Genomic DNA, 55652 nt, shown 5'->3' on the forward strand with positions numbered 1-55652 from the left:
GGGCGCCCGCCGTTATGCCGGGCGGAAGCTGTCGAAGACCAGTTGAAGATCGTCGCGGGCGCCCGACCAGGCGGCGTCGGTGGTCTGCCAGTAGAAACCGTAGGCCTGCTTCTTCGACGTCACCACGCCCCGATTGTTGACGTGCTGGCGGGTGCCGCCACGGTCGAAGGTGAACTCCCAGTCGGCCGCCTTGAGGAAGTACTTCACCTCTTTGATGTGGATCTCGTGGTAGTTCGGGAAGTCGCCGCGCGCCACCCGGTAATCGGCCTTGCCGCGCCAGTCACCGACCGGATCCCACTGCGGACTCTTGGTCTGGTCGACGCCGAAGACCCGCCCCGGCGCCCGGAAGTAGACCATGCTGCCCTCTTTGGACCGGGTCCAGCCGGTCGGAACGTAGACCTGGAAGCCTGTCGGGTCGCGGTAATCGGTCCAGCCCGCCGGAAGCGCCGGCCGGCCGGCCGCCTCGCCCGCGGGGGCCGGGGACGAGGCGGCGGGCGACGGGGCGCCGGAAGAGGGGGTGCCGGAGGAGGGGGCGGAGCTGACAGCGGAGGGTGACGGCGAGGCGGTGGCCGGGGCCGACGAGGCTTGCGTACGCGGTGCAGCCGGCGCCGCCGTGCCCGGCTCGTCCTTGTCGGACCGCATGGTCGTCCACGCGAACACACCGGCGACGAGAAGGAGCACCACCAGCCCGGCCGCGATCAGCGGGGCCGGTTTCCGCGACTTCGTCGACCGCTCGTCCCGCGGCCCCGCCGGTGGTGCTTCGCGCGGCACTTCCGGGAGCGAGGGGGCGCCCGGTAGTGACGGGGCATCCGGGAGTGACGGGGCATCCGGTAGTGACGGGGCATCCGGGAGCGCCGACGCCGGCGCCTCGGGCCGGGCCTGCGCCGAGGTGGCCGGCGGGGACGCCTTCAGTCGTGCGGTTCGGGCCGGCTTGCGCTGGCGTGGCACCGAGGTCAGGGCCACTTCGAGCAGCCGCTGGGCCTCCTCGGCCTGAAGGCGCGCACCGGGAGACTTGCGCAGCAGCCCCCCGATCACCGGCCCGAGCTCCCCGGCGTGCGGCGCCGACTGCGGCTCCTCGGAGACGATCGCGGTGATCGTCTCCATCACGTTGTGCCCGGTGTAGGGCGCGTGTCCCTCCACCGCCGAGTAGAGCGTCGCGCCCAGCGACCACAGGTCACCGGCCTCGCTGGTGTCGCCGTCGACCACTCGTTCCGGGGCCATGTACTGCGGTGAGCCCAGCACCAGGCCGGAACGGGTGGCGATGCTGTCGTCGTCGACCGCGGCCACCCCGAAGTCGGTCAGCACCACCCGCCCGTCATCGGCGAGCAGCACGTTCGCCGGCTTGACGTCGCGGTGCCGCACCCCCGCCGCGTGCGCCGACCGCAGCGCCGCGAGCACGGCGATCCCGATCTCGGCGACCCGTTTCGGCGGCAGCGGCCCATCGGTGTCGATGACCTCCTGCAGCGAGCGGGACGGGATGTACTCCATGACGATCCACGCCCGGCCCTCGGACTCGAACGTGTCGTAGACCCGGGCGACCGACGGGTGGGCGAGCCGGGCCGCGGCCCGGCCTTCCCGCAGCATGTGGTTCCGCAGGGCCTCCTGGTCGGCCTCGATCAGTTCCGGGGGAAGCAGAATCTCCTTGAGCGCCACGTCGCGCCCGAGGACCTCGTCCCGGGCCTGATAGACACGCCCCATGCCGCCCGCACCGAGAATCCGGCCCAGGCGGTAGCGATCGTGGACCGCCTCCGCAGTCATACGGGCCGATTTACCCGAGCGGGCGTCAGTTCACTCTCCCCCGCGCCGACGTCTTCGGCACCGATCCGCGCCGTACCCTGGTCGCCCAGGGTGACCGATGCCGCGGTGACGCCGGGACGGATCGAGAAGGCCGCGCCGCCGGCGGTGTAATCGCCGAAGAAGCCCCGCACGGTGACCACACCGTCGGCGGACGTCCGCATCTCGGTCGGCGGCAGCCACCACTCCCCCTTGATCAACCCGGCCAGGGCGTCGTAGGAGGGTTTGCGGCTGCCGTCGGCGCGCAGCAACCCGACCGGTGCGCCCAGCCAGGCCCCGTCGTCGGTGAGACCCCAGTAGTTGATCGACTGGACCGCCGGGTGCGCGACCAGCGAGCGGTAGTGCCGGACGATCTCCTCGGCCTGCCGCTGCTCGCCCTCGGGCGTGCTCGGCCAGGACGGGATCCGATAGTCGTTGAGGTCCTCGATCTCGGGCGGCATCAGGTGCCCGGAGACCAGTGTGGTCTCGGTCAGGTGCAGCGGCAGGCCGAAGCGGGCGAACCGGTCGAGCGTGTGCCGCATCCGCTCCTCGCCGTGGTAGCCCTGGTGCATGTGGGTCTGCAAACCGATCGCATCGATCCGGATGCCGGCCTCCAGCACACCCTCGATCAGGCACTCGTACGCCGAGGTCAGGTCGAAGTCGTTGAGCACCAGGGTGGCGCCCGGGTTGGCCGCCCGCGCCTGTTCGAACGCCATCCGCACCATCGCGATCCGGCCCCGGTCCCAGGCCAGCGGCGTGATCGCGTTGGGCCCGTTGGCGAACACCGGCATGATCACCGCCTCGTTCACCGCGTCCCACACGTCGATCAGACCGGCGAAGCCGCTGACCAGGTCCCGGATCCGGGCCTTGAGCAGGGTCGACACCTCGTCGAGCCCGAGCCCGAGCAGCCAGTCGGGTTGCACCGTGTGCCAGACGAGCGGATGCCCCTTGACCGTGACCCCCCGCTCGGCCAGCCAGCTCGCGGTCGCGGTCAGTCGCCGGGTGTCCGGTTCCCCGCGCCGAGGTTCGTAGCCGCCCCAGTAGAACGGCAGCGTCGCGGTGTTGAACAGACCCAGCCAGGCATCGCCGAGCACGTCGAGCCCGAGCCGCTCGCTGCCGCCGGACCGGGCCGGGCCGGCCGGACCGCCGACCAGCTCGACGAAATCGAACCCGATGTTGCCGAACGCGAAGTCGTGCCGCTGCTGCGCCACCGTGACCGCCCGGTCGGCGTGCGGGCGGCCGTCCGGTCCGAGCACGGTCAGTGCGGTCTCCCCGATGCGGTGCTTCATTCGACGCCCTCCTGAACGAGACTTCCAGCGACCGTTGTCGACGCTTCGAGAGGAACCTGTCCATGCTGCACACCGACTCCGCGCCGCTGAGCGTGCTCTACCTCGGCGGAACCGGCACGATCAGCACCTCCTGCGTACGCCTCTCGGTCGAGTCCGGCATGCGTGTGACCGTACTCAATCGAGGCCGCCGGGAACCGCCCGCCGGAACCGAGACCCTGATCGCCGACGTCGCGGACGAGGCCGCGCTGGCGGCCGCGCTCGGCGACCGCACGTTCGACGCCGTGGTCAACTTCCTCTCCTTCGACGCCGGCGACGCCCGCCGCAAGGCCGCCCTGTTCGCCCACCGCGCCCGGCAGTACGTGCACATCAGCTCCGCCTCGATCTACGCCAAGCCGGTCCGTCAGGTGCCGATCACCGAGTCGACCCCGACCGGCCCGAACCCACCGCTGCCCTACGCCACCGCGAAATGGGAGGCCGAGCAGGCGCTGCTGGGCCTGCCGGTGACGATCGTGCGGCCGTCGCACACCTACGACGACGCCAATCCCCCGCTGCCGGGCGGGTGGGCGACCGTCGACCGGATCGCCCGCGGCGAGACCATCCCGGTGCACGGCGACGGCACCTCGCTGTGGACGCTGACCCACGCCGAGGACTTCGCGCCGGGCCTGGTCGGGCTGCTCGGCAACCCGCGCGCGATCGGCGAGACCTTCAACATCACCGGCTCCGACGTCTACACCTGGGACCAGATCTACACGATCGTCGCCGAGGCGCTGGGGGTCGAGGCGAACCTGGTGCACGTCGCGTCGGAGATGTTCCCGCTGGTGGCACCCGAGTGGTTCTGGTCCGGCGAGATGGTCGGCGACCTGGGGCACAGCGCCGTCTTCGACACCACCAAGATCCGTACCTTCGTGCCCGGTTTCGCCCCGCGGCTGACCTTCCACCGCGCTGCCGCCCGGATGGCCGCATGGCGCCGGGACAATCCCGCCCGGCCGGCCGCGGACGACACCGACGCGGTGCTCGACCGGATCGTCGCGGCCTACCACGCCGCCCGGGAGGTGTTCGCCGCCGGCTCCGGCACCCACTAGTGTTCTCCCTGCTCATACCGTTCGTCGACGCACCCTGGTAGGACCCGCCATGATCACGAGAATCGGTCTTCTCGGCGGCGCCGGCATCGCCGGCGCCGCCATCCTGCGGCCGGTGCGCCGCCGCGACGACGTCGTGGTCACGGCGGTCGCCTCCAGATCCCATTCCGAGGTGTACGCGTCGGAGCACGGCATCGAGCGGGCCTACGCCGACTACGCGGCGTTGCTCGCCGACCCCGAGGTGGACCTGGTCTACAACGCGTTGCCGCCGTCGATGCACGCCGACTGGACCGTCGCGGCGCTGCGGGCCGGCAAGGACGTGCTCTGCGAGAAGCCGTTCACGATGAACGCCGCCCAGGCCCGCCGCGTCGTCGCCGCCGCCACCGAGACCGGCCGCCGCGTCATCGAGGCGTTCCACGACCACTACCACCCGCTGAGCGCCTGGGTCCGGCAGGCGGTCACCGAGGGCATCCTCGGCCGCGTCCACCACGCCGAAGCCGTGTTCACCGGCGCCAACCCCTACGCCCCCGGCACCCTGCGCCACGAGCCGGAGCTGGGCGGCGGCGCCCTGATGGACCTCGGCTGCTATCCGGTCCACTGGCTGCGTTCGATCTTTCCGGGTACGCCCACCGTCCGCACCGCCACCGCCACGAGGAACCCCGCCGGCGCCGACATGTCCATGCGAGCCGAACTGACCTTCCCCGGCGACGTGGCCGCCACCATGACGGCGAGCATGGCCGACGACGTGACCCTGAAGTCGGCCCTGACCCTCACCGGCGAACGCGGCACCCTCACCGTCGACAACGTCGTCTTCCCGTCCAACGGCCACAGCATCCGTCTCGAGGTCGACGGCGTCCCGCACGTGTCCACCGTCGCCGGCCGCACCACCTACGACCATCAGCTCGAGGCCGTCCTGGCGGCCCTGCGCACCGGCTCCCCGCTGCCCACCGAGGGCGACGACCCGGTCGCCAACATGGCGGCGATCGACGCGATCTACGCGGCGGCCGGCTTCGCCCGCACCTCCTGGACATAGCGGCCGGCCGGCTCTCGGGTGGTGGACACCCCGTGGCGGGTCGTCCACTATGGCTCGATGACCGAACCGTACGACGTCATCGTGGTGGGAGCCCGGTGCGCCGGGTCGCCGCTGGCCATGTTGCTCGCCCGCCAGGGCCATCGCACGCTGCTGGTGGACCGGGCGACGTTTCCCAGTGACACGGTGTCCACCCACGTGATCCACCCGCCGGGCGCCGACGCGCTGCGCCGCTGGGGGCTGCTCGACCGGGTGGCGGCTACCGGGTGCCCGCCGGTGGGGCGTTACTCGTTCGACTTCGGGCCGGTCACCCTGGCCGGGGCGCCGGGCACGGCCGAGTCGCCGTACGCGTACGCCCCCCGCCGTACGCTGCTCGACCAGATCCTGCTCGATGCCGCTGCGGCGGCGGGTGCCGAGGTGCGTGCCGGTTTCGTGGTCGAGGAGCTGATCTTCGACGACGACGGGCGGGTGACCGGCGTACGTGGTGGTGGCGGGGTGAGCGAGCGGGCGCGCGTGGTGGTCGGCGCGGACGGGCGCAACTCGGTGGTTGCCAGGGCGGTCGGGGCGAAGTCGTACGAGGATCATCCGCCGCTCACCGTCGGTTACTACTCGTACTGGAGCAACCTGCCGACGGACACCTTCGAGGCCTACAGCCGGCCCGGTCGTGGCTGGGCCGTGTGCCCGACCAACGACGGCTTGACCATGGTGGTCGGGGGCTGGCCGCACGCCGAGCTGGCCGCGCACCGCGACGACGTCGAGGCGACGCTCACCGAGACGTTCGCGCTGTCGCCGGAGTTCACCGAGCGCATCCGGGACGCCAAGCGGGAGGAGCGGATCGTCGGCGCCACGGTGCCCAACTACTTCCGGGTGCCGTTCGGGGACGGCTGGGCGCTGGTCGGCGACGCCGGCTACAGCCGCGACTTCATCACCGCGCAGGGCATCACCGACGCGTTCCTGGACGCCGGGGAACTGGCCCACGCTCTCGACCGCACCCTGCGGGGCGAGCCCGGCGCGCTGGCCGGCTACCAGGCCCGCCGGGACGCCCGCGCGATGCCGCACTACCAGATGACGCTCGGGATCGCCTCGCTCCAGCCGCCCGACGAGCAGATGATCCAGCTGGTCGGCGCGATCGCCGGCAACCAGCCGGCGATGGACGCGTTCGCCCGGCTCAACTCGGGGGTGACGTCACCGCCCGAGTTCTTCGCCCCCGACCACATCGGCCGGCTCCTCGGCGGTTCGTGACGCGCTCAGCGTGAACCAGATCGAGGAACCCTCGGCGACCTCGAGGTCGAGCCAGATGCGCCCGCCGTGGTACTCGACGATCTTCTTCACGATCGCCAGACCGATACCGGTGCCCTCGTACGCGTCCCGCGGATGCAGCCGCTGGAAGATGACGAACACCTTGTCGGCGAACTCGGCCTCGATGCCGATGCCGTTGTCCCGGACGTTCACCGCCCAGTCGTCGCCGTCGCGTTGCGCGGTGACCCGGACCACCGGCGGCACGTCCGGGCGGCGGAACTTCAGGGAGTTGCCGACCAGGTTGACGAAAAGCGTGGTGAGCAGCGGCTCCTCGCCTTCGACGGCGGGCAGGCCGGACCAGACGACCTGGGCGTCGTCGGTGCGGTGCTCGAGCTGCGAGACGGCGTCCTCGACCACCCGATCGAGCTCGACCCGTTTGAAGCCGGTCGTCATCCGGCCGATCCGGGAGAACGCCAGCAGGTCGTTGATCAGGCGCTGCATCCGGGACGCCCCGTCGACCGCGAACCCGATGTACTGGTCGGCCCGCTCGTCGAGCTGCCCCGCGTAACGCCGTTGCAGGAGCTGGCAGAAGCTGGCCACCTTGCGCAGCGGCTCCTGCAGGTCGTGCGACGCCACGTAGGCGAACTGTTCGAGGTCGCGGTTGGACCGGGTCAGCTCCTCCGCTTTGGCCTCGACCTCGGCGCGGGCGTCGCGGACCACGGTCAGCTCGGCCGCGATCCGCCGGCGCATCCCGTCGACGTCGGCGGCGAGGCTCACCATCTCCGGCGAACCGGAGCTGGTGATCCGCCGATCGAAGTCGCCGTCGGCCACCTCCCGCACGTGCGACGCCAGCTCGGTCACCGGCCGGGTGATCAGCCGGTCGAGCAGGAGCAGCAGCAGCGCCCCCACCAGGGCCACGATGACCGCCGCCGCGATCACCAGGGTGAGCAGCACCGACCCGGTCCGCCGGGCGGCGCCGGCGGCCTCGTTGCGCAACGCCAGGATGTCGGCCTGCAACCGGTCGACGGCCGCCCGTACCGCGTCGAACCGGGCGGTGGCGGCGGCCTCGTCGGGCTGCCGGGTGCCGGCCGGGTCGCCGATCACCGGTTCGGCGACCGTGCTGCGCCACTCCCGCGAGCGCAGTCGCACGTTCGCCAGGTCGGCCGCGATCGACGCGCGTCCGCCGGAGCCGTTCAGCCGTTCGATCTCGGCGACCAGCAGTGCCTCGGCCGCCACCCCGCGCTGGTACGGCTCGAGGTTCTTGTCCGAGCGGCTCAGCACGTACCCGCGGATGCCGGTTTCCTGATCGAGGTACGCCGAGTACAGCTCCTGCCCGGCGACCCGCATCGGGCCGGTCTTGTCGAGGATCGTGTCGAGGTGCCCGTTCACCGCCGAGGCCGTGACCACCGCGAACACCCCGATCCCGGCGAGCACGATCCCGGCCACGGTGAACAGCGCGGTCACCCGGCTGCGCAACGTCCACGAGCCCGCACGCAGACGACTCATCAGCACTTCCCTCGGTAAAGTTGCGAGGAGTATCACCTACGGTCATCAGTGCTCATCTGCCGGAGGGCAGCCACGGCACCGGTGTCATGATCGGCGGATGACGACAACCCTCGACGGTGTGGACGCCCTGCTGGAACGAGCGCGCGAGGGCGTGCGCCGGCTCGACCCGCACGAGACCCGCGCGGCGGTCGCGACCGGTGCCCTGCTGATCGACACCCGCACCGACCGGCAGCGGGCCCGGCAGGGTGACCTGCCCGGCGCCATCGTCATCGACCGCACCGTCCTCGAATGGCGGCTCGACCCCCGCTCCCCCCACCGCATCCCGGAAGCCACCGACCCCGACCGCCAGATCATCGTGGTCTGCCGCCAGGGCTACAGCTCCAGCCTCGCCGCCGCCAGCCTGCGCGCCATCGGCCTGCCCCGGGCCACCGACCTCACCGGCGGCGCCGAAGCCTGGCTGGCCGCCGGCCTGCCCACCACGCAGGACCCCGCCGACATCCGCGAATAGCCACCCGCCGGCACACCGCCCGGCCTGCGCGCCCCCACCCCACCCCGCCCCGCGCTCCGGCCTGCGGGCGCCGGCCTGCGGGCGCCCGGCGCGCGGGTGCCGGCGCGCGGGGCGCGACGCAGGACGGGGCGGGGCGCGGGTGCCGGTTGCGGCTCGGCGTCAGCCGGCGCCGAACCACCGTGCCCAGCGTCGGGCTCAGCCCGGATGCGGGTCGGCCGCTGCACGCCGAAGCGACCTTTTGCGGCTTTCGTCCCGCGCAGATTGCGGTCACGGTCTAGAGCCCCCGCGCAGGACCGTTGCCACAATGACCTGGTCGTTCACCCGAACCCGGGCCCCGCCCCGAACCCGGGCCCGATCGCGAGGGTCCGTTCGCCGCGTTCCGGATGACGATCAGCGACCTGAGCACCAACGTCGAGGAGGGCCCGTGCCATGTCGATGACAACAATTGAACAACCCGATCCGTGTCATGAAGCTGTTGTCCTGCCCCGGAAAGAAGCGTAGTAAGCGGTCGAGGACGCCATATTCAGCAGATCCCGCGAAGCCGGGTGTGCAACGTTTCGCGGCGAGGCCGCCGGAAAGAATGCAATGGTGCGCACAGGTGAAATGGATGCCGGTCCACCAGCGACTTCGGAAAAGGGGCAAACAGCGCCATCCGGTCCCGTGACAATCGCCACCAACCGCTTGCCATCCAACCGCATCTACCTCGAGACAGCATTGTGTGACCATCGTTCAGACAGCGGAAAGGGCCAGTTCAGCACGGTCCGGCCACGATTGGTGATCGGATGGTCGCGCTCCGGCGGAACGGGCAAAGGTTGATCTCCTCCGTTAACCTGGCCGCCGTGCGCTTCCCCCTCCGTCGACGTGACCGCCATCCGCTGACCAACATGAGTTCGCTCGTCCTGTGCGGGCTGCTCGCCGGGGTGGTGGTCGCGGCCGCCGCATTGCCGGGCGCGGCGCTCTCCGGGCTGGTGGCGAAGGCCAGCGCCCAGGAGTTCGCGCAGCTGCCCAGCGAGATCAAGCAGCAGACGTCGCCACAGATGAGCCGGATCTACGCGTCCGACGGCAAGACGCAGCTCGCCGTCATGTACGACGAGTACCGCAGCGACGTACCGCTGAAAGAGATCTCGCCCAACATGCAGCACGCCATCGTGGCGGCCGAGGACCACAAGTTCTACGAGCACCACGGGGTCGACTTCAAGGGCCTGGCGCGGGCGTTCGTCAACAACCAGAGCGGCGGCTCGCAGCAGGGCGCGTCGACGCTGACCATGCAGGTCGTGCGCATGTCGCTGTCCTACTCGGCGTCGAGCCCGGCCGAGGTGGTGGCCGCCACGGCGAAGACCAGCGAGCGCAAGGTCGCCGAGATGAAGTACGCGCTCGAACTCGAGAAGCAGCTCTCCAAGGAGCAGATCCTCGAGCGCTACCTCAACATCGCCCCGTTCGGCAACCGGGCCTACGGCATCTACGCCGCCAGCCAGGTCTACTTCGGCAAGAAGCCCAAGGACCTCGACGTCGCCGAGGCGGCGCTGCTGGCCGGGATGGTGCGCGGCACGACGTACTACGACCCGACCACCGCCGACGGCTATCCGCGCGCGACCGAGCGCCGCAACTACGTGGTCAACGACCTGCTGTCGCTCAAGTTCATCACCGCCGACCAGGCCGCCAAGGCCAAGGCCGAGAAGGTCCCGAACAAGACCCGGTCGATCGGCAACGGCTGCACCAGCGTGTCCCGCAACGACTGGGGCTTCTTCTGCGACTACTTCCAGCGGTGGTGGCTGTCGCAGCCGGCGTTCGGCGACAACGAGTACGACCGGGAGCGGCGTCTCAAGAGCGGCGGCTACAAGATCGTCACCACGCTCGACATCAACGCGCAGAAGTCGGCCCGCAAGCGCGTCCTGGAGCAGCGCAGCGACAACTCGGTGAACGCGGTGCTGCTCGCGGCCGTGCAGCCGGGCACCGGCAAGGTGCTGGCGCTGGCCGCCAACCGCAAGTTCAAGCTGCCCACCGCGGCCAGCCCCAACCCGCTGTCGTCCGACCCCAAGAAGAAGAAGGCGGGGGTACGGGCCACCTACCCGAACACCACCAACCCGATCATCACCGGTGGCGGGGACATCAAGGGCTATCAGGCGGGCTCGGTGTTCAAGATGTTCACCATGGTCGCGGCCCTGGAGAACGGTCTCGACCTGGACTTCACCATCAACACCACGGCCCGCTACATCTCGCCGCTCTACCGGGACTCGGCCGCCCCGGCCGCCTGCAACGGCCACTACTGCCCGAGCAACTCCAGTGCCAAGGAGCTCGGGCCGTACAACATGTGGACGGGCTTCGGGGCGTCGGTGAACACCTACTTCGTGCCGCTGCAGGAGCAGGTGGGCGCCGAGAAGGTGGTCGACGTGGCCCGGCGGTTCGGTGTGCAGTTCCGGGAGAAGACCGAGGACGACCTGGCCACCAAGTCGGCGCACGACTGGGGCTCGTTCACCCTCGGCGTCTCGGCGTCGACCCCGCTGGACATCGCCAACGCGTACGCCACGCTGGCCGCCGACGGCAAGTACTGCGTGCCCACCCCGGTCCAGGAGATCACCACGCACGAGGGCAAGAAGCTCACTGTCGGCAAGCCCAACTGCAAGCAGGTGACCAAGCCCGACGTGGCCCGCAAGACGATCGACGCGGCCCGCTGCCCGGTCGGCGACTCGGCCCAGCTCGGCAGCTGCGCCGGCACCGGCACGGCGAAGGGCGCCCGCGGCGCGGTCGGTCACCCGATCTTCGGCAAGACCGGCACCACCGACGCCGAGAAGACCGCCTCGCTCGTCGTCGGCACCACGTCGATCGTCGTCGCCGGTTACATGGTCAACCCCGACTGGCAGGCGCACTCCGACCAGATGAAGCACGACGTGATCAACCCGGCGGTCTGGAACACGGTCGGCGACTACATGGACGGCAAACCGAACGAGCAGTTCAAGAAGCCCGGGGAGTAGCTAGCCGCCCTACCGGGCCCGGCGGCGGAGCACCGCATAGGCGCTGCCCGCGCCGATCACCCAGGGGGCCGCGACGACGAGCGGTCGGCCCGGTGCCCGGCGGTACGCGACGAGATGCCGTGGTGGGACAGTTCGCTGCCCACCCCGGTCTCGGCGATCAGCCGGTCGGGGCGGGCCTCCCGCGGCGAGGAGAACCGGCTCTCCAGGCCGTCGACCCGGTCACCGGCCAGCAACAGAAGCCAGTGGGCGGCGCGGGGTCGTCCTCGTCGAGCCCGTCCGGGATCGGGCTGGGACCGACGTCGGCGAACGGCACCCGGACGTACTCGGCCTGGCCGCCGTCGCACCCGCCGGTGGTGTGCGAACAGCCGTGGATGCCGTCGACCGGTGGCGCCCGCACTAAGCTTCGGGATCATGAGCCTGATCGGCAGTCGCATCGCGGAGCTCGGCCTCGTCCTCCCCCCGCCGGTCACCCCGCCGGGCGGGGTGCGCCTGCCCTTCCGGGAGGTGCACGTGGTGGGCACGGTCGCCTACGTGGCCGGGCACGGGCCGCAGTCCGAGCAGGGCCCGCTGGCCGGTCCGTTCGGCCGGGTCGGCGCGGAGGTCACGCTCGACGAGGCGATCCGGGCGGCCCGGCTGACCGGCCTGTCGATCCTGGCCGGTCTCACCCGTACGCTCGGCGACCTGGACCGGATCGCCGCCTGGGGCCGGGTCTTCGGGATGGTCGCGGTCGCCCCCGGCTTCGACCGGATGCCCGAGGTGATCAACGGCTTCTCCGACCTGATCCTCGACGTGTTCGGTCCCGAGGTGGGCGCGCACGCCCGCAGCGCGGTCGGCCAGGCCGCACTGCCGTTCGGCACCCCGGTCGAAATCGAGGCCCAGGTCCACCTGCACACCTGAGGTCCGGCGGCGGCTAGGCTCGACGGACCATGCCAGAGTTGCCGGAAGTCGAGTCCGCCCGCTCGGTCATCGAACGCGCCGCGCTCGGCCGACCCATCACCGAGGTCGACGACACCGACACGTACGTCTGCCGCCCGCACCGCCCCGGCGACATCCGCGCCGCGCTCGTCGGCCGGGAGCTGACCGCGGTCCACCGGCGCGGCAAGAGCATGTGGTGCGACACGTCCGGCGAGGCCGGACCGGTGCTCGGCTTCCATCTGGGCATGTCGGGCAAGATCGTGGTCGCCTCGCCGGCCGGGGACGAGATCGACGGCGGCGACTACTGGGAGGGCCGGCGCGCCCCCGGCGACTACCGCTGGTCACGCTTCGCCCTGACGTTCGCCGACGGTGGCCGGCTGCTGCTCGTCGACCCCCGCCGGCTGGGCCGGGTGCGCCTCGACCCGCCGGTCGAGGCACTGGGCCCGGACGCCGCCGACATCGACGAGCCGACCTTCCTGCGGGCCGTCACCGGCGGAACCGCGCCGATCAAGGCCCACCTGATGGACCAGCACCTGATCGCCGGCATCGGCAACCTGCTGGCCGACGAGATCCTGTGGCAGGCCAAAATCAACCCCGGCCGCCGCGAACTGACCCGTCCCCTGGCGAAACGCCTCTACGCCGCCACCCAGCAGGCAGTCGCCGACGCCCTGCGCGACGGCGGCGTGCACACCCTGACCATCGTCGAACACCGCCGCCCCGGCGGCCGCTGCCCCCGCGACGGCGCCCCGATGACCCGCGGCACCGTCGGCGGCCGCACAACCTGGTGGTGCTCCACGGATCAGCGCCGATAACCAGGCATTCAACCGGATTGGGGCGTCGGCACCGGGTGCTGGGCTTCCGCCAGAGCAAGACGCTCGACGTCTAAAGCCGGGGAGCCGCCTCCCCAGGGCCGCTCCCCCGTTTCTGTTCTGCGGCTCAAGCCGATCACGGCAGGTTCGCGGGCTTGGCCTTCTGCGGGTAGAACGTCTCGTGGCGGGCCAGCATGGCGACGAACTCGACGATCTTGCGCGCGCGGGTCTCCGCGCGCTTGACGGAGTTGACGCGGTAGATGAGGGCGAACCGGTTGGTCTTGGTGAGGACGTCGTACATGGCCTGCGCGGCCGGGACGGCGGCGATGGCGGCGAGCAGGTCCGGCGGCGTCTGGGCTTCCGACGGCGGGGCGTACGCCGCGGCCCAGCGCCCGTCCGCTTTGGCGGCGTCCACCGCGGCGCGGCCCGAGGGCAGCATGCGTCCCGCTTCCTCCAGTCGGGCCACGTGGGCGACGTTGCGTTGCGACCAGGGGCTGGTGGGTCGGCGCGGGGTGAACCGGATCCACGAGCTCTCCTCGTCCCGTTTCCGGGCCTGCCCGTCGATCCAGCCGAAGCACAGTCCCTCGTCGACCGCCTGCTGCCAGGTCAGCGTGGTGACGGTGCCGCCCTTGCGGGTCAGAGCCAGCCAGACGCCGGGCGACGTGGCGCTGTTCGCCGTCAGCCACGTGCGCAGCGCCTCGGCGTCGACCACGATCAACTCGTCAAGCTCCGCGCTCGCCATGACGGCAGGCTAACCGATCCGCGCATCCGGCCGGCCCGCCGCCACCGGGGCGTCGTGACCGGGGCGTCGTGACCGGGGCGCGTGACCGCGCGCCGGTTCGGCTCAGCCGGCGGCGAGTTGGTCGCCGAGCCGGGTGCGCTGATAGAGCAGCCGCCGGTCGGCGCGTACCGCGGCGGCCAGTCCGGCATCGCGCAGTGTCGTCAAGTGGTACGACGCCGTGCCCGTGGCCAAGGCGAGCCGGGCCGCGACATCACCGGTGCTGTGCGGGGCGGCCAGCAGGGTCAGCACCGCCGCCCGCGTCGGCCCCAGCAGCGCGGCCAGCCGCTCCGTCGGGCCGGGCGGCGGAGCGGGCGACCAGAGGTTCCCGTGGCCGCGCGCCGCGTACCAGAGGGTGCGGCCGGTCGGTGACTTCGCCATCGCGTACACCTCGGTGCCGGCGAAGCCGGTGGGCAGCAGGGTCAGGTGGTGTCCGTCGAGGCTCCAGTGCCCATGTTTGTGCGGGTAGCGCAGCAGCAGCGCGGAACCGTTCCAACCCAGCTTGGGATGCAGCTCGTCGACGAGCATCCGGGCGCCGTGCTCGGCGGCCGCCCGGGCGCGGGTGGCGATCTCCGCATCGGCGGCCCCGCGCAGCCGCGACCAGAGCGGCCGGATCGCGGCAGCGTAATAGGCGCGGGTCTCCGCGAGGAGCGCGGTGAGGGCGGACCGGGGGTCGCGGGCGAACCGGTCGATCTCCGCGGGGGCGTCGTGCCCGGCCCAACCGGCGTGCACCTGCCCGGCGACCTGGTCGAGCGGTGTCGCGGCCACGTCGGCGAGTTCCTCGGCAAGAGTCGGCCGGCCGGTACGCGGTGGCGGGGTGAGGAAGTCCGGTGCAGCCCCGCGCGGGCCGCCCAGCACCGCGGCGAAGGTCGGCCAGCTCGGCAGCATCGGCGCCGTCCGGGCCCGCCACGACGCCTGCAGCCAGGCGTCGGATCCACCGCGCAGGGCGAAGGTGCTGGCCACGACCTCGGCCATCGGCGAGTGCGCGAACCGCAGCCCGGCCAGATCCGCGGTCCCGAACTCCCACTCGATCACCGGGCCATTCGAGCACAGTCGAACGGTTCACACCACGGCGCCGACGGCTCCTACCGTCGCGGCATGGAATACACCCGCCTGGGCCGGACCGGCCTGACCGTGAGCAGACTGTGCGTCGGCACCATGAACTTCGGCTGGCAGATCGACGAGCAGCAGAGCCATGCGATTCTCGACCGGGCCATGGAGGCCGGTCTCACCTTCGTGGACACCGCGAACATGTACGGCAGCGAGACCGGCGACGGGCTCAGCGAACGCTTCATCGGCAGCTGGTTCGACAAGTCCGGCCACCGCGACACCGTCGTCCTGGCCACCAAGGTGTACTCCCGGATGTCCGACCGGCCCAATGACCGCGGCCTGTCCGCCCGGCACATCATCGCGTCCTGCGAGGCGTCGCTGCGCCGCCTGCGGACCGACTGGATCGACCTGTTCCAGATGCACCACATCGAACGAGGTACCCCGTGGGAGGAGATCTGGCAGGCGATGGAGACCCTGGTGGCGCAGGGCAAGATCCGCTATGTCGGATCGTCGAACTTCGCCGGCTGGCACCTCAGCCGTGCCCAGGCCGCCGCCGACCGTCGCCACTTCCTCGGCGTCGTCTCCGAGCAGTGCAAGTACAACCTGCTCACCCGACACGTCGAACTGGAGGTCCTGCCCGCCGCGGCCGAACTGGGCATCGGCGTCCTGCCCTATTCGCCGCTGCACTTCGGCGCACTCTCCGGTGCACTGCGCAAACAACGCGACGGCGTGCCGGGACGCTCGGTTCTGCACGCACCGCAACGCGTGGAACCGCACCGGGCGGCCCTGGAACGCTACGAGCAGCTCTGCGCCGACCTCGGCCAGGAACCGACCACCGTGGCCATCGCCTGGCTGCTGGCCCGCCCCGAGGTGACCGCGCCGATCCTCGGACCGCGCACCCCGGCCCAGCTGGACCTGCCGATCGCCGCTCTGCACCATCCCCTCACCGAAGAGACCCGCGCGGCCCTCGAGACCATCTTCCCGCCGATCGGCAACGGGGGCCCCGGCCCGGAAGCCTGGGCCTGGTGAGGTCCCGGCAGGTGGACCGTTCCTACTCCGCTCGGAGCCGATGCGCGGGGGATATCGACTTCGACGAGGCGGCGCCCGGCTGCTCCTCGTGGCGCCGAGGTCGCCGGCCGGGACTGGCCATGGCAGGGCTTGACCCGAAAGGGCGAAACCCGTGTCGAACGGGCCTGGGTGGGAGAACGCGGCGGCTTGCCGGTCACTGTCGGAGACGTACGGTGGTCGGGTCGCGCTTTCGGCGGTGCGGTCCTGTCCGGTACGGGCCGGGGTGTCTTCGTCGTGGTTCAGTTGCCTCGGCCCGCCCTGCGCGCGGCTTTCCGGAACGGGGAGATCGCCCCTTGGACCACGTCGGGCGACCAGTTCTTCACCGTCGAGGAGCGGCCCGGTGTGTCGGCCTCGATCGCACCGACCCCGCTCTCGACATCGCCCTCGACAAGGCCCGGCCCTGGCGCGAGCGTGTCCGGGCGGCTCGGCTCCGGCCCGCCGAACCGGTCGACGGAGCGCGCTAGTCCTCGGCGGGGGCCGGGCCGACGCCGGCGGCCAGGGCCGCGTAGATCCCGGCGACGCAGGCCACGAAGAACAGCACACCGGCCGCGCCGAACGCCTGCCGGGCGATCCCGTACCCGCAGAGGGCGGCGGCGAGGGTGAGGACCAGGCCCGATGCCGCGTACGGCCAAGGGTGCTCCAGCCGCAGCCGCCGGGCCAGCAGCGCCCCGCCGATCAGACTGCCGACCACCGCGAGGGTCATCGTCACCGCGATCGACCTCTCGAGATGCTCGCCCTCGAACCCGGGTGGCGCCAGCACCGTCGCCACCACGTGGGCACCGCCCCACACCCCGATGATCCCCAACCCGACAAGGGCGCCGTTGCCCGCCGCCCCGAACCTGCTTCCGCTCACCCGTACAGTTTGACCTCGCGCCGCAACGGCCCCGGCCGGCTGGTACCGGTGCGACCGCCTGCGGGTGGAGCCTGCTGGGCGGCGGGCCGCGCCGTGACTGACAGAAGTCCCCCGGAACCGGCGCCGTCTGGTTGGGTGGGAGCATGACCAACCACGTGTACCGGCTCAGCGAGATCGTCGGCAGCAGCCCCACCAGCGTCGACGACGCCATCCGCACCGCCGTCCAGAAGGCCGCGCAGACCGTGCGCAACATCGAGTGGTTCGAGACCCAGGAGATCCGCGGCCAGGTCGTGGACGGCGAGGTGGCCCATTTCCAGGTCCGCCTGAAGATCGGATTCCGCGTCGAGGACTGAGCGCTAACCTCGGACGGTGCCGTTGTCCCAGGAGCCCGACCCGACGCAGGCCTCGACTCTCGACGACCTGGTCGAGAAGCTCCGGCTGCTGAAGGTCTGGGCCGGGGACCCGTCGTACGACGCGATCACCGAGCGGGTCAACGCGGCCTGGGCGGCGGCGGGCCGGCCGGCCGGCGGGCTCGCCCGGCGGTCCACGGTGGCGAACTGTTTCCGGACCGGACGGCGGCGCTTCAACACCGAGCTCCTGGTCGCGGTCGTCGAGGCGCTGCACCCGGACGCCGGCTACGTGGCCTCGTGGCGGCAGGCGTTGCGGGCCGTGGGCGGTGAGATCGAGGCCGTCTCGCAGGTGCGCGTGCAGGACACGTTGCCACCCGACCTGGCCGGGTTCACCGGGCGGGCGAGCGAGCTCGACCGGCTCCGCGACGCCATGCGCGACGGCGAGGCGGTGGTGCTGTCGGCGATCGAGGGCATGGGCGGGGTCGGCAAGACCCGGCTGGCCGTCCACGTCGGACACCAGCTGCTGCGCGAGAAGACTGTGCAGCGGGTCCTCTTCGTCAACCTGCGCGGTTTCCACCCGGATCCGGCGCAGCCACCGGCCGACCCCATCGCCGTACTCGACGGGTTTCTTCGCCTTCTGGGAATGCCCGGCCAGCAGATCCCGCATGAGCCGGCCGATCTCGCCGCCGCGTTCCGCGACCGGGTCGGCGCGGTGCCGACGCTGGTGCTGCTGGACAACGCCGCCACCGCGGAGCAGGTGCGGCCGCTGCTGGCCGGGGTGCCGGGCAGCCGCACACTGATCACGAGCCGGCGCCACCTGGCCGGGCTCCGGCCGGCGACCCGGCTCACCGTGGACGTCTTCACCCCGGCCGAGGCGGCGGCGTTCCTCACCGCGGCGGTCGGCGGCGAGCCGGACGTCGTCGCGCGCATCGCCCGCCGGGCCGGCTACCTTCCGCTGGCCCTCGACCTGATCGTGGCGCACATCCGCGGCACGCCCGGCTGGACCCTTTCCGATCATGCCGACCGGCTCGACGAGCGGCACCGGCAGCGCCGCCTCGACTCCGAGCTCGAGGTCGCGCTCAGCCTCTCCTACCGGCGCCTCTCCCCCGCTCATCAGCGTCTGCTGCGCCTTGCGGCGCTCCATCCGGGGCAGGACTTCGATGGGTACGCCGTGGCCGCGCTGGCCGATTCCGAGGTGGACTCCACGCTCGCCGACCTGGCCGCCGACCACCTGCTCCAGCCGGCCGGCCCCGGTCGTTACACGTTCCACGACCTGGTCCGCGCGTACGCCCTCGGCCGCGCCCACGACCAGGACCGGCCGGCCGAGCGCAAGGCCGCGCTGACCCGTCTTTTCGACTACTACGTGGCCACCGCCGCGGCTGCGATGGACGCGCTGCACCCGGCCGAGGCCAACCGCCGCCGGCCGTTCATCCCGCCCGCCGGCACCCCCGCGCCCGACCTGACCGATCCCGACCGGGCCCGTCTCTGGCTGGGACACCGAGCACCCGACCCTGGTCGCGGTGGCCGTGCACACCGCGATGCACGGCTGGCCCCGGCAGACCACCCGGCTGGCCCTGACCCTGACCCGGCACCTGAGCTCCGGCCACCACGCCGACGCCCTGGTCATCTACGGCCACGCCTACCGGGCCGCCCTGCTCAACCAGGAACCCGGCGAACAGTCCGAGGCGCTGCGCGCCCTGGGTGTCGCCCACCTGCTGCAGGGCCACCCGGCCACCGCCGTCGACCACTTCGAGCGGTCGCTGGTGCTCGCCCGGCAGATCGCCGACCCGGTCGCGCAGGGCCGCGCGCTGATCAACCTGAGCATGGCGGCCAAGCAGGTCGGCCGCTACCAGGCCTCGGTCGACTATCTGGAGCAGGCCCTGGTCACCTATCAGGAGGCCAGCGACAAACACGGGGTGGCCACCTCGCTGAACAGCCTGGGCGTGACCATGCAGCAGTCGGGCCGCTACCCGGAGGCCATCGACTACCTGGGGCGGGGCCTGGCCCTGGCCCGGGAGATCGACCACCAGACGGTCGTGGCGTACTCGCTGAACGGGCTGGGCGAGACCGAGGTGCGCTCGGGCCGTTACGAGCAGGCCGCCGTCCACTTCGCCGAGGCGCTGGAGCTGTACCGGCATTTCGGCAATCGGACCGGTGAGGCCAACGTGCTCGACGGGCTCGGCACGCTGCACACCCGGCGGGGCGAGTTCGACCGGGCCATCGAGTGCTACCAGCAGGCGCTGACCCTCTTCCGCGAGGTCGGCGACCGGCACGTGGAGACCTGGGTGCTCAACGGGCTCGGCGAGGCCACCCTGGCGGCCGGGCACCCCGCCCGCGCGCTCGAGCACCACACCACGGCCCTGACCGTCGCCACCGAGATCGGCGTGCGGAGTCAGCAGGCCAACGCGCACGCCGGTCTGGGACACACCCGGGCGGCCCTCGGCGACCGGGACGAGGCACGGTCGCACTACGAGCAGGCGCTGACCCTCTACACCGACCTGGGACTTCCCGAGGCCGACCAGATCCGCGTCCATCTGTCGGCCTGGTCCGGCGACTCGATCGCGACCGGCTGACCGGCCGCGGGCGCCGCGGCCCATCCGAATCCTGAAGTATGGTCACCGATGTAAGGCGATGACCGGGAGGTGGCGTGATGACCCAAGACATCCGAGATGACCTTGCTGATCCGGATTTCCACAACGACCCGCACCCGTCCTACGCACGGTGGCGGCAGACCGGCCCGGTGCGTCCGGTGGTTCTTCCCGGCGGCTACGGCGGCTGGCTCGTCACCCGCTACGAGGACGCCCGCCAGGCCCTGACCGATCCGCGCCTGTCCAAGGACTTCCACACGGTGCAGCGGAGCAACGATCCGCTGCCGCCCGACATCGGCGCCGCCATCGGGCACCACATGCTCGCCGCCGACCCGCCCGACCACACCCGGCTGCGCCGCCTGGTCACCGCCGCCTTCACGGCCCGGCGGATCGAAGGGCTGCGCCCGCGCATCGAGCAGATCACCGACGAACTGCTCGACGCCATGGCCGGCCGGGACGAGGTCGACCTGATCGACGCGCTCGCGTTCCCGCTGCCGATCCGGGTGATCTGCGAACTGCTCGGCATCCCGGCCGACGATCAGGACAGCTTCCGGGCCTGGTCCAACACGCTGGTCGGCGGCGAGGCGACGCGGGCTCAGCTGCCGGCCGCGATGACGGCGCTGGTGTCCTATGTGCGCGCGCTGATCGCCGACCGCCGCCGGCAGCCGGGCGCCGACCTGCTGTCGGGCCTGATCGCGGTGCGCGACGAGGCCGACCGGCTGTCCGAGGACGAGTTGTCGTCGATGGTGTTCCTGCTGCTCATCGCCGGTCACGAGACCACCGTCAACCTGATCGGCAACGGTTCCTACCTGCTCCTGTCGCAGCGCGAGCGATGGGAGCGGCTGCGCGCCGACCCGGCTCTGCTGCCGACCGCCATCGAGGAGTTCCTCCGCTACGAGAGCCCGGTCGAGACCGCCTCGTACCGGATCACCACCGAGGCCGTGCAGATCGGCGGCACCCTCGTGCCGGCCGGCGAGATCGTCGTCGTCGGCCTGCTCTCCGCCAACCGCGACGAGCAGCGCTTCCCGGACCCGGCCGAGTTGCGGCTCGACCGCCCGCAGAACCCGCACATGGCGTTCGGTCACGGCATCCACTACTGCCTCGGGGCGCCGCTGGCCCGGCTGGAGGCGAGCGTCGCGTTCGGCCGGTTGCTCGCCCGTTTCCCGGATCTGCGGCTGGCCTCCGACGAGGAGCCGGGCTGGCGGCCGGGCCTGCTGATGAGAGGCCTGCGGGGCCTGCCGGTCCTTACCGCCTGATCTTCACGGGGCAGCGCGAACGGGTCCCCCATGAAACGATGATCGTCATCGAAACAGCCACATGGGGGAATTGATGTATTCCAAATCTTCACTGCGCCGGGCCGGATCCGCGGCCACCGCCGTCGCCGCGGGCCTGGCCACGGTGGTGCCGATCGCCACGCCGGCGGCCGCCGCGCCGGCCTTTCGCACCGAGCGGGTCAGCGTCTCGAGCGCCGGCGTGCAGAGCGACGACTCGACCCTGACCGGTGACCTGAGCGCCGACGGCCGCTACGTGGTCTTCGAGTCGTACGCGTCCACTCTGGTGCCCGGCGACACCAACGGGACCGGCGACGTCTTCCTGCGCGACCGGCAGACGAACGTCACGACGCGGCTCAGCGTCTCCCCGACGGGCGCGCAGGCCGACGGGGCCAGCTCCGAGCCGCAGATCAGCGCGGACGGCCGCTACGTCACGTTCCTCTCGTTCGCGACGAACCTCGCATCCGATCCGCGACCGGAGATCGGCTACGACATCTACCTGCTCGACCGGCAGACCGGAGCGCTCGACCGGGTCAGCGAGACCGCCGACGGCCGGCCCGCCGATGGCGACAGCCTGGGGCCGTCGATCAGCGCCGACGGGCGTTACGTCGCCTTCCAGACCTACGCCGGCAACCTGATCCCCGGCGTACCCGGCGGCAACGTCCTGCTGTACGACCGGACCACCGGCCAGCTCAGCCCGGTCAGCGTCAACGCCGACGGCACGGTCGCCCCGTCCGGCGGCTTCGGCCCGTTCATCAGCGCCAACGGCCGGTACGTCGCCTTCGTGTCCTACTCCGCCGACCTGGCCCCCGGGGACACCAACGGGGTCGGCGACATCTACGTCCGTGACCTGGTGGCCGGCACCACCGTCCGGGCCAGCGTCGGCGACCACGACCAGCAGATCGACGACAGCCGCGGCGGTCAGGTGAGCAACGACGGCCGCTACGTCACCTTCTGGTCGTACGACGACAACGTGGTCGCCGGCGACGACAACGACGCTGCCGACGTCTTCGTGCGAGACCTGGTGGCCGGGACGACCCGGGTGGTCAGCGCGGCCGCCGACGGGACGCCGGCCAACGGCTACAGCACCGGGACCGAGCTCACCCCGGACGGTCGTCACGTCGTCTTCAGCAGCGTCGCGACCGACCTCGTCACGGGTGACACCAACGGCACCGACGACGTCTTCCGCAAGGACCTGCGGACCGGCGCGACCATCCTGGTCAGCCGCCGCACCGGCGGTGTGCAAGGCAACGAATCCAGCAGCAACCCCACCACGACCCCGAACGGCAAGATCATCGCGTACGGCTCATCGGCGACGAACCTGACCGCCGGCGACACCAACGAGCAGACCGACCTGTTCGTCACCAAGATCGGCTGACCACCGCCCAGCCACCCACCGCCCAGCCAACCACCGCCCAGCCACCCACCGCCCAGCCACCCACCCCAGGGACATGGCGACAGGCCAGCGGCGGGTGGCTACCGGAGGGCGCCCCGCGCGGCCGCCAGGACGACCTTCGCCGGCACCCCGGCCCGGTCGGCGAGTGCGGCCACGTCCTCGTACTCCGGTTCGGCGTTCACCACCACGCCGTCGAGGCGGGCCACCTTCACCCGGACCTCGCCCCACGGGACGGTCACGGTCTGCCACTCCCGGTCGAGGACGACCTTCTCGACCGGGACACGCCGCAGGCCGATGGTTGTCGTGTGGGTCAGGATCACCCGCTCCAGCGCCGCGCTCCGGCCCGGCTCGGCCAGCACACGCAGGGTGTGGGCGGGCCGCCCCTTCTTCATCAGGATCGGCACCAGCCAGGCGTCCGAAGCCCCCGAATTCAAGAGCTTGTCGAGTACGCCGGGCCACAGTCGCGGATCCATGTCGTCGATGTTGGCCTCCAGGACGACGGCCGCTTCCACCGGTGTGCCGGCTGTCGCCGCGCCGACGACGAGCCGGGTGACGTTCGCGTGGGTCGCCGGGTCCTTGCCGCCCGCGCCCGTCCCGATCGCCGCGGGACGCATCGGCGGCATCGGCCCGAACTCGTCGGCCAGCACGGTGAGCAGGGCGACCCCGGTGGGCGTGGCGAGCTCCATCATGGACGTACCCGAGAAGGCCGGGGCGTCTCGCTGCCGGAGCAGTTCGAGCACGGCGGGCCCGGGAACCGGGATCGGGCCGTGCGCGCTGCGGGCCTGGCCGTTGCCGAGCGCGATCGGCCCGCAGACCACCCGATCGAGCCCGAGGTGACCGAACGCGGCCAGGCCGCCGACCACGTCGGCGATCGCGTCGAGGGCGCCGACCTCGTGGAAGTGCACCTCCGCCGGCGCGATCCGGTGCACCCGGCCCTCGGCCTCGGCCAGCGCCCGGAACACCGCCGCGGCCCGCCCGCGAAGCGGCTCACCCAGCGGTTCGAGCAGGGCGAGCACGTCGCCGAGGGTGCGATGGACCGAACTGGCCGCCACCGACACGACCGCCCGGGTCGCGCCCAGCCCTCGCCGCCGGGCCGGCTCGGCGCTGATCCGCACCGGTTCCGGCAGGCCGAGCGCGTCCACCGCCCGCTGGGCGACCGCCGGGTCGACCCCGGCGTCGAAGCACGCCCCGAGCAGCATGTCCCCGCTGACCCCGCCGGACGCGTCGATCCAGCCGATCCTCGAGCCGGTCACCGCGCCTCGTCCGCCGAACCGGCCGGTCGCGGGCGGAGCGCCTCGTTCATCGAGCCGGACCGGAAGCCGCGCGGGTCGAGCGTGACCCGGTCGAAGCCGGTGACCGCCGCGAGCGGGCCGGGCCGCCGGGTGAGCTCGCCGACGAGTTCCTGGTCGACCTCCACGCGGGCGGTGTCGCCCAGATCGCGGACCCGCACGTTGCCGACCGGCAGGCCGGCCTCGGCCAGCGCGGCCCGCAGCGCCGTCTCGGCCCGGCCGACCCGGGTCAGGCGCTCCACCGAGATCGGGATGCCGTAGGCGACCCGGCTGGACAGGCAGGCAGCGGCCGGTTTGTCGGCGGTGACCAGTCCCCACGTCCGCGACACGGCCCGGATCTGCGATTTCGTCAGGCCGGCCGCGCTGAGCGGGGTGACCGCGCCGAGCCGGGCGGCGGCGCGGATGCCCGGCCGGAAGCGGTCGAGGACGTCGTCGGCGTTGGTGCCGGTCGCCACCGCGGCCAGGCCCAGCTCGCCGGCCAGCGGCAGCAGAACACTGAGCAGCTCGGTCTTGCAGTGCAAGCAACGGTCGGTCCCGTTGGCGACGTAGCCGGGGCGGCTCATCTCGTCGGTGCGCGGCGTGTGGTGGGCGACGCCGAGACCGGCGGCGAACTCGCCGGCGCGCGCCAACTCCTCGGGCGGCAGCGACGGGCTGACCGCGGTCGCCGCGGCCACCCGCTCGGGACCGAGCGCCCGGACCGCCGCGGCCAGCAGGAACGCCGAGTCGGCGCCGCCGGAGAAGGCGATCAGCACCGAGCCGAGGTCCCGCAGCCGCTCGTCGAGGTCGTGGAGCCGCCCGGGAAGGTCGAGCCCGGCCCCGGTCACGGCTTCGTCGCCGGTCATCGCGGGCCGCCGGTCAGCGGGCGCAGGGTGCGGACCGCGGCGCAGCCGGCGCCGAAGCCGTTGTCGATGCCCACGACGGTCACGCCGGGGCTGCACGACGCGGTCATGGCCAGCAGGGCGGTGACGCCCTCGAGGCCGGAACCGTAGCCGGTGCTGGTCGGCACCGCGATCACCGGGGCGCCGGTCAGGCCGGCGGCGACGCTCGCCAGGGCGCCCTCCATGCCGGCCACGACGATCACGACGTCGGCCTCGGCGAGCCGCCGGCGCTGGGCGAGGACGCGGTGCAACCCGGCCACCCCCACGTCGGCGACAAGTGTCGAGTCATGGCCGTACGCCGCGAGGACGGCCACCGCCTCGCGGGCCACCGGGAGATCGCCGGTGCCGGCGGTCAGCACCAGGACCGTTCCCGGGGCCGGCGGCAGCGCGTGCCAGACCAGACCCGCGGCCGTCTCGGTGGCGCCGGGGTTGCGCTCGCGCGCCGCCTCGACCTGCTCCGGGGCGGCGCGGGTCAGCAGCACCGGGCCGGCCGGGCCGCCGGCCAGCAGGCCGGCCACCGCCGCCGCGCACTGCTCCGGCGACTTGCCGGGGGCGTAGACCGCCTCGGCGATGCCTGTGCGGCGGAAACGCTCCGGGTCGAGCCGCAGCTCCGCCTGATCTGTCACCACCCGTCCATCCTTGCACCGGCCGGTCAGGCGTTAGGGTCTTGCCATGGCGTCGCTCGACGATCTTGTGACTCGCTACCTGTCACCCGCGGTGCCACCGCACGTCGACGACTCGACAGTCGAGTTCGTCGTCGACGGGCGGGCCTGGCTGGCGCGCATGCGGGAACTGTTCGGCTCGCTCGGGCCGGGCGATGCCGCGTACATCTGCGGTCTGCAACTCGATCCCGACATGGACCTCACCGGCAAGCGGCCGGGCGAAGCGGGTTTCCAGGCCCTGGGCGAGCTGCTGGCCCGGCTCGCCGGCGCCGGTGTCGACGTGCGGGTCATCCTCGCCGGAGCGGTGGTGAGCAGCAGCATCACCCGCCCCACGATCGGGCCGTTCCACCAGAACGTCAGCTCCGCCCACCGGCTCCGGCGCTGGCCCGTCCGGGGCGAGAAGCCGCTCGCCGGCCGGGTGCTGCTCGACTGGTCGGGCTCGGGGGTCGGCTCCAACCACCAGAAGGTCACGCTGATCCGCCGCGGCAACGAGCTGACCGCCTGCGTGGGCGGCATCGATTACGTCGCCAGCCGGGTCGACGAGCAACCGCATCGCCGGCTGGCCGTCCGGGGCGGGCGCTGGGGCTGGCACGACGCCGGGGCGATCATCCAGGGGCCGGCCACCACCGACGTGTGGCGGGTGATGCGGATGCGCTGGATCGGGGCGGTCAATCTGCCGCGCCGGCGGTACATCTGGCCGGCCGTGAAGGGCCTGCAGGTGCTCAACCCGGCCGGGGTGCCGCCGGAGATCGAGCCGGCGCCGGGGCAGCCCGCCCGGCCGGTGCCCGGCACCGCCGTGCAGGTGCTGCGGTCGGTCGGGCCGTGGTACATCGACTCGCTGCTGCCGTGGGAGCGGCGGCACTACAGCGACGTGGCGCCGGACGGCGTACACGAGATCTTCCTGACCCTGGTGCAGGCGATCGGTGCCGCCCGGCGCTACGTCTACATCGAGGACCAGTACTTCCGGGAGTACCCGGGCGGGGACCGGCGCTTCGAGATGTACCCCTACCTGCGGGCGGCGGCGGCCCGCGGGGTGAAGGTGATCCTGGTCGGCTCGGGCACCCGCGACCCCGCCGACGGAGCGCCGCTGATCAACGGGACGATCAACGCCGACCTGCAGCGCAAGGTGATCGACATGCTGCCGCAGCCGCTTCGCCGCAACATCGGGCTGTGGCGGGTGGAGCATCTGACCGTGCACGCCAAGATCGTCATCGTGGACGACCGCTTCGCGGCGGTCGGGTCGGCCAACCTGTTCAGCCGGTCGATGGTGGGCGTGGACACCGAGCTGACCACGGCCGTCGTGACCACCGGCGACACGGTGCGGGACCTGCGGGTGCGGCTGTGGGCGGAGCACCTGCGCACGCCTCTTTCCGATGAGCTCCGCCCGCACCTGGCCAACCTCGACCTGGCCCTGGGGATCTTCCGGGCGGAGTGGCTGCCGCCGAAGGAACCGGCCGGTTCCTGGCGCACTCCCGGTCTCCCGGCCGGCTTCGATCCGATGGAGACGGTGCTCACCCTGGTGGGTCCACCGTAGCCGGTCCGGTCACCCGCGCGCGGCCCTGTCCCTCGCGCGGGTGACCAGCGGCAAGCCCCGCGAGGCGGTCCCGCCGAACAGCTCCGGCATGCCCGAGACTCAGGCCGGGATTCGGGCCGGACGGCACGGTCAAGCCCGTTGTCACATGTAAATCCTTTGTGGATCATAGCGCCCGTGTCTATTGATATAGATCAAATAACGAGATAGTCACAAGTGGATCCGGCAGCCTAGGCAGTCATGCACGCTGTGCATTCAGATGTGCTCACACCGCAGTCCCGCTTCGGCGACCTTCTGATCGACGGCGCCCCGGCATGCCCGGAGGGAAATATGCTCATCCGTTCACGGCGAGCGGCCGGACTGGTCGCAATCGCGGCCGCTTCGATGCTCACCATCACCGCTTGCGGCGGCAGCGAGACCCCGCCCAAGGAGGAGCTTCTCGGCTTCGACTCCTGCGGCGACAAACCGCTCACCTGCAACACCGGCGAGACCAAGCCCGGCGGGACGCTTGTCTACTACGAAGAGCAGGACATCGCCACCTGGAACACGGTGAGCGCCGAGGGCGGCCACTACGCCACCTCGGTGATGCTGGGCGGACTCATCCCGGCCGTCTACCAGGGCGGGCCCGACACCAAACCGATGCTCGACACCAACCTGGTGGTCGAGGAGCCGAAGGTCACGAGCACCAGCCCGCAGACCGTGGTCTACAAGATCAAGCCCGAGGCGGTCTGGAGCGACGGCACCCCGATCAGCGCCGACGACTTCGCGTACGCGTTCCGCGCCCGCAACACCCGGGACTGCCCCGACTGCGGCACCTCGAGCAGTTCCGGCTACGACATCCTGCAGAGTGTCGTCGGCTCGGACGGCGGCAAGACCGTGACCGCGACGTTCCAGGCCGGCAAGGTCTTCCCCGACTGGAAATCGCTGTTCGGCGAGATCTACCCGGCTCACATCGCGAAGCAGGCCGGCGACGACAACACGCCGGCGGGCCTGAAGAAGTCGTGGGACGCGCTCGGCAAGACCCAGCCGAAGTGGTCCGGCGGCCCGTTCATGATCGAGAGCTACGCCCAGGGCCAGCAGCTGGTGCAGGTTCCCAACCCGAAGTGGTGGGGCGCGAAGCCGCCGCTGGAGAAGCTGATCTTCAAGATCGTGACCGACCAGTCGTCGTTCGTACCGGCGCTGCAGAACGGCGAGATCAACGCCGGTGACCCGCAGCCCAACCTCGACATGGTCACCCAGGTGCAGAACCAGCAGGGCGTCAACTACCGGGTCGCCGGCGGACTGTCCTGGGAGCACATCGACCTCAACCTGCAGAACAAGTTCCTCAAGGACAAGCCGCTGCGGGAGGCCGTCTTCAAGGCGATCGACGTGCCGGGCATCATCAACCGCACGGTCGGCACGTTCTGGAAAGACGCCAAGCCGCTGAAGAACCACAACTTCACCCCGGAGAGCCAGCACTACAAGGACGTCGTCAGCGACACCGGGGCGGGTTCGGCCGACATCGAGGGCGCCAAGAAGGTGCTCACCGCGGCCGGCTACACCGGCGTCGGCACCGCCCTCAAGACGCCCGCCGGCGAGCCGGTCACGCTGCGGTTCCGGCACACCGAGGGCAACGTCAACCGGGCCGCCACCGCGGAACTGGTGCAGGCGACGCTCAAGCAGCTCGGCATCAACATGACGATCCAGACCACCAACACGCTGAGCACCACGCTCGACTCCGGCGACTTCGACCTGATCGTCTACGCCTGGGTGAACACCCCGTTCTTCTTCCAGGGCGCGCAGCAGCTGTGGGGCTCCAAGAGCGACAGCAACTACGGCCACTGGGTCAACCCGGAGGCGGACGCGGTGCTCAACCAGGGCATCCAGGCCGGCCTCGACGAGGCCAAGGGCGCCGACCTGCTCAACCAGGCCGACGCGATGATGTCCAAGGACTACTACGTCCTGCCGCTGTTCCAGCGGCCCAACTTCATGGTGGCCAAGAGCGACTACGTGAACATCCGGCCGAACTCCACCTCGACCGGCCCGACCTTCAACACCGAGCAGTGGGGCCTCAAGGCAACCGCCAACTAGCCCGTGGGTCACCCGGCGCGGTCCGGCCGCGCCGGGTGACCGGCTCGATGGAGAAAAACCATGTTCGCGTACGTCGTGCGGCGCCTGCTCGCCGCGATACCTGTCCTGATCGTGGCGTCGTTCATCGCGTACGCCCTGGTGGCGCTCTCGGGTGACCCGCTCGAGCCGCTCAAGATCCGTAACCCGCCCGCACCGCAGCGCACGATCGACCTGGAGACCGCCCGCCTCGGCCTCGACGAGAACATCTTCGTCCGCTACTGGCACTGGCTGACCGGGGTGCTGCAAGGCAACTTCGGCGAGTCGGTGCAGAGCAACTACGACATCGGCGAGAATCTGGCCCGCTCCACGGTCGTCACGCTGCGCCTGGTCGTGGTCGCGATGCTGCTGGCGCTGATCCTCGCGGTGATCACCGGCGTGCTGAGCGCGGTCCGGCAGTACTCCAAGTTCGACTACGCCACGACGTTCCTCGGCTTCGTCTTCCTGGCCATGCCGTCGTTCTGGATCGCCATCGTGCTCAAGGATCTGGCGGTCCGCTACAACAAGGCCACCGGCACCACGGTCTTCTACACGATCGGCGAGAAGTCGCAGAACTACGACAGCCTCTCCCCGTTCGGTAAGTTCGGCGACCTGGCCGGGCACCTGATCCTGCCGACCATCGCGCTGGCCCTGATCTCGTACGCGGCCTGGAGCCGTTACCAGCGGGCGGCCATGCTCGAGGTGCTCAACTCCGACTACGTCCGCCTGGCCCGCGCCAAGGGCCTCGCCTGGCGCCAGGTGCTCACCCGCCATGTGCTGCGTACCGCGTTGATCCCGCTGGTCACCGTGACCGCGCTGGACATCGCGGCGATCCTCGGCGGCGCGGTGATCACCGAGACCGTCTTCAACTGGAACGGCCTGGGCCGGATGCTGCTGACCGGGGTCGGCCGCGCCGACACCAACGCGGTGGCCGGCTGGCTGCTGCTCGCCGGGCTCGTCGTGATCATCTTCAACGTCATCGCCGACGTGCTCTACGCCGTGCTCGACCCGAGGATCCGCCATGAGTGACACCGCCGCCCGGCCGGTGACCGAGACCTTCGCCGTCCGCGAGCGCAAACAGTCCGAGCTGGTGTTCCGCCGCTTCCTGCGACACCGGGCGGCGGTGACCAGCCTGCTGCTGTTCGTGCTGGTCGTGCTGTTCGCCTACGTCGGCCCGCTGCTCTGGAAGTACAGCTACACCGACATCACCGACGACCTGTCCCGGTCACCGTCGCTGACCCACCCGTTCGGCACCGACCTGATCGGTCACGACACGATGGCCCAGGTGATGCGCGGGACCCAGCAGTCCCTCAAGATCGCCCTCGCGATCGCGCTGATCGGCACGGTGCTCGGCGCGCTGTGGGGGGCGATCGCCGGTCTCTACCGCGGCCGGCTCGACTTCCTGATGATGCGCATCGTCGACATCGTGCTGACCCTGCCGACGATCGCGGTCGCCGCCGCGGTCGCCGCCCAGGGTGTCGGGGGCAGCCAGTGGTGGTCGATCGCCGTCATCCTCGGCGCGCTCACCTGGCCGTACGTCAGCCGGGTGGTCCGGGGTGTGGTCCTGTCCCTGCGGGAGCAGGAGTTCATCGAGGCGGCGCGGGCGCTCGGGGCCGGCAACCCGCGCATCATCCTGCGGCACCTGCTGCCCAACGCCCTCGGCGCGATCATCGTGGTCGCCACGCTCACCATCGCCACCGGCATCCTCGGCGAGGCGGCGCTGTCGTTCCTCGGCGTCGGCGTGCAGGCCCCCGACACGTCGCTCGGCCTGCTCGTCTCGATCAACCGCGACGCGGTGAACACCCGGCCCTGGCTCTTCTACTTCCCGGGCCTGTTCATCATCCTCATCGCCCTGACGATCAACTTCGTCGGCGACGGGTTGCGCGACGCTTTCGACCCCAAGCAGACGAGGGTACGCCAATGACAGTGCTCCTCGAGGTCGACGACCTCACCGTGGGCTTCCCCACCGAGGACGGCCTGGTGCAGGCCGTACGAGGGGTGTCCTATCAGGTCAGCCGGGGTGACTCGGTCGGCATCGTGGGCGAGTCCGGCTCCGGCAAATCGGTCACCTCGCTGGCCGTGATGGGACTGCTCCCCCGCAACGCCCGCGTCTCCGGATCGGTCCGCTTCCTGGGCGAGGAGTTGCTGGGCCGTTCCGACGAACAGATGTCGAAGGTCCGCGGCAGCAAGATCGCGATGATCTTCCAGGATCCGCTGACCTCGCTCAACCCCGTCTACACGGTGGGCAGCCAGATCGCCGAGGCGGTGCGCGCGCACAAGGACGTGACCCGGCAGCAGGCCATGAAACGCGCGGTGGACCTGCTCGACGTGGTCGGCATCCCCAACCCGTCGCTGCGGGTCAACAGCTATCCGCACGAGATGTCCGGCGGCATGCGGCAGCGGGTGGTGATCGCCATCGCGATGGCCAACGACCCGGAACTGATCATCGCCGACGAGCCGACCACCGCCCTCGACGTGACGGTGCAGGCGCAGGTGCTCGAAGCCCTGGAAGCGGCCCGCAAGGAGACCGGTGCCGCGCTGATGCTGATCACCCACGACCTCGGGGTCATCGCCGGGCACACCGACCGGGTCAACGTCATGTACGCCGGCAAGCTCGTCGAGACCGGCACCGTCGACGAGATCTTCTACGGCCCCCGCATGCCGTACACACTCGGCCTGCTCGGCAGCCTGCCGCGCATCGACGAGTCGGGCCGGCCACGGCTCACCCCGATCACCGGCTCCCCGCCGTCGCTGCTCAACCTGCCGGCCGGCTGCCCGTTCCGGCCGCGCTGCCCCAAGGCCCGGGACCTGTGCGCCGAGGTCGAACCAGAACTGACCCCGACGGCCGACCGGCGTCATCTCGCCGCCTGCCACTTCCACTCCGAGCTGGCCTCGGCCACCGCCGAAGAGGTGTTCTCGTGAATCCGATCATCTCGGTGCGCGGCCTGGTCAAGCACTTCCCGGTGCGGTCACGCGGCATCCTCCGACGGCAGATCGGCGACGTGCACGCCGTCTGCGACGTCGACTTCGACATCTACCCGCACGAGACGCTCGGCCTGGTCGGCGAATCCGGCTGCGGCAAGACCACCACCGGCCGGCTGCTGCTCAACCTGGTCCCGGCCACCGCCGGGACGATCAACTTCCAGGGACGCGACATCGTGCCGCTGTCCCGGGCCCAGATGCGGCCGCTGCGGCGCGAGATGCAGATCGTCTTCCAGGATCCGTACGCGTCCCTCGACCCGCGGATGACCGTGCACGAGGTGATCGCCGAACCCCTGCGGATCCACGGCCTGTACCGCCGGGAGACCGTACGCGACCTGCTGACGACGGTCGGGCTGGACGCCTCGCACGGCAACCGGTACGCCCATGAGTTCTCCGGCGGCCAGCGGCAGCGCATCGGGGTGGCCCGGGCGCTGGCGTTGCGGCCCAAGGTGTTGGTGCTCGACGAACCGGTGTCCGCCCTCGACGTCTCCATCCAGGCCGGCGTCGTCAACCTGCTCGAGGACCTGCAGGACGAGCTGGGCCTGTCCTACCTGTTCATCTCGCACGACCTGTCGGTGGTGCGGCACATCGCCGACCGGGTGGCGGTCATGTACCTGGGCCGGATCGTCGAGATCGCCCCGGTCGAGGAACTGTTCCAGCGGGCCGCCCACCCGTACACCCAGGCTCTGATCTCGGCGATCCCGGTGCCCGACCCCCGCAAGGAACGAAGCCGCCGCCGCATCATCCTGGCCGGTGACGTGCCCAGCCCGGTCGACCCGCCGAGCGGGTGCCGGTTCCGCACCCGGTGCCCCAAGTTCGCCGGGCAGCTGAGCGAGGACGAGCGCACGAAGTGCGCCGAGGAGGTGCCGGCCCTCACCGATCACGGCGAGGGCCACCAGACCGCCTGCCACTACGCGGAGGCACTGGCCCTGATCTGAGCGCGGATCAGACCGGACCGTTCAGGAGCAGGCCGAGGGCGATCAGGCCGATGCCGAGGGCCAGGTGCAGCCAGTCGTCGGCGTTGTCGAGCGGCACGAAGTCGGCCGCGCTGTCCTCGCCGACGACCAGGCCGTGGAGCCAGAGCACCAGGTAGACGGCGCCGCCGCTGACCAGGTGGGCACGCGCCCCCGACACGGTACGGGCCGGCGCTGGTCGGTGGTCACGCCGGGGACGAAGCCGAGCACGCCGACGAGCAGGAAAACGATCGCGACGGCGGTCGCGGCGGTGCGGACCGGGGACCGCACGGCTGCCGTACTACCGGCAGTCGAGGAAGTAGACATGGCGGCCGGATGCCCCCGGTTCGGGCGGCCCAACTGACCAGGGGCGGCCCGGCCGGGTCCGGCTGCAAGATCACAAGTTGACCGTCACGCACGTCGCGCAGTAGTTCGGCACGATCACCGGCGGGTGCGTCAGGAACAGAACCGGATCGGCCACCAGCGCGTCATCCGCCGGAATCGGGGTGCTGGTGGCGACCCCCTCGGCCGAGGTGTCCACTCGCACGCACGCGGTCCGGGTGTCGACGTCGCGCATCAGGCACAGCCCGAACACCGGCACCGGCGTCTTCGGCAGGACGTCGGCGAGCACGGCGGAAGTCGCGTACGAGACCAATTTGTCCCCCGTGACCAGCGGAACATAGCCGCCGGGCCGGAACAGCGCGATCCCGTAGTTGAACCTCGGCTGGTAGGGCTCGCAGAGCGTCATGTGCACCGGCAGCAGGTAATGGCCCCGCACGTCGACGGTGACCGGCCCGAACGAGCCGACCGCACAGCTCGCCGGGGTCCACACGACGGTCGCCTGTGCCAGCCCCGGCAGCCCCACCAGCAGGGCGGCGGTCACTGCGGCGATCCAGGCGACAGCTTTTCTGATCATCTCGGGTTGCTCTCCTCAGTGGACTGCCAGGTCTCCGGCCGCACGGAACCGGCCGCGCCGAGCGCCAACGCGAGCTGGAAACGGTTCTGCACGCCGACCCGGTCCATCAGGGCGCGCATCGTGTAGGCGACCGTGCGCGGGCTCAGCCCGAGCTCCTCGGCCGCCGTCTGATCGGTGTGGCCCAGGGCGAGAAGACCGACCAGCGCGCTCTCTCGAGGCGAAAGCTCGATCGGAATCACCTCTTGGCTGTGTGGATCGCGGCCCGATGCCCAGAGCCGCTCGAAAAGTGTGCACATGGCCGCGACGAACCCGTCGTCGGCGACCTCGACATAACCCCGCTCCAGGTCGAGGGGGTCGGCCGGGAACAGGGCGACCTTGCGGTCGAAGACGAGCAGCTTCATCGGCGGCGACTCGACGTGCCGGACCGGCACCAGCGGCGTGGCGCTGCCCCGGTCCCGGTCGACGATGCGCAGCCGGACCCCCCGGGCGGCCAGCCGCCGGTCGACCGGCTGGGCCGCCGACATCGACTCGGCGCTGATCACCGGCTCGTTGTTGACCGCCAGATGCTCGTGACGTTCCAGAGTGGCCAGCTGCGCCACCCGTTTACGGGCGGCCGCCCGGCTCGGCCACAGTCGGCCGGCAAGGTCGGGCCGGCAGCCCTCGATGGCGGCGAAGTGCTGCCGCCACCGTTCCGACGCCGGCGGTGGCGGAGCCGGGCGTCGCCGGAAGCGCCGCACGACCTCCGCCGGAGCTCGTGCCCCCCATCCGCTTCCGGCGGCCACCGTGGCACCGGCTGCCGCCAGCTCGTCCAGCGCGGACTTCGTCCTGGCCCGCGAGAGGCCGAGCTCACGCGACAACCGGCGCCCGTCGGCCGGGCCGAGCAGCGCCAGCGCCCGATAGACAAGATCGGCATCCGCCGACAGACCCCAGCGCGTGAGCGCCGGAATCGCCTCCGGATCCGCCGGCATATCTCTCCCCCACCCACCAGGCCGGTCGCCCCCGTGCTGACCGGCCCGACCAGAACACCACCCATCGACGGCCGGCGGAACCCTCCCGCCCCAGATTGCGCAATCCTGCAACCGCTCCCGGCGCCCCGCCGCTCACGCCCTTTCCTGACGCCACCCCGTCGGCCCCGCCCGCGGTCCACTTGACAGGAGGCGGGCCTCAAAAGCTCAGCCCTGGCCTACCAATTCCTGCCGGAAATTCGCCAGCCTCGGGTCGCCGAAGTGAGCGCGGCCACCGGCGCACCACGTCGGTCCCATGTGGGGCGGAGAGCGTGAGGTGCCCGGATGGGACCAGGTAGTGCGGATTGTGCTCAGCGCGGGCCGACCGACATCAACTCCCGCTCAGGCGCCGGGGCAGCGGCGGGGACGGCGGCCGGGGCGGCGGAGCGGGTGGGGCGGCGGCGGGACACGAGGGTGTGGACGGCACCCAGGAGCAGGCCCAGCCCGATGCCGAGGGCCGCACCCAGGAAGGGCGCGTGTTCGAAGGTGGCGCCGCCCAGTCGGCCGAGCCCGATGGCGTAGGCGGCCCAGGCGGCGCCGGCCAGGGCGGTGTGAAGGCGGAAGCTCCTGGCGGGGAACGCCACTGAGCCGGCGGTCAGGGCGGTGGCCAGCCGCCCGTACGGCAGGAAGCGGCCGAGAAGGATCGCCGCCCCGCCGTGTCGTGCGAGTGCTTGCTCGGCCCGGGTCTTGGCATGCGCCAGCTTGCCGCTCTTGATCCACCGGCCGGTCCGGCGGCCCAGTGCGTAGGAGATGCGGTCGCCCGCCATGCCGCCCGCGATGACTGCCGCGGCCAGGGCGATCACGTTGGGCCGGCCGGTCGCGGACATGGCGCCGAGCCCGATGACCAGGACCTCGGACGGCACTATCGGGATGAACCCGTCAACCGCCACCGCCGCGAGGACGATCAGGTAGACCCACGGCGAGTCGAGCAGCGGCATAAGGTGTTCGAACATGCTTTCGACTCTAGGAAGCACGGCCGTGCGGCGCGATGGTGCTGACCCACCGTTCGGGGGTGGTGCCAGCACTACCCCCCTTACCCGCTGACTTGGAGGAACAGTGAAGCTCCTGCTCACATCCGGTGGCGTGACGAACCCGAGCATCGACGCGGCGCTCGTGGAGATGCTCGGCAAGCCGATCGCCGAGAGTCACGCCCTGGTGGTCCCGACCGCGCAGTGGGGGCATCCGATGTGCGGGCCGGGCAACGTGCGCGGCCTGATCGCCGGCGAGCAGCGCTGGGCCGCCCTGTCCGGGCTGGGCTGGGCGTCGCTCGGTGTTCTGGAGCTGACCGCGCTGCCGACCATCGGCGCCGAGCGGTGGGTGCCGTGGGTTCGCGAGGCCGACGTGCTGTTGGTGGACGGCGGCGACGCGACCTATCTGCACCACTGGATGCGGGAGTCGGGCCTGGCCGAGCTGCTGCCGGCGCTGCCGGAGACGGTCTGGGTGGGGGTGAGCGCCGGCAGCATGGTGATGACGCCGCGGATCGGCGCGGACTTCGTCGAGTGGAAGTCCGCGCCGGACGACCGCACGCTGGGCGTCGTCGACTTCTCGATCTTCCCGCACCTGGACGCCTTCCCGTCGAACACCCTGGCCGAGGCCGAGCGGTGGGCCGGCGAGCTGGGCAACCCGGCCTACGCCATCGACGAGCAGACGGCCATCAAGGTCGTCGACGGCTCGGCCGAGGTGATCTCCGAGGGCAAGTGGAAGAGGTTCGGCTGAGTCCGAGCGGGTCGGGGAACCTCTCAGAGTTCTCCCAGAAGCTCTGCGAAAGCGGTAAGGGTGGTCGGGCAGCATCGCCGGCATGCCGATGATTGACATTCGCGGAGTGACCAAGCGGTACGGCTCGAGCGTGGTGGTCGACGACCTGTCGTTCACCGCCGAGGGCGGCCAGGTGACCGGTTTCCTCGGCCCCAACGGTGCCGGGAAGACGACCACCATGCGCATGATCGTCGGGCTGGCCGCGCCCGACCGGGGCTCGATAAGCGTGCACGGGCGCCGCTACGCCGATCTGCCGGTGCCGCTGACCGAGGTGGGCGCGCTGCTCGACGCGGGCGCGGTGCACGGCGGCCGAACCGCGTACCAGCATCTCTGGGCCCTCGCGGCGAGCAACGGCCTGCCCCGCCGGCGGGTCGACGCGGTGCTCGCCCGGACCGGGCTGGCGGCGGTGGCCGGCAAGCGGGCCGGCGGCTTCTCGCTCGGCATGCGGCAGCGGCTCGGCATCGCGGCGGCCCTGCTCGGCGAGCCGCGAATCCTGATCTTCGACGAACCGGTGAACGGGCTGGACCCCGAGGGCATCCGCTGGGCTCGGGAGCTCATGCGCTCGCTGGCCGCCGAGGGCCGCGCCGTGCTGGTCTCCAGCCACCTGATGAGCGAGATGGCGCAGACCGCCGATCACCTGGTCGTCGTCGGTCGCGGCCGGCTCGTCGCGGACACCTCGGTGAGCGAGCTCATGCGCGCCGCCGGCGGCGGCACGGTGCTGGTCCGGGCGAGCGATCCGGGCACGCTCACGCGGCGGCTTGCCGAGGCCGGCGCCACGGTACGCGAGGGGGTCGAGTCGTCCCTGCTCGTCTCCGGCCTGACGGCCGCGGACGTCGGGCAGCTCGCCGCCCGCCACGGGGTGGTGCTCAGCGAACTGACCCCGCAGCGGGCCTCGCTGGAGGACGCCTTCATGGAACTGACCCGGGACAGCGTCGAATACCAGGGGGTCGTCGCATGAGCCACGCCATCCGGTCCGAGTGGATCAAACTTCGTAGCCTGCGTTCCACCTGGTACACCCTCGGCTGTCTGTTCTTCGTCGGGCTCGGCATCACGGCGCTGTCGTCGAACCGTTCCTCGGACGCGTACGCGCAGGCGGGGGCCGACTGGGACCCGACGCGACACAGCCTCACCGCGTACATCGTCGCGCAGTTGATCCTGGGGGTGCTCGGGATCTTGATCGTGACCTCGGAGTTCGCCACCGGCCTGATGCGCACCACGCTGACCGCCACGCCCCGGCGGCATCGCGTGCTGGCCGCCAAGGTGCTTGTCGCCGCGGCGGTCGCGGTGGTGGCCGGGCAGGTGCTGATGTTCGCCGCGTTCCTCATCGGACAGCCGCTGCTCGGCCGGCAGGGCGTGCCCAACGCGGCGCTCGGCGACCCCGGGGTGCTGCGGGCGGTCTGCGCCGGCGGTCTCTACCTGGCGTTGATCGCGCTGCTGGCGGTCGGGCTCGGGGTGCTCGTGCGGGCCACCGCGGGGGCGCTCGCCACCCTGGTCGGGATCGTCTTCCTGATGCCCGCGCTGGCCGGCCTCTTCCCGTCCTGGATGCGCGGGCTGTTCGATTTCTGGCCGACCCTCGGCGGGTCGGCCGCGCTGGCGACCGTGCCCGACCCCGATTTCCCGCACCCGTGGTGGAATTTAGCCGGCCTGTGTGCCGGGGTGCTCGGGGTGCTGGCCGCCGCTTTCGCGGTCCTGCGGCAGCGTGACGTGTGACGGGAGGCGGACGACCATGGATGCGGGCGAGGACGCGCAGCGGCTGCTGGTGGTGGACGACGAGGCGACGGTGCGGGAACTGCTGGCCGCGACGCTGCGGTTCGCCGGTTTCCGGGTGACCTCGGCGGCCACCGCCGGCGAGGCCATCGCCTCGGCCACCGAGGACCCGCCCGACCTGGTGCTGCTCGACGTGATGCTGCCCGACACGGACGGCTTCGAGGTGGTCCGGCAGCTGCGCGAGCAGCGCATGCCGGTGCTGTTCCTGACCGCCCGGGACCGGCCGGCCGACAAGATCACCGGGTTGTCGCTGGGCGCCGACGACTACGTGACCAAGCCGTTCGACCTGGCCGAGCTGATCGCCCGGATCCGGGCGATCCTGCGCCGCACCGCCGGGCAGCACACCGGGGTGCTCACCGTCGGCACCCTCGCCCTCGACGTGGACGGGCACCAGGTCACCCGGCACGGCCGGCCGGTACGCGTCTCGGCCACCGAGTTCCGGCTGTTGCGCCACCTCATGGAGAACGCCGGCCGGGTGGTGACCAAGGCGCAGATCCTCGAGAAGGTGTGGCGCTACGACTTCGGCGGCGACGCCAGCATCGTCGACACGTACATCTCCTATCTGCGGCGCAAGGTCGACGTGGCGGAGCCGAAGCTGATCCACACCGTGCACGGCGTGGGTTACGTGCTGCGGGAGCCACGGACATGAGCCTTCGCGTACGCCTGTTGCTGATCACCGCGGCGCTGCTGCTGACCGGGCTCGCGCTGGTCGGCGCGGTGGTCTCCGATCGTCTGGAGCACTACCAGCTCGACCGGACGGACAGCCGGCTCAGCTCCCTCACCGAGCTGATCTCCCGCGCGCCGGGCGGCCGGCGCACCACCGGCCTCGGGTCGGTCCGGCCGGACCTACTCTTCCCCGCCCTCGACGTGATCGGCGCCCCCTACCTGGTCTATCTGGACGCGAACGGCACGGTCGCGGTGAGTGTGCTCTCCGCCGGCCACGACACCGCGAGCTCACCGTCCCCGGCCGAGCTGCGGACGGTGCCGACCGACGGGTCGGCGGTCTTCCTGCGCGCGGCGGACGGCTCGGGACGGTGGCGGGCGGCCGGTCGGCGCACGACCGACGGGGACCACACGGTGATCGCCGCGGCACCGATGGGCGCGGCCGACGCCACCGTCGCCCGGATGCGCCTGACCATCCTGGTCAGCGGGCTGGTGCTGCTGGTCGCGCTGACCGGGGCGGGGTGGTTCGCGCTCGGCCGGGGCCTGCGCCCGCTGCGCCGCATCGAGCACACCGCGGCCGCGATCGCGGCCGGCGACCTGACCAGCCGGGTGCCCGGCCTGGCCGCGCCGACCACCGAGATCGGGCACCTCGCCACGTCGCTCAACACGATGCTCGGCCAGCTCGAACGGGCCTTCGCCGACCGGGCCGCGGCGGAGGCCCGGATGCGTACGTTCGTCTCCGACGTCAGCCACGAGTTGCGTACCCCGCTCTTCGTCATCAAGGGCTCGACCGACCTGCACCGGATGGGCGCGCTGACCGGCACGGCCGACCTCGACCAGGCGATGCGCCGGATCGAGACCGAGGCGACCCGGCTCACCGCCCTCACCGAGGACCTGCTGCTGCTCGCCGAGTTGGACGACGCACCGGCGGGCCGGCTCGAGCGCACCCCGATGGACCTGCGCACCCTGGCCACCGACGCCCGGCACGACCTGCACGCCCTCGACCCGGCCCGGCCGGTCGAACTGACCGGGCCCGGTGGCGCCGGCCCGCCCGGCCCGGCCCCGGTCGACGCCGACGAGGCCCGCCTGCGGCAAGTTGTCACCAACCTGGTCGGCAACGCGGTCGCGCACACCCCGCCGGGCACCGCCGTACGCATCGGGGTCGGCACCGCCGACGGCCGCGCCGTGCTGGAGGTGGCCGACCGGGGGCCGGGGATGACGGCCGAGCAGGCGGCCCGGGTCTTCGACCGCTTCTACCGCGCCGACCGATCCCGCAGCCGCGCCGACGGCGCCAATTCCGGACTGGGCCTGTCGATCGTCCGCTCACTCGCCCGGGCCCACGGCGGCGACGTCGAACTGGCGACCACCCCCGGCGACGGCGCCTGCTTCCGGCTCGCGCTGCCGCTCGACCCGGCCGGAAGCCCGGCGTCCGCTTCGGAGGTCTGACGTCTACTTTGGAGGAATGACTCTCCTGCGAGTGGCCCGGATCTTCGACGGGGAACGGCTGCACCCCGAGGGCGGCGTGGTCCGTACCGAGGGTGGCAAGATCATCGAGATCCGCCCGCCCGACGGCGGCGAGGCGGTCGACGGCACCCTCCTGCCCGGCCTGATCGACTGCCATGTGCACCTGAGCAACCTCCAGCCGGCCACCGAGACCGCCGCCGACGACGACTCGCCGCGCCGGTCGAGCGAAGCGGTGATCGAGGACTCGCTGCGCCGGCACCGGGAGGCCGGCGTGACGACCGTGCGTGACCTGGGTGGTGCGCCCGCGCCCTACGGCTCCGGCCCGCCGCTCACCTCCCCCGGTGGCCACTGCTGGTTCCTGGGCGGCGAGGTCCGCGGCGTCGAGGAGATCCGCCGCGCGGTGCGCCGGCGGGTCACCGACGGCGCCCGGGTCATCAAGATCATGGCCGGCGGCGGCTTCTTCACCCCCGGCACCGACGTGTCCGCCACCCAGTTCACCGACGAGGAGATGCGGGCGGCCGCCGACGAGGCCCACACCCACGGCCTCCCGATCACCGCTCACGCCCACGCCCCCGCGGCCATCCGGCAGGCGATCACGGCCGGCCTGGACGGCGTCGAGCACGCCACCTTCGTCGACGACGAACTGGCCGACGCACTCGCCGCCGCCGGCCTGACCGTCTGCCCGACGCTGGGCACGGACCCGGCCATCCCGGTACCGCCCGAGATCGTCGCCCGCATCGCCCGCGCCGGCCTCACCCAGGCCACCCTTCAGGCCGGCGTCGCCCGCCTGCGGCGAGCCGGCGTCAAAATCATCGCCGGCTCGGACGCCGGTCTCGGCCCGGCGAAGCACCACGGCATCCTGCCGAGAACCTTGGCGGAGTACGTCCTGAGCGGCCTCCCGCCCACCGAAGCCCTGACCGCCGCCACCGCCCGAGCCGCCGAGGCACTGGGCCTGGCCCACCGCAAGGGCCGCATCCGCCCCGGCCACGACGCCGACCTGCTGCTGGTCGAAGGCGACCCCACCACCGACATCACCGCCCTGCGCCGCATCGTCCCGCTCGGTTCGGCCGACACCGGGCGATCGGAGACCTGAGGGCGGCACCCCGCCGTTCGGCCGAGGGTCAGCGGGCCAGGCAGACGACGGCGAGAACGGCGGCCAGAACCCCGTACAGATGCACGGTGTGTAGTTTTTCGCGCAGGACCGAGCGGTTCAGCAGAAGCGTCACCGCCGGGTAGAGGGACGCCACCACGGCGGCGGGGGTCAGGGCGGCGGCCGCGGATGCCAGGAAAGCGGCGTCGGCGGTCACGTCGGCCACGCCGACCAGGATCACCGGGGCGGAGAAGGCGAAGCGGAAGTCCAGGCGGCGGCGGAAGGCCACGGCCAGGACCAGGGCGATCACGCCTCCGGTGACCCGGGCCGAGGTCAGCGCCCAGAACTGGTCGGCCTCGCCGGACTCGTGCAGGAGCACGAAGAAGGCGCCGAAGCCCAGGGCCGCACCCAGCGCGCAGAGGTGGGCCGAGCGACTCAGGCGGGGGCGTTCGCGGTCCGGGACGGGCCAGCTCGCCATGGTGGCGCCGAGCAGCCCGGCGGCCACGCCCAGGGCGGTGAACAGGCTGAGGCTCTCGCCGTTGAGCAGGCCCCAGGCGACCGGCACCAGGGCGGCGACGGCGGCCACCGGGGCGACCACGGCCGGCGAGCCGTCCCGCATGGCGCGGTAGAGCAGGCCCATCGCGGGCAGGCCGACGACACCGGCGGCGACGCTCAGCCACAGCCGCTCGTCCCACACCGGTGGGGTGCCTCGGGCGGCGACCACCAGCAGGGCCAGGACCATGGCCGCGACCTCGGAGCCGAGCAGGATCGTCAGCACCGGCAGGCGGCGGCCGAGCACACCGGCCAGGAAGTCGGAGAAGCCCCAGGCGGCCGCCGCACCCAACGCGGCGAGCAGCACCCAGGCCATCCCGGTCAAGGGGCGCCACCACTGTGCAAACGCATGCGGGTGATCATGCCGACCGGGAAGGCCCAGGTCAGTCGCCCGTAGGCGGCCGTCCGACCGGGCTAATCCGTTTGCCGCGCGGCGTGTTCCAGGGAGTCGATCAGGCGATCGAGGACGCCCGGGAAGGCCGGCTCGGACATCGCCGGCAGGTCGGCGCGGACGGCGGCCAGGTGCGGGTACTCGTCGGCGGGCAAGGTCGCGTACGCCAGGGCCAGGGCTTGTTCTTCGGCACTTTCCTGTTCGGGGGTCATCTCGCTGGAGTCGATCGCGGCCAGAGCCCACACCGTCTCGATCAGGTCGCGGTAGTGACGGACCGCGGCCGGGCCGGCGAAACCGGCGCTCATCAGCAGGCCGATGCCGAGGTCGGCGGCGCGCAGCTCGTACGGTCCGGCGGTGAACCGGACCGCGGACAGCAGCGACAGCCGGGGGTGGCGCAGCGCCGAGCGGTAGATGCCCTCGGCGAGCTCGCGTAGTGAGTCCGACCACTTCGGGGCGGCCACGAAACTGTCCAGGGTCTCGGCCAGCAGGCGGTCCGAGACGGCGATCAGCAACGCGTCGACGTTGCGGAAGTAGCGGTAGATCGCGGACGGGTCGGCGCCCAGCTCGACACCGAGTCTTCGCACCGTGAGGGCGTTGCCGCCGGGTGCCTCGATCAGTCGCAGGGCGGCGTCGATGATCATGCTCGGCTCGAGGACCACGCCGGTCCGGGTGGGCTTACGGCGTACCCGGGTAGTCGTCGCTCTTGATCTTGGCATGTGCCTCGATTCTTATGTCAACGCATTGACTTAACGATACCAACGGGATCGACTAGGGGCCTGACCAGGGAGGATCAGCATGCGGGCGGACACCCCGGCCTACGACCTTGACATCCGGACCGACGAGAAGCGGATCCGCGCGGCCCTCGCCGACGCGGCCGGCACCCCGTTCTGGCTCGAGGATCCCGGTCGCCCCGCGCCGCAGCCCTGGTTCACCGGCAGCACCGAGACCGACCTGCTGGTGATCGGCGGCGGCTACTGCGGGCTCTGGACCGCGCTGCAGGCCAAGGAAACCCACCCGGAACGCGACGTCGTGCTGGTGGAGAGCGCCGAGATCGGCTGGGCGGCGAGCGGGCGCAACGGCGGTTTCGTCGAGGCGAGCCTCACCCACGGCCGGGAGAACGGGCGCCGCCACTTCGCCGGCGAACTCGGGGTGCTCGACACGCTCGCCGAGGAGAATTTCCGCGACTTCCACGACACCCTCGTGCGGCACGGCATCGACGCCGAATATCAGCCCGGCGGCGGCCTGTCGGTGGCCACCGAGCCGCACCAGGTCGAGGCGCTGCGCGAGGCCGACGGCGTCTTCTACGATCGCGCCGAGCTGCGCGAACTCGTCCGTTCCCCGCTCTACCGGGCCGGCGTGCTCAAGAAGGACGGCATCGCGCTGGTGCACCCGGCCAAGCTGGCGTGGGGCTTGCGCGCGGCGTGCCTCGAACTCGGCGTACGGATTTTCGAGCACACGCCGGTCAACGCGATCACGGACAGCGGCTCACACGTCCGGGCCCGCACCGACAACGGCATCATCCGGGCCCGCCGGGTCGCGCTCGCCACCAACGGCTTCCCCTCGCTGCTCAAGCGGAACCGACATTTCACCCTACCGGTGTACGACTACGTGCTGATGACCGAGCCGCTGACCCGTGCCCAGCGGGACGAGATCGGCTGGGACCGCCCGTTCGGCATCTCGGACACGTCGCGACAGTTCCACTACTACCGCATGACGGCGGACCACCGGATCCTGTGGGGCGGCTACGACGCCGTCTATCACCGGGGCCGCGACATCCGCCCCGACTACGACCAGCGGCCGGAGACGTTCGCCCGGCTCGCCGACCACTTCCTGCGCACCTTCCCCCAACTGGGCGACATCCGGTTCACCCACAAGTGGGGCGGCATGATCGACATGTCGACGCAGCTGGCCGCCTTCCAGGGGATGGCGATGGGCGGCAAGGTCGCGTACGCCAGTGGTTTCACCGGCCTGGGCGTCGCCGCGACCCGGTTCGCCGGCTCGGTGATGCTCGACCTGCTGGCCGGCGCCGCCACGCCCCGCGCCCGGCTGCGGATGGCCACCCGGCGCCCGCTGCCGATCCCGCCGGAGCCGATCCTCTACCCGGCGGTGCAGGTGATCCGGCGCGCGATCGCCCGCTCCGACCGCAAGGGCGGCCGCGCCGGCCTGCTCCTGCGCACCGCCGACAAGCTCGGCTTCTCCTTCGACTCCTAGCGCCGCCTTCCACCCAGCCGCTTTTGCCGCCTCGCCGACCTTGTCGCCCCAGCCGCTTTTGCCGCCCGCCGCCGACCGGCCGCCGGGTCAGCGCCGGAACCGGCCGGCGAATCGGGCGGTGAACAGGTCAGCGCCCTTGCGCTCGTGCACCACCTCGGGCGCGAGCGGGGCGCCACCGAGCTGGCCGACCCCACCGCGCGTGCCGAGCGGCAGCAGAATCCGCCGCTCGGGCGCCGCGGTGTGCACGGCCTGCGGCCGGTCGCCGGCGAGCTGCGCCCGCACATTGGCCACCACCACCTCGGCCTGCGCCATCGCGTAGGACGCCATCCGCGGATCGGGGAAGTCGATGATGTCGCCGATCGCGTAGACGTGGTCGTAGCCCCGGACGTTGAGGCGCTCGGTGACCGGGACCAGGGCCGAGCCGGTGAGCGGGGTCAGCCGCCCGTCGGCCAGGTAATCGGTGTTGACCCGGACCCCGAAGGCGCGGAACCAGAGGTCGGCGGTGATCTCGTCGTCCCGGTCGGTGGTGACGGTGAACGGGCCGGGCCCGGTCGGAGGCAACGTGCCCAGACCGCGTCCCAGCAGCAGGTCGACGCCGAGCTCGGTCAACCGGCGGCGCAGTTCGTCGCCCACCTCCGGCAGGAAGCCGGGCAGCAGCCGATCGGACCGGTCGACGATGACCACGCGCTTGTCCGGCCAGACGTCCTTGATCTCCCCCGCGAGCTCCAGCCCGACCGGGCCGGCCCCGAGGATCAGCACCCGGTCGCTGCCGGCCAGTTCCCGGTGGCTGGTGCGGAGATCGTCGAGTTGCTGGGCCACGCTCGTCGACGCGTCCAGCGGCTTGGCCGGAAAGGGATAGCCGGAACCGGTGGCCAGCACCAGGTAGTCGGCCTCGATCCGGCCGCCCGAGGCGAGCGTCACGCCTGCCGGATCGACCGAGACGGCCCGATCGCGAAGCACCCGCCCCCGGTGGAGCAGCGACGCGAACGGGAAGAACGCGTGGTGCGCCCACTCCGGCCGGGTGAGCGCCCGCAGCGAGGCGGCCGCGTTGACGAACGCTTCCCGGGGGTCGACGAGCACGACGTCCGTCTCGGCGTCCAACGCCTCGGCCACGAGCGTCCCGCCGTAGCCGCCGCCCACGATCACCACCGTCATGGCTTTTCCTGTCCCTTGGAGTTGACGCGTCAACTCTAGGAGCGGAAGAGTTGACGCGTCAACTCCTATAGGATGCCGCCATGTCCGAGCCGCGCACCCTCCAAGCCGAGCAGTGGGAGCTCTGGAACGACTGGATGCAGGCGCACCGCCTGCTCGTCCGGGAACTCGACCGGGACCTGCAGCGCGCCCACGGCATCTCGAAAGCGGAGTTCAGCGTGCTGGTGACGCTGCACCGGACGCCCGGCGGCCGGCTGCGGGTCGGGGAACTCGCCGAATCCCTCGACTGGGAGAAGAGCCGGGTCGCGCACCTGCTCACCCGCATGGAGAGCCGCGAGCTGGTGGCACGGACCGACAGCGGATCCAGCGGCCGCCGGATCGGGATCGAACTGACCGCCAAGGGCCGCGCCACCGTGGCGAGCGCCCTCCTCGACCACGCCGACAACATCCGCCGGCACTTCTTCGACCAGCTCACCCCCGAACAGACCGAGGCCGTCGCGGCGTGGAGCCGGCAGACGGTGCGCACCTTGGCCCGGTAGCCGCGCCGGGGCGCGGGTGCCGGGCTCGGCAGCCGGCTCTAAAGTAGTCCGGGTGAAGGTCGTCGCCTGGATCACCGAAGGCACCTGGCACTCCGTGGTGGACGCGGCCCGCGCCCTGCCCGACGCCGAGATCACCCTGCTGCACGTGATCGACGGCAACGCCGTCAACGCCGTCGCCGGATCACACGCCGGCCTGCTCGGCCGCGGCCGGCAGAAGACCAACGCCGCCGAACAGGCCCTCACCGACGGCCAGACCGACCTGCTCGACGCGGCCCAGCAACGACTCGGGCGCGCCTCCCAGCGCGTCGCCCGCCAGGGCCGCATCGAACGGGAGGTCATCGCCGCCTGCGAGGACGCCGGCATGCTGATCCTCGCCCGCGACGGCGACCACACCCGGCTCGGCCCGCACAGCCTCGGCCACCACGCCCGCTTCGTCATCGACCACGCGCCCTGCCGGGTGCTGCTGATCTGGCCGGACGAGCCACCGGACCTGTCGACGGTTCCCCCGCCACCCCTATGATCCCTAGCGATGCTGCAGAAGTACGACGAACGAAACGCCACCCTCCGCTACTGGGTCAACGGCGAGCTGCTCCACCGTGACCAGCCCGGCCTCTCCCCGTTCGACTCCGTCGTGCAGGGCGGCGACGCCGTCTGGGAGGGGCTGCGGCTCTACCGGGGCGCCGTCTTCGGCCTGCACGAACATCTGGCCCGGCTACGCCGGTCGGCGACGGCACTCAACTTCGCCCACATCCCCGCCGACGACGAGATCATCGAGGCGGTCACGGCCACCCTGCGGGCCAATCGGATGTACGACGGTGTGCACGTACGCCTGACCCTGACCCGAGGCGTGAAACTGACCAGTGGCATGGACCCGCGCCTGAACACCGCCGGATCCACCCTGATCGTCCTGGCCGAACACAAGCCCCCGGTCTACGACACCACGGGCCTGCGCCTCGCCACCGCCGGCATCCGCCGCCCCGCCCCGGACGTGCTCGACCCCAAGATCCACCATGCCAACCTGCTCAACTCCATCCTCGCCAAGATCGAGGCGAACGCCGCCGGCGCCGACGACGCCCTCATGCTCGACCAGCGCGGTTTCGTCGCCGAGACCAACGCCACCCACCTGTTCGCCGTACTCCACGGCACGCTGGCCACCCCGACAACGGCCGCCTGCCCCGAAGGCATCACCCGCGAGACAGTCCTCTCCCTGGCCGCCACCGCCGACATCCCCGCCGTGGTCCGCGACATCTCCTTGACCGAGATGTACAACGCCGACGAGGTCTTCTGCACCGGCACCATGGGCGAACTGGCCGCCGTCACGACCATCGACGGCCGCACGATCGGCGGCGGCTCCGTGGGCCCGTTGACAGCCCGCCTGGCCAAGCTCTATCAGAGCCACGCCGCAGCCAACGGCGTCCCCCTCAACCTGGACCGCCCCACCCCTTGACCCCTTCCACCGCCACTCCCGCTCCCGCCGCCGCTCCGCTTCCGCTTGCCAAGATCCGCGCATCTTCCCTGGAAAAGGGGGGTCAGGGTGTGGTGGGGCGCAGGCGGTGGGCGGCCAGTTCGTCGTAGTAGGGCTGGGCGGCCTCGACCAACGGGCGCAACCGCTCGGGCACGAGCGCGGGTGCGGGGTGGTACGGGGCGAAGCCGGTGGAGGCCTCGACGGCGGAGTACCAGTGTGGCGCCCACACGCCGTCGGTGTCGCGGCGGCCCGGGGCCCAGGTCAGCATCGCGGGGGTGAAGGCGATGCCGAGGGCGTCGCAGAGGAGGGTCAAGGTGGTCCGGGGGGCGCGGAGCACGTCGGCGGCGTCGATGACCGGGCCGCCGTGGGTGCGGAAGATCTCGGACTGCTGGGGGTAGCCGAGGTCTTCGAGGGTGGGTTCGCCGCGCACCCGGGCGTACGAGGCGACCACGTGGGCCGGGTCGCGGATCAGGAACGCGTGGGTCAGCCGGCTCAGCCAGTCGCGGCCGATCGTCGGCAGCAGGTGGTGGGTCATGTGTTTCTGGTAGTGGACTGCCGGGTGGCCGGGCAGCGGGCCGGTGAGCGCGGCGGCCACGTCCGGCCACCGCTGGGGCTGGCTCGCCAGGATCTGCGCCCGGCCGGGATGGTCGATGCCGGTGGTGGCCAGGTAGTGCGCGTAGAGCGGCTCGTCGACCACCAGTGTGTCGGGGCGGGCACCGAAGCTGCGCATCATCGCGGTGGAGATGTTGCGCGGGCCCGACCACATCGCGATCCGTGTCGTCATTCCACCATGATCCGGCAGGGTGGAACGCCCGCGGCCGGACGGGGGCCGCGGGCGTTCGGTCGCGGGGCAGGTCAGACCTGGAAGCCGCGGTGGCGGCGGAACATCTTGCGCATCATGAAGACGGTCTGGGCGATCGTGGCGATGTAGAGAATGGGCCAGCCGAGGGACAGGATGGCCGACTGCACCCCGATGCTCTGCTGGGTCCAGGCGAAGATGCCGGCCCCGATGATCGCGACGAGCACGACCAGCGGCATGACGTAGGCCGAGCCCTTGCCCTTCTCCGCGTTGGCCTGGGCGGCCCAGTTGTCCTTGTCGGACTGGGCGAGGAACTGGGTCCAGGCGGAGACGAAGTGCCCCATCCGGATCCACATGTACAGCTCCGCCGGGAGGGCCAGGGCCGCGTACAGGAGGTCGGACGCGCTCTTGTCTTTCATCGCCAGAGCCAGGCGCAGGTTGAGCAGCATCGCGATGACCGGCGGGATCAGCCAGATCGGGTTGAAGATGAACGCGTGGATCGACAGCGCCGCGACCAGCAGCAGGATGAAGCCGAGGCGCGAGGCGATGTTGAAGCACATCGCGATGTTCTCGTACCACCGCAGCCGCAGGTTGGGGTGCATCGGCTGGCCCTTGTTGTCGCCGCGCTGGCCGGGCCAGAACAGGTCGATCGCGCCGAAGTTCCATTTGACCTGCTGGCCGTGCAGGGCGCGCAGGTTGGTCATCGGGCCGACGTAGGCGCGGGCGCTGGCGCTGATCTTGGTGCTGTAGCCGGCGTCCTTGATCTGCAGGGACAGCTTGCTGTCCTCGACCTCGCTGTCGCGCACCCACGGGGCCTGCTGGTGGTGCCGGATCATGACGGACTCGAGGGCGCGCATGTTGAACAAACTGCACTGCCCGCCGAGTACGGCCATGTTGCGCCCGCGCAGCAGGTTGTCCATGTTGAACGCGGCGAACTGGGCCCGCTGGCCGGCGATCAGGAAGCGCGCCATGGCGCCCTTGAAGCGGTTCTTGTCGATGCTGTAGATGGCGCTGAGTCCGCCGATGCGCGGGTCGTCGGTCATCTCGAGTTCGAGGCGTTCGACCGTGTCGCGGGCGAGCGTGGTGTCACCGTCGACGCCGAGGACGTAGTCGTAACCGCGGGACAGGAAGTAGCCGTAGTTGAGGGCGCCGACCTTCTTGTCGGGGTTCACTCCCATGTCATGCACATGGACGACGGTGTGAAAGTCTTCGCCCTTGACGGTACGGGTGTGCCGGCCCTCGAAGGAACGCGCGATCTCGGGGGTGTCGTCGTCGGTGTTGTTGATGATGACGTGGATGACGTCGGGCAGTCGCGTCTGGGCGAGCAGGCTCTTGATGACGTCGGCGATCGTGTCCTGCTCGTTGTAGCAGGGGATGATGCAGCTGATCGTGGCGTGCCGGGGGGTGTGGCTCGCGATCGCGAGCTCACCGGCCACCGCCTCGATGGATTCCAGCGGGGCCAGTTGCGGGGTGGCCGGCGGCAGGGCCAGCGGCCCGGCCTTGGAGCTGCGCGGCAGCAGGATCTGCCGGTCGGTCGCGCGGCGGAGACCCGGGCTGAGGTCGGTCATCACTTGGCACCATTCGTGAGCAACGGCAGGGTCAGGGAGTCGAGAGCCGTGGAGCGGTAGTAGCTGTTCGAATTCGGCGCGGTCTCCACCAGGAGGTCGAACCGGATCGTGAGGGCCAGCTGCGTTGCTCCCGCCGTCGCTGCCGGGAGGGTCACCACCGTGTTGTACGGGTAGGGCGGGGTGACGTCGAACTTGCCGCTGTCGGTGCTGACCACTGACCGTTTCGCACCGTCGTCCTGGATCACCTGGAAGGTGGTCACGGTGACCCGGTGGGTGCTGTCGGCGTCCTCGATGTGGGCGGCGACGTTTATGGTCTTCACCGTTTCGGCGGTGTACAGCTTCGCGTTGTCGCCGGTCCAGTAGGTGACCTGGACCGTGAAGTTGCCTTGCTTGAGCCGGTGGACGACCGTGCCGGTGTCCAGCGGGCCGCTGGCGCGGGCCGGCAGCTTGGCCACGACCGAGTCGCCGGTCGCGTCGCGTGATGCGGTTGCAGAGGCTGAGGGCGAGGGGCTGCTACCGATCAACGGTTTGCTGCTGCTCGTGAGCTCTTTGAGGCTGCCGCAGCCGGAGAGGGTGCCGCACAGCATGGCGGCTGCCATGCCTACTGCCACAGTTCTGCGCATTGACGTCCCAGTTTCTCGGAGGGATTTAAGAGCCTAGCCACGCAAAGTTGCTGGCTTTCCCGACAAGAAACGATATTTCGTATTTGGGTAGTAAAAGGGGATGTCAAACCCTGAACCCGGCGAACTGGCATCACCGGGCAGGAAGCGAGTCGACGGCAGCCTCCATGGTCACGGCCGCCCCGGCGCATCCCCCGGCCGGGCGGAGCACAGCGGCACCTCGGCCCACCAACTCCGGCCTTTCGCCACCCAACCGTCAAACAATTGATACGTGCGCAATCGACTATGTCGTTCTTCGGAATTGTCACCCTCGGCGGCCGCCCGCCGAGTTCGCCGTCCTCGCCTCCGGGCACGCCGCGGCGGCCCGGACGGCCGGCTTCGCGGAGGCCGCCTCGTCCGGCGGTGCGGGCGCTACGCGGCGGTCGCGGCCGTCGACTCATCGTCATCTCGCCATTAGACGATACGAAATGAAAACCATTACCGTTTTCTCATCCCGAGAAACGGAGTGGTTCTGTGAAGCAATATCTGGTCGCCGCGGCGGCCCTCGCTCTGCTGGCCGGGTGCGGTTCCGGCGGCACCGACGCGGCCGCCGGCTCGCCGGGCGGCACCTCGATCTCGGTCGTCGCGACCACCCCCGAGGTGGCCGACTTCGTCCGGCACATCGCCGGCGGCGACGTGCGCGTCACCCAGGTCATCAAGCCCAATGTGGACCCGCACGAGTACGAGCCCACCCCGGCCGACATCCAGGCCATCGGCCAGGCCCAGCTGGTCGTCAAGAACGGTGTCGGTCTGGAGGCGTGGCTCGACCAGACGATCCGGTCGGCCGGTTTCAAGGGCTCCGTCGTGGACTCCAGCCAGGGCGTCGAACTGCGCAAGGGCGACCCGGGCGACGAGGAGATGAAGGACGGCGACCCGCACATCTGGCACAACCCGCTGAACGCCAAGATCATGGTCACGAACATCGAGAAAGGGCTCGCCGCCGCCGACCCGGCGCACGCGTCGGCCTACGCGGCCAACCTCACGAGCTATTCGGCGAAGCTCGACCAGCTCGACGCCGACAACGAGGCCGCCTACGCGAAGATCCCGGCCGAGCAGCGCAAGCTCGTCACCAACCACGACGCGTTCGGCTACTACGTCGACCGCTACAAGCTCACCTTCGTCGGCTCGGTCATCCCGAGCATGGACACCTCCGCCGAGCTCTCCGGGCAGCAGCTCACCGAACTGGTCGCGAAGATCAAGGCGACCGGCACGAAGGCGATCTTCACCGAGAGCTCGCTGCCGCCGAAGACCGCCGAGGCGATCGCCAAGCAGGCCGGCGTCAAGGTGATCGGCGGCGAGGACGCGCTCTTCGGCGACAGCCTCGGCCCGGACGGGTCCTACCTCGAGGCGGAGCAGCACAACACGCAGGTGATCACCTCGGCGCTGGCCGGCTGAGATGAGCGCGGCCCTCAGCTACTCCGCGGTCAGCGCCGGCTATCACGGCACGCCCGTGCTCACCCACGTCGACCTCACCCTGGCCGGTGGGCAGCGCCTCGCCCTGGTCGGCCCGAACGGGGCCGGCAAGTCCACGCTGATCAAGTCGATCCTCGGCCTGATCCCGGTCCTCGGCGGGGCGGCGACCGTCCTCGGGCGACCGCCCGCCCAGGCCCGCCCGCTGATCGGCTACGTGCCGCAGACCGACTCGCTCGACGCCGACTTCCCGGTCACCGCCGCGCAGGTGGTGATGATGGGCCGCTACCGGCGGATCGGCTGGTGGCGGCCCACCCGCGCGGCCGACCGGCGCGCCGTCCGGGCGGCACTGGAGCAGGTCGGACTGGCCGACCGGGCGGGCAAGCACTTCGGCACGCTCTCCGGCGGGCAGCGCCAGCGGGTGCTGCTCGCCCGCGCCCTCGCCGCCGAACCACGCCTGCTCCTGCTGGACGAACCCTTCAACGGCGTCGACGCGGTCAGCCAGGAAGCCATCCTCGGCGTCCTGCGGACGCTGTCGGCCGACGGCACCGCGGTCGTGCTCAGCACCCACGACCTGGCCGTCGCCGCCGAGCTCGCCGACATCGTCTGCCTGCTCAACGGGCGGCAATGGGCGGCCGGGTCACCCGAGGCGGTGCTCACCGCGGAAAACCTGCGTGCGGCGTACGGCGGACACGCGATCGAGGTCGGCCACGACCGTACGGTTCTGGTGGAGCCGTGATCGAACCGTTCGCCGTACCGTTCATGGCCCGGGCCCTCGCCGAGCTGGCCCTGCTCGCCCTGATCTGCGGCCCGGTGAGCGTGTTCGTCTTCGCCCGCCGCCTGTCGTTCGTCTCCGACGCCCTGACCCACACGGTCTTCCCCGGCGTGGTGATCGGCTTCCTGGCCGGCGGCGTCGAGGGCATCTTCGCCGGCGCGCTGGTCGCCGCGGTCGTGACGGCTGTCGCGCTCACCCTGCTGACCCGGGCCGGCGCCCTCTCCGACGACGCGTCCACGGCCGTCGTGCTGACCGCGATGTTCTCGATCGGTGTCGCGCTGGTGTCCCGGCGGTCCTCGTACACCTCGGATCTGACGACCTTCCTCTTCGGCCGCATCCTGACCGTGACCCCGAGCCAGCTGGCCGAGACGGCGGCCCTGGCCGCCGTGATCCTCACGCTGCTGCTGATCGGCGCGCGCGCCATCATCTTCCGGACCTTCGACCCGACCGGCGCGGCCGCCGCCGGTTATCGCGTCTTCTGGCTCGACCTGTGGCTCAACCTGATCGTCGCGCTCGTCGTCGTCGCCGCGGTCCGCGCGGTCGGCACCATCCTGGTGGTGGCGCTGCTCATCGTCCCGGCCGCGGCCGCCCGCATGATCACGTCCCGGCTGGTCGCGATGGCAGCGATCGGCACCGGCCTGATCCTGCTCGCCTCCTACGCCGGCCTGCTGGCGAGCTGGACCGCCTCGGTCACCTACGGTTTCGCGCTGACCTCGGCCTCCGCCGTGGTCCTGGCACTGGTCCTGATCTACCTGCTGCTCCTGCCGCTGGGCGCGCTGCGCTCGGCGCCCTCCCCCACCGGCGGGAGGTCACCTCATGAACTGGTGGGATGACGCGCTGCACCGGGCCACCGTCGAGGTTCTGCTCGCGGGTGCGCTGGCCGGGCTCGTCGGCGTACAGGTGGTACTGCGCCGGCTGTCGTTCTTCACGATGGCGCTCACCCACGCGACCTTTCCCGGCGTGGTCGCCGCCTCGATCATCGGGGTGAACATCATGATCGGTGGCATCGCGGCGGGCGGGATCATCGCGCTCGGCGTGGCCGCGCTGAGCCGCCGCCGGGGTCAGAACGCCGCCGCCGCGACCGGGGTGCTGCTGTCGGCCGGTTTCGCGCTCGGCACCGGCCTGGTCGCGACGCAGAGCGGGTTCAGCCGGGACCTGTCGTCGTTCCTGGTCGGCTCGATCCTCACGGTCGGCCCGGCCGACCTGGTCGGCACCCTCGCGGTGCTGATCGTGGTGGCGACCGTGCTGCTCGTCTGCCGCCGGCCGCTGACGTTCACCGGCTTCGACCGGACGGGCGCCCGGTCGGCGGGTTTCGCCACCGGCGTGTGGGACGTGGTCCTGCTGCTGACCATCGAGATCGTGGTGGTCACGATCGTCCCCGCGGTCGGCACGATCCTGGCCCTGGCCCTGATCGTGGCCCCCGCCGCCGCGGCCCGCGCCTGGTCGACCCGCCTCGGCGTGCTCACCGCCCTGGCCGTGGTGTTCGGCGCGGCGAGCGGCCTCGGCGGCCTCTACCTCTCGCTGCGCTGGAACATCGCGGCCGGCGCCAGCATCACCCTGACCGCGACGGCCCTGCTGGCCGCCTCCCTGATCCTGTCCCGGCTGATCGGCGGCATCCGGCGCCCCCCGGCGTTCTACGCCCTGACCGGTGAGGCGACCAAGGACCTCGGCCCGGAGGTGCTGCGCTACACCCGGAGCGGCTGATCAGCGGCCGGCGAGCCGGCGGCGGGACCCGAGCCTGACGCCGACCGGTCGGCGTCAGGCTCGGGCTCGGTTAGCATCGGGCCCGGCGACCGGGCGGTGCTAGGAGACGAGGGCGACATGATCAGCGGACGGCAGCTGGTGAGCCTCGGGGTCGCGCTGGTGGCCGCCGCGGCGATGGTGGGCGGCCAGCCGGGCGGCAAGCAGAAGCCGGCGCCGCCGGTCAACGCCCGGGTCGCCTGGCCGCAGGCGCAACGGGCCAACCTGCCGGCCACGCTCGCGGACGGGGCCGCCTACGAACCGGCCGTCTTCCTCGACGCCGACCGGTCGGTCGGGACGGCGCCGACGCCCGACCGCCGTGCGCTGCGGTTGGTGCTGCGGGACGGCAACGGCTCCGTGCGTACCCTCCGGACCTTGCCGTTGAATGTCAATCCGTCGATCGAGAGCCCGACGCTGTCCGGGACGGACCTGGTGTGGGCGGAGAGCTCGCGGAACCGGGAACAGCTCTGGACGATCGACCTCGCCTCGAACCGGCCGGCGCGGCTGCTGACCGCCGACGTGGGGGACGCGCGGTTCTACGAGTCGCAGTACGACCTGGTGTTCGCGCAGGGCCGGGTGCATTGGGTGGCGGCGGGCGCGGACGACACCACCGAGATCCGGTCGGTCGCGCTGGGCGGCGGGGCGGTGAGCGTACGGTCGGAGTCCGGCGCCTGGTCGTTGTCCGCCTGGCCCTGGCTGATCAACGGCGTGACCGCGGCCGGCGGAACGACCGTGCTGCGTGACATGACGACCGGCCAGGACCGCCGAGTGGTGTCGCCCGGCCGTGGCGTGACCGCGTGCGGCCCGCTGTGGTGCCGGGTGGTCGCGTTCGACAAGAAGGGCTATCCGCAGATCGACGTGATGCGCCCGGACGGCTC

The 55652-nt window shown here is 71.5% G+C and carries 55 protein-coding genes and 1 pseudogene (1 of these 56 running past the window's edge); 33 read left to right on the plus strand and 23 right to left on the minus strand.

The window, feature by feature from the left end; translation table 11 throughout:
• Positions 1 to 12 precede the first annotated feature (12 nt).
• Both Afe05nite_RS10765 and Afe05nite_RS10770 read right to left on the minus strand, forming a co-directional pair.
• Entirely contained in the window at positions 13 to 1758 is a 1746-nt protein-coding gene (locus tag Afe05nite_RS10765; RefSeq protein ID WP_203816874.1) for a serine/threonine-protein kinase, read from the minus strand.
• Positions 1755 to 3062 (minus strand): endo-1,4-beta-xylanase, encoded by a 1308-nt coding sequence (locus Afe05nite_RS10770; RefSeq protein WP_203816875.1) that lies wholly within the window; start codon positions 3060 to 3062, stop codon positions 1755 to 1757. Before Afe05nite_RS10770 ends, Afe05nite_RS10765 begins: the two co-directional genes overlap by 4 nt.
• A 62-nt stretch (positions 3063 to 3124) precedes the next feature.
• Between Afe05nite_RS10770 and Afe05nite_RS10775 the strand changes: the two genes are divergently transcribed.
• Genes Afe05nite_RS10775 through Afe05nite_RS10785 form a run of 3 tightly spaced genes read left to right on the plus strand, consistent with a single transcriptional unit; the run spans position 3125 to position 6413 of the window.
• Positions 3125 to 4144 (plus strand): NAD-dependent epimerase/dehydratase family protein, encoded by a 1020-nt coding sequence (locus Afe05nite_RS10775; protein ID WP_203816876.1) that lies wholly within the window; start codon positions 3125 to 3127, stop codon positions 4142 to 4144.
• 49 nt (positions 4145 to 4193) lie between these two features.
• Positions 4194 to 5174, plus strand: a complete 981-nt coding sequence (locus Afe05nite_RS10780) for a Gfo/Idh/MocA family protein (protein WP_203816877.1) — start codon at positions 4194 to 4196, stop codon at positions 5172 to 5174.
• Between the two features lie 57 nt (positions 5175 to 5231).
• Complete coding sequence (locus Afe05nite_RS10785; RefSeq protein WP_239117718.1) at positions 5232 to 6413, plus strand: FAD-dependent oxidoreductase; 1182 nt, start codon at positions 5232 to 5234, stop codon at positions 6411 to 6413.
• Here Afe05nite_RS10785 and Afe05nite_RS10790 read toward each other — a convergent pair.
• Positions 6357 to 7916, minus strand: coding sequence for a sensor histidine kinase (locus Afe05nite_RS10790; RefSeq protein WP_203816878.1), 1560 nt, complete (start codon positions 7914 to 7916; stop codon positions 6357 to 6359). The genes Afe05nite_RS10785 and Afe05nite_RS10790 overlap by 57 nt on opposite strands.
• Positions 7917 to 8013: 97 nt before the next feature.
• Here Afe05nite_RS10790 and Afe05nite_RS10795 point away from each other — a divergent pair, with 97 nt between their 5' ends.
• On the plus strand, positions 8014 to 8424 hold the full coding sequence (locus Afe05nite_RS10795; RefSeq protein ID WP_203816879.1) for a rhodanese-like domain-containing protein: 411 nt from the start codon (positions 8014 to 8016) through the stop codon (positions 8422 to 8424).
• Positions 8425 to 9308: 884 nt separating this feature from the next.
• Positions 9309 to 11396: a transglycosylase domain-containing protein gene (locus tag Afe05nite_RS10800; protein WP_239117719.1), complete on the plus strand. Its 2088-nt coding sequence runs from the start codon at positions 9309 to 9311 to the stop codon at positions 11394 to 11396.
• Positions 11397 to 11452: 56 nt separating this feature from the next.
• On the opposite strand, the gene Afe05nite_RS10805 is transcribed toward Afe05nite_RS10800, so the two are convergent.
• Positions 11453 to 11629 (minus strand): hypothetical protein, encoded by a 177-nt coding sequence (locus tag Afe05nite_RS10805; protein ID WP_203816881.1) that lies wholly within the window; start codon positions 11627 to 11629, stop codon positions 11453 to 11455.
• Between the two features lie 178 nt (positions 11630 to 11807).
• Here Afe05nite_RS10805 and Afe05nite_RS10810 point away from each other — a divergent pair, with 178 nt between their 5' ends.
• Together Afe05nite_RS10810 and Afe05nite_RS10815 are read left to right on the plus strand one after the other, a co-directional pair.
• Entirely contained in the window at positions 11808 to 12293 is a 486-nt protein-coding gene (locus Afe05nite_RS10810) for a RidA family protein (RefSeq protein WP_203816882.1), read from the plus strand.
• A gap of 38 nt (positions 12294 to 12331) precedes the next feature.
• Positions 12332 to 13123 (plus strand): Fpg/Nei family DNA glycosylase, encoded by a 792-nt coding sequence (locus Afe05nite_RS10815; RefSeq protein ID WP_203816883.1) that lies wholly within the window; start codon positions 12332 to 12334, stop codon positions 13121 to 13123.
• 133 nt (positions 13124 to 13256) lie between these two features.
• On the opposite strand, the gene Afe05nite_RS10820 is transcribed toward Afe05nite_RS10815, so the two are convergent.
• Together Afe05nite_RS10820 and Afe05nite_RS10825 are read right to left on the minus strand one after the other, a co-directional pair.
• Complete coding sequence (locus Afe05nite_RS10820; RefSeq protein ID WP_203816884.1) at positions 13257 to 13862, minus strand: YdeI/OmpD-associated family protein; 606 nt, start codon at positions 13860 to 13862, stop codon at positions 13257 to 13259.
• A 102-nt stretch (positions 13863 to 13964) separates the two neighbouring features.
• A complete protein-coding gene (locus Afe05nite_RS10825; protein WP_203816885.1) occupies positions 13965 to 14933 on the minus strand; it encodes an ArsR/SmtB family transcription factor in 969 nt (322 codons plus the stop codon).
• Positions 14934 to 14996: 63 nt separating this feature from the next.
• Between Afe05nite_RS10825 and Afe05nite_RS10830 the strand changes: the two genes are divergently transcribed.
• Positions 14997 to 15977, plus strand: a complete 981-nt coding sequence (locus Afe05nite_RS10830; protein ID WP_203816886.1) for an aldo/keto reductase — start codon at positions 14997 to 14999, stop codon at positions 15975 to 15977.
• A gap of 499 nt (positions 15978 to 16476) precedes the next feature.
• On the opposite strand, the gene Afe05nite_RS10835 is transcribed toward Afe05nite_RS10830, so the two are convergent.
• Positions 16477 to 16869, minus strand: a complete 393-nt coding sequence (locus tag Afe05nite_RS10835) for a hypothetical protein (RefSeq protein WP_203816887.1) — start codon at positions 16867 to 16869, stop codon at positions 16477 to 16479.
• Positions 16870 to 17012: 143 nt separating this feature from the next.
• Here Afe05nite_RS10835 and Afe05nite_RS10840 point away from each other — a divergent pair, with 143 nt between their 5' ends.
• Positions 17013 to 17222, plus strand: a complete 210-nt coding sequence (locus Afe05nite_RS10840) for a dodecin (RefSeq protein WP_203816888.1) — start codon at positions 17013 to 17015, stop codon at positions 17220 to 17222.
• Between the two features lie 3 nt (positions 17223 to 17225).
• On the opposite strand, the gene Afe05nite_RS43685 is transcribed toward Afe05nite_RS10840, so the two are convergent.
• Positions 17226 to 17459, minus strand: a complete 234-nt coding sequence (locus Afe05nite_RS43685; protein ID WP_239117720.1) for a hypothetical protein — start codon at positions 17457 to 17459, stop codon at positions 17226 to 17228.
• A gap of 45 nt (positions 17460 to 17504) precedes the next feature.
• Positions 17505 to 17693 carry a hypothetical protein gene (locus Afe05nite_RS43690; protein WP_239117721.1) on the minus strand — a complete coding sequence of 63 codons (189 nt, stop codon included), beginning with the start codon at positions 17691 to 17693 and terminating at the stop codon, positions 17505 to 17507.
• Between the two features lie 1046 nt (positions 17694 to 18739).
• Between Afe05nite_RS43690 and Afe05nite_RS43695 the strand changes: the two genes are divergently transcribed.
• The 3 genes from Afe05nite_RS43695 (at position 18740) to Afe05nite_RS10855 (ending at position 22456) form a co-directional block, all read left to right on the plus strand.
• Positions 18740 to 19792: a tetratricopeptide repeat protein gene (locus Afe05nite_RS43695; protein ID WP_239117722.1), complete on the plus strand. Its 1053-nt coding sequence runs from the start codon at positions 18740 to 18742 to the stop codon at positions 19790 to 19792.
• Positions 19793 to 19869: 77 nt separating this feature from the next.
• Positions 19870 to 21063 carry a cytochrome P450 family protein gene (locus Afe05nite_RS10850; protein WP_203816889.1) on the plus strand — a complete coding sequence of 398 codons (1194 nt, stop codon included), beginning with the start codon at positions 19870 to 19872 and terminating at the stop codon, positions 21061 to 21063.
• 73 nt (positions 21064 to 21136) lie between these two features.
• Positions 21137 to 22456 (plus strand): TolB family protein, encoded by a 1320-nt coding sequence (locus Afe05nite_RS10855; RefSeq protein WP_203816890.1) that lies wholly within the window; start codon positions 21137 to 21139, stop codon positions 22454 to 22456.
• Between the two features lie 98 nt (positions 22457 to 22554).
• Here Afe05nite_RS10855 and larC read toward each other — a convergent pair whose 3' ends face one another.
• From larC to larB, 3 genes are read right to left on the minus strand one after another with little or no spacing between them, the layout of a single operon-like run.
• Positions 22555 to 23727: a nickel pincer cofactor biosynthesis protein LarC gene (gene larC / locus Afe05nite_RS10860; RefSeq protein WP_203816891.1), complete on the minus strand. Its 1173-nt coding sequence runs from the start codon at positions 23725 to 23727 to the stop codon at positions 22555 to 22557.
• On the minus strand, positions 23724 to 24605 hold the full coding sequence (larE, locus tag Afe05nite_RS10865) for an ATP-dependent sacrificial sulfur transferase LarE (protein WP_203816892.1): 882 nt from the start codon (positions 24603 to 24605) through the stop codon (positions 23724 to 23726). The genes larC and larE overlap by 4 nt, the downstream gene beginning before the upstream one ends.
• Entirely contained in the window at positions 24602 to 25270 is a 669-nt protein-coding gene (gene larB, locus Afe05nite_RS10870) for a nickel pincer cofactor biosynthesis protein LarB (protein ID WP_239117723.1), read from the minus strand. Before larB ends, larE begins: the two co-directional genes overlap by 4 nt.
• 43 nt (positions 25271 to 25313) lie before the next feature.
• Between larB and Afe05nite_RS10875 the strand changes: the two genes are divergently transcribed.
• The 6 genes from Afe05nite_RS10875 (at position 25314) to Afe05nite_RS10900 (ending at position 32839) form a co-directional block, all read left to right on the plus strand.
• Positions 25314 to 26837, plus strand: a complete 1524-nt coding sequence (locus Afe05nite_RS10875; protein WP_203816893.1) for a phospholipase D-like domain-containing protein — start codon at positions 25314 to 25316, stop codon at positions 26835 to 26837.
• 327 nt (positions 26838 to 27164) lie between these two features.
• Positions 27165 to 28904, plus strand: a complete 1740-nt coding sequence (locus tag Afe05nite_RS10880; protein ID WP_203816894.1) for an ABC transporter family substrate-binding protein — start codon at positions 27165 to 27167, stop codon at positions 28902 to 28904.
• Between the two features lie 60 nt (positions 28905 to 28964).
• Positions 28965 to 29948 carry an ABC transporter permease gene (locus Afe05nite_RS10885; RefSeq protein WP_203816895.1) on the plus strand — a complete coding sequence of 328 codons (984 nt, stop codon included), beginning with the start codon at positions 28965 to 28967 and terminating at the stop codon, positions 29946 to 29948.
• A complete protein-coding gene (locus Afe05nite_RS10890; RefSeq protein ID WP_203816896.1) occupies positions 29941 to 30843 on the plus strand; it encodes an ABC transporter permease in 903 nt (300 codons plus the stop codon). Before Afe05nite_RS10885 ends, Afe05nite_RS10890 begins: the two co-directional genes overlap by 8 nt.
• Positions 30840 to 31841, plus strand: coding sequence for an ABC transporter ATP-binding protein (locus Afe05nite_RS10895; RefSeq protein ID WP_203816897.1), 1002 nt, complete (start codon positions 30840 to 30842; stop codon positions 31839 to 31841). Before Afe05nite_RS10890 ends, Afe05nite_RS10895 begins: the two co-directional genes overlap by 4 nt.
• Positions 31838 to 32839 (plus strand): ABC transporter ATP-binding protein, encoded by a 1002-nt coding sequence (locus tag Afe05nite_RS10900; RefSeq protein ID WP_203816898.1) that lies wholly within the window; start codon positions 31838 to 31840, stop codon positions 32837 to 32839. The genes Afe05nite_RS10895 and Afe05nite_RS10900 overlap by 4 nt, the downstream gene beginning before the upstream one ends.
• 7 nt (positions 32840 to 32846) lie before the next feature.
• Here the strand turns inward: Afe05nite_RS10900 and Afe05nite_RS45070 are convergent, their stop codons facing one another.
• The 5 genes and pseudogenes from Afe05nite_RS45070 to Afe05nite_RS10920 form a co-directional block, all read right to left on the minus strand.
• Complete coding sequence (locus tag Afe05nite_RS45070; RefSeq protein ID WP_438867938.1) at positions 32847 to 33035, minus strand: DUF4383 domain-containing protein; 189 nt, start codon at positions 33033 to 33035, stop codon at positions 32847 to 32849.
• Positions 33036 to 33085: 50 nt separating this feature from the next.
• A pseudogene (locus Afe05nite_RS45075) lies at positions 33086 to 33181 on the minus strand (hypothetical protein); the annotation flags it as partial.
• Positions 33182 to 33251: 70 nt separating this feature from the next.
• Complete coding sequence (locus Afe05nite_RS10910) at positions 33252 to 33770, minus strand: hypothetical protein (protein WP_203816899.1); 519 nt, start codon at positions 33768 to 33770, stop codon at positions 33252 to 33254.
• Entirely contained in the window at positions 33767 to 34738 is a 972-nt protein-coding gene (locus tag Afe05nite_RS10915) for a helix-turn-helix transcriptional regulator (RefSeq protein ID WP_203816900.1), read from the minus strand. Before Afe05nite_RS10915 ends, Afe05nite_RS10910 begins: the two co-directional genes overlap by 4 nt.
• Before the next feature lie 347 nt (positions 34739 to 35085).
• Positions 35086 to 35727 carry a DedA family protein gene (locus tag Afe05nite_RS10920; RefSeq protein ID WP_203816901.1) on the minus strand — a complete coding sequence of 214 codons (642 nt, stop codon included), beginning with the start codon at positions 35725 to 35727 and terminating at the stop codon, positions 35086 to 35088.
• Positions 35728 to 35830: 103 nt separating this feature from the next.
• Between Afe05nite_RS10920 and Afe05nite_RS10925 the strand changes: the two genes are divergently transcribed.
• The 6 genes from Afe05nite_RS10925 (at position 35831) to Afe05nite_RS10950 (ending at position 41516) form a co-directional block, all read left to right on the plus strand.
• The gene (locus Afe05nite_RS10925; RefSeq protein ID WP_203816902.1) at positions 35831 to 36490 is read left to right on the plus strand and encodes a Type 1 glutamine amidotransferase-like domain-containing protein; all 660 of its coding nucleotides are present in this window, start codon (positions 35831 to 35833) and stop codon (positions 36488 to 36490) included.
• 88 nt (positions 36491 to 36578) lie between these two features.
• Positions 36579 to 37487 carry an ABC transporter ATP-binding protein gene (locus Afe05nite_RS10930; protein WP_203817217.1) on the plus strand — a complete coding sequence of 303 codons (909 nt, stop codon included), beginning with the start codon at positions 36579 to 36581 and terminating at the stop codon, positions 37485 to 37487.
• Positions 37484 to 38239 carry an ABC transporter permease gene (locus Afe05nite_RS10935; protein ID WP_203816903.1) on the plus strand — a complete coding sequence of 252 codons (756 nt, stop codon included), beginning with the start codon at positions 37484 to 37486 and terminating at the stop codon, positions 38237 to 38239. Before Afe05nite_RS10930 ends, Afe05nite_RS10935 begins: the two co-directional genes overlap by 4 nt.
• A 16-nt stretch (positions 38240 to 38255) precedes the next feature.
• Complete coding sequence (locus Afe05nite_RS10940) at positions 38256 to 38945, plus strand: response regulator transcription factor (protein ID WP_203816904.1); 690 nt, start codon at positions 38256 to 38258, stop codon at positions 38943 to 38945.
• Positions 38942 to 40405, plus strand: a complete 1464-nt coding sequence (locus Afe05nite_RS10945) for a HAMP domain-containing sensor histidine kinase (RefSeq protein WP_203816905.1) — start codon at positions 38942 to 38944, stop codon at positions 40403 to 40405. Before Afe05nite_RS10940 ends, Afe05nite_RS10945 begins: the two co-directional genes overlap by 4 nt.
• 16 nt (positions 40406 to 40421) lie before the next feature.
• Positions 40422 to 41516, plus strand: a complete 1095-nt coding sequence (locus Afe05nite_RS10950; RefSeq protein WP_203816906.1) for an amidohydrolase family protein — start codon at positions 40422 to 40424, stop codon at positions 41514 to 41516.
• Positions 41517 to 41544: 28 nt separating this feature from the next.
• On the opposite strand, the gene Afe05nite_RS10955 is transcribed toward Afe05nite_RS10950, so the two are convergent.
• Both Afe05nite_RS10955 and Afe05nite_RS10960 read right to left on the minus strand, forming a co-directional pair.
• Positions 41545 to 42381 carry an EamA family transporter gene (locus Afe05nite_RS10955; RefSeq protein ID WP_203817218.1) on the minus strand — a complete coding sequence of 279 codons (837 nt, stop codon included), beginning with the start codon at positions 42379 to 42381 and terminating at the stop codon, positions 41545 to 41547.
• Between the two features lie 98 nt (positions 42382 to 42479).
• On the minus strand, positions 42480 to 43172 hold the full coding sequence (locus tag Afe05nite_RS10960) for a TetR family transcriptional regulator (RefSeq protein WP_203816907.1): 693 nt from the start codon (positions 43170 to 43172) through the stop codon (positions 42480 to 42482).
• 79 nt (positions 43173 to 43251) lie between these two features.
• Between Afe05nite_RS10960 and Afe05nite_RS10965 the strand changes: the two genes are divergently transcribed.
• The gene (locus Afe05nite_RS10965) at positions 43252 to 44667 is read left to right on the plus strand and encodes an NAD(P)/FAD-dependent oxidoreductase (protein ID WP_203816908.1); all 1416 of its coding nucleotides are present in this window, start codon (positions 43252 to 43254) and stop codon (positions 44665 to 44667) included.
• A gap of 87 nt (positions 44668 to 44754) precedes the next feature.
• Here the strand turns inward: Afe05nite_RS10965 and Afe05nite_RS10970 are convergent, their stop codons facing one another.
• Positions 44755 to 45822, minus strand: a complete 1068-nt coding sequence (locus tag Afe05nite_RS10970; protein WP_203816909.1) for an FAD-dependent oxidoreductase — start codon at positions 45820 to 45822, stop codon at positions 44755 to 44757.
• An 80-nt stretch (positions 45823 to 45902) separates the two neighbouring features.
• Between Afe05nite_RS10970 and Afe05nite_RS10975 the strand changes: the two genes are divergently transcribed.
• The 3 genes from Afe05nite_RS10975 to Afe05nite_RS10985 are packed head-to-tail and all read left to right on the plus strand — an operon-like array spanning position 45903 to position 47805.
• Positions 45903 to 46358, plus strand: coding sequence for a MarR family winged helix-turn-helix transcriptional regulator (locus Afe05nite_RS10975; protein WP_203816910.1), 456 nt, complete (start codon positions 45903 to 45905; stop codon positions 46356 to 46358).
• A gap of 52 nt (positions 46359 to 46410) precedes the next feature.
• Entirely contained in the window at positions 46411 to 46878 is a 468-nt protein-coding gene (locus Afe05nite_RS10980) for a universal stress protein (protein ID WP_203816911.1), read from the plus strand.
• Positions 46879 to 46887: 9 nt separating this feature from the next.
• Positions 46888 to 47805, plus strand: a complete 918-nt coding sequence (locus Afe05nite_RS10985) for an aminotransferase class IV (protein ID WP_203816912.1) — start codon at positions 46888 to 46890, stop codon at positions 47803 to 47805.
• 82 nt (positions 47806 to 47887) lie between these two features.
• On the opposite strand, the gene Afe05nite_RS10990 is transcribed toward Afe05nite_RS10985, so the two are convergent.
• The 3 genes from Afe05nite_RS10990 to Afe05nite_RS11000 all read right to left on the minus strand — a co-directional run bounded on the left by Afe05nite_RS10990 (position 47888) and on the right by Afe05nite_RS11000 (position 50789).
• A complete protein-coding gene (locus Afe05nite_RS10990) occupies positions 47888 to 48607 on the minus strand; it encodes a sulfotransferase-like domain-containing protein (protein WP_203816913.1) in 720 nt (239 codons plus the stop codon).
• A 71-nt stretch (positions 48608 to 48678) separates the two neighbouring features.
• Positions 48679 to 50190 (minus strand): glycosyltransferase family 2 protein, encoded by a 1512-nt coding sequence (locus Afe05nite_RS10995; protein ID WP_203816914.1) that lies wholly within the window; start codon positions 50188 to 50190, stop codon positions 48679 to 48681.
• Positions 50190 to 50789 (minus strand): hypothetical protein, encoded by a 600-nt coding sequence (locus tag Afe05nite_RS11000; RefSeq protein WP_203816915.1) that lies wholly within the window; start codon positions 50787 to 50789, stop codon positions 50190 to 50192. The genes Afe05nite_RS10995 and Afe05nite_RS11000 overlap by 1 nt, the downstream gene beginning before the upstream one ends.
• Before the next feature lie 534 nt (positions 50790 to 51323).
• Here Afe05nite_RS11000 and Afe05nite_RS11005 point away from each other — a divergent pair.
• The 5 genes from Afe05nite_RS11005 to Afe05nite_RS11025 form a co-directional block, all read left to right on the plus strand.
• A complete protein-coding gene (locus Afe05nite_RS11005; RefSeq protein ID WP_203816916.1) occupies positions 51324 to 52244 on the plus strand; it encodes a metal ABC transporter substrate-binding protein in 921 nt (306 codons plus the stop codon).
• Between the two features lies 1 nt (position 52245).
• The gene (locus Afe05nite_RS11010) at positions 52246 to 52998 is read left to right on the plus strand and encodes a metal ABC transporter ATP-binding protein (RefSeq protein WP_203816917.1); all 753 of its coding nucleotides are present in this window, start codon (positions 52246 to 52248) and stop codon (positions 52996 to 52998) included.
• Positions 52995 to 53867 (plus strand): metal ABC transporter permease, encoded by an 873-nt coding sequence (locus Afe05nite_RS11015; protein ID WP_203816918.1) that lies wholly within the window; start codon positions 52995 to 52997, stop codon positions 53865 to 53867. The genes Afe05nite_RS11010 and Afe05nite_RS11015 overlap by 4 nt, the downstream gene beginning before the upstream one ends.
• Positions 53851 to 54738, plus strand: a complete 888-nt coding sequence (locus Afe05nite_RS11020) for a metal ABC transporter permease (RefSeq protein ID WP_203816919.1) — start codon at positions 53851 to 53853, stop codon at positions 54736 to 54738. Before Afe05nite_RS11015 ends, Afe05nite_RS11020 begins: the two co-directional genes overlap by 17 nt.
• Positions 54739 to 54855: 117 nt before the next feature.
• Positions 54856 to 55652, plus strand: the 5' portion of a protein-coding gene (locus tag Afe05nite_RS11025; protein WP_203816920.1) for a hypothetical protein. It continues 268 nt past the right edge of the window; only the first 797 of its 1065 coding nucleotides appear in the window; the start codon lies at positions 54856 to 54858; its stop codon lies off the right edge, out of view.

Source organism: Paractinoplanes ferrugineus, assembly GCF_016862195.1.
Classification (GTDB): Bacteria; Actinomycetota; Actinomycetes; order Mycobacteriales; family Micromonosporaceae; genus Actinoplanes; species Actinoplanes ferrugineus.

Bases quoted from the DNA above. Each gene is read 5' to 3' on its own strand.
- Afe05nite_RS10855 (WP_203816890.1), top strand. From the start codon at position 21,137: ATGTATTCCAAATCTTCACTGCGCCGGGCCGGATCCGCGGCCACCGCC.
- Afe05nite_RS10820 (WP_203816884.1), bottom strand. From the start codon at position 13,862: ATGGCGAGCGCGGAGCTTGACGAGTTGATCGTGGTCGACGCCGAGGCG.
- Afe05nite_RS10795 (WP_203816879.1), top strand. From the start codon at position 8,014: ATGACGACAACCCTCGACGGTGTGGACGCCCTGCTGGAACGAGCGCGC.
- Afe05nite_RS11020 (WP_203816919.1), top strand. From the start codon at position 53,851: ATGAACTGGTGGGATGACGCGCTGCACCGGGCCACCGTCGAGGTTCTG.
- Afe05nite_RS10790 (WP_203816878.1), bottom strand. From the start codon at position 7,916: ATGAGTCGTCTGCGTGCGGGCTCGTGGACGTTGCGCAGCCGGGTGACC.
- Afe05nite_RS10975 (WP_203816910.1), top strand. From the start codon at position 45,903: ATGTCCGAGCCGCGCACCCTCCAAGCCGAGCAGTGGGAGCTCTGGAAC.
- larE (WP_203816892.1), bottom strand. From the start codon at position 24,605: ATGACCGGCGACGAAGCCGTGACCGGGGCCGGGCTCGACCTTCCCGGG.
- Afe05nite_RS10910 (WP_203816899.1), bottom strand. From the start codon at position 33,770: ATGATCAGAAAAGCTGTCGCCTGGATCGCCGCAGTGACCGCCGCCCTG.
- Afe05nite_RS10780 (WP_203816877.1), top strand. From the start codon at position 4,194: ATGATCACGAGAATCGGTCTTCTCGGCGGCGCCGGCATCGCCGGCGCC.
- Afe05nite_RS10885 (WP_203816895.1), top strand. From the start codon at position 28,965: ATGTTCGCGTACGTCGTGCGGCGCCTGCTCGCCGCGATACCTGTCCTG.
- Afe05nite_RS10830 (WP_203816886.1), top strand. From the start codon at position 14,997: ATGGAATACACCCGCCTGGGCCGGACCGGCCTGACCGTGAGCAGACTG.
- Afe05nite_RS11010 (WP_203816917.1), top strand. From the start codon at position 52,246: ATGAGCGCGGCCCTCAGCTACTCCGCGGTCAGCGCCGGCTATCACGGC.
- Afe05nite_RS10940 (WP_203816904.1), top strand. From the start codon at position 38,256: ATGGATGCGGGCGAGGACGCGCAGCGGCTGCTGGTGGTGGACGACGAG.
- Afe05nite_RS11000 (WP_203816915.1), bottom strand. From the start codon at position 50,789: ATGGCAGCCGCCATGCTGTGCGGCACCCTCTCCGGCTGCGGCAGCCTC.
- Afe05nite_RS10960 (WP_203816907.1), bottom strand. From the start codon at position 43,172: ATGCCAAGATCAAGAGCGACGACTACCCGGGTACGCCGTAAGCCCACC.
- Afe05nite_RS10850 (WP_203816889.1), top strand. From the start codon at position 19,870: ATGACCCAAGACATCCGAGATGACCTTGCTGATCCGGATTTCCACAAC.
- Afe05nite_RS10995 (WP_203816914.1), bottom strand. From the start codon at position 50,190: ATGACCGACCTCAGCCCGGGTCTCCGCCGCGCGACCGACCGGCAGATC.
- Afe05nite_RS10895 (WP_203816897.1), top strand. From the start codon at position 30,840: ATGACAGTGCTCCTCGAGGTCGACGACCTCACCGTGGGCTTCCCCACC.
- Afe05nite_RS10785 (WP_239117718.1), top strand. From the start codon at position 5,232: ATGACCGAACCGTACGACGTCATCGTGGTGGGAGCCCGGTGCGCCGGG.
- Afe05nite_RS10775 (WP_203816876.1), top strand. From the start codon at position 3,125: ATGCTGCACACCGACTCCGCGCCGCTGAGCGTGCTCTACCTCGGCGGA.
- Afe05nite_RS10765 (WP_203816874.1), bottom strand. From the start codon at position 1,758: ATGACTGCGGAGGCGGTCCACGATCGCTACCGCCTGGGCCGGATTCTC.
- Afe05nite_RS10950 (WP_203816906.1), top strand. From the start codon at position 40,422: ATGACTCTCCTGCGAGTGGCCCGGATCTTCGACGGGGAACGGCTGCAC.
- Afe05nite_RS10800 (WP_239117719.1), top strand. From the start codon at position 9,309: ATGAGTTCGCTCGTCCTGTGCGGGCTGCTCGCCGGGGTGGTGGTCGCG.
- Afe05nite_RS10955 (WP_203817218.1), bottom strand. From the start codon at position 42,381: ATGGCCTGGGTGCTGCTCGCCGCGTTGGGTGCGGCGGCCGCCTGGGGC.
- Afe05nite_RS10935 (WP_203816903.1), top strand. From the start codon at position 37,484: ATGAGCCACGCCATCCGGTCCGAGTGGATCAAACTTCGTAGCCTGCGT.
- Afe05nite_RS10945 (WP_203816905.1), top strand. From the start codon at position 38,942: ATGAGCCTTCGCGTACGCCTGTTGCTGATCACCGCGGCGCTGCTGCTG.
- Afe05nite_RS10880 (WP_203816894.1), top strand. From the start codon at position 27,165: ATGCTCATCCGTTCACGGCGAGCGGCCGGACTGGTCGCAATCGCGGCC.
- Afe05nite_RS10985 (WP_203816912.1), top strand. From the start codon at position 46,888: ATGCTGCAGAAGTACGACGAACGAAACGCCACCCTCCGCTACTGGGTC.
- Afe05nite_RS10810 (WP_203816882.1), top strand. From the start codon at position 11,808: ATGAGCCTGATCGGCAGTCGCATCGCGGAGCTCGGCCTCGTCCTCCCC.
- Afe05nite_RS10970 (WP_203816909.1), bottom strand. From the start codon at position 45,822: ATGACGGTGGTGATCGTGGGCGGCGGCTACGGCGGGACGCTCGTGGCC.
- Afe05nite_RS43690 (WP_239117721.1), bottom strand. From the start codon at position 17,693: ATGCCCTCGATCGCCGACAGCACCACCGCCTCGCCGTCGCGCATGGCG.
- Afe05nite_RS10990 (WP_203816913.1), bottom strand. From the start codon at position 48,607: ATGACGACACGGATCGCGATGTGGTCGGGCCCGCGCAACATCTCCACC.
- Afe05nite_RS10840 (WP_203816888.1), top strand. From the start codon at position 17,013: ATGACCAACCACGTGTACCGGCTCAGCGAGATCGTCGGCAGCAGCCCC.
- Afe05nite_RS10915 (WP_203816900.1), bottom strand. From the start codon at position 34,738: ATGCCGGCGGATCCGGAGGCGATTCCGGCGCTCACGCGCTGGGGTCTG.
- Afe05nite_RS10770 (WP_203816875.1), bottom strand. From the start codon at position 3,062: ATGAAGCACCGCATCGGGGAGACCGCACTGACCGTGCTCGGACCGGAC.
- Afe05nite_RS10890 (WP_203816896.1), top strand. From the start codon at position 29,941: ATGAGTGACACCGCCGCCCGGCCGGTGACCGAGACCTTCGCCGTCCGC.
- Afe05nite_RS10965 (WP_203816908.1), top strand. From the start codon at position 43,252: ATGCGGGCGGACACCCCGGCCTACGACCTTGACATCCGGACCGACGAG.
- Afe05nite_RS10920 (WP_203816901.1), bottom strand. From the start codon at position 35,727: ATGTTCGAACACCTTATGCCGCTGCTCGACTCGCCGTGGGTCTACCTG.
- Afe05nite_RS10875 (WP_203816893.1), top strand. From the start codon at position 25,314: ATGGCGTCGCTCGACGATCTTGTGACTCGCTACCTGTCACCCGCGGTG.
- Afe05nite_RS10930 (WP_203817217.1), top strand. From the start codon at position 36,579: ATGATTGACATTCGCGGAGTGACCAAGCGGTACGGCTCGAGCGTGGTG.